This window comes from Mycobacterium sp., from assembly GCF_004298145.1.
GTDB lineage: Bacteria > Actinomycetota > Actinomycetes > Mycobacteriales > Mycobacteriaceae > Mycobacterium.
The window spans coordinates 57672-114461 of the sequence record NZ_SCRH01000070.1 but is presented as its reverse complement, the minus strand read 5'-3'; the positions used below and the strand labels follow the sequence as shown (position 1 = coordinate 114461).

The following is a 56790-nucleotide window of genomic DNA, read 5'->3' as shown; positions in this document are numbered from 1 at the left end:
ACGAGGCGTCCGGCTTCGTGGTGCGCCAGCTCATCGAGCTCAGCGCGGCGCCGGTGTCACGCATCGTGGCCACCGGCGGCGGCACCCGGGTCGGGCCGTGGCTGCAGGCCGTCGCCGACGCCACCGGGCGCCCTGTCGAGGTGTCCGGGGTGGCGGAAGGGGCCGCGCTGGGGGCGGCCTTCCTGGCGCGCATGGCGGCCGGTCTGGAAACGACGATCGCCGATGCCGCCCGGTGGGCCCGAACCGAACGCATCGTCGAGCCCGACCCCGCCTGGGCGGCCGCAGTTCAGGACCGCTACCAACGGTTCCTGGAGATGGCGGACCGCAGATGTAGCGCGATCCCACCACCGCCGTTCTAGGCTGGTGTAATGACCGACCACGACCGCACAGCCACCCGCCGAGAAATCGCCGACGCCCTGTCGAAAGCCGTGGAGCGGCGCCACGAAATCGCCGACGCCATCGTGGAATCAGAGAACAGGGCGGCCGCGGTCGAGACGATCGTCCGGTTGCTCGACACCTCCCACCTGGCCGCCGAAGCGGTGATGGGCATGTCGTTCGATCAGCTCACGATCGACTCGCGCCGCAAGATCCTGGCCGAACTCGAAGACCTGAACAACCAGCTGAGCTTCACCCTTCGCGAGCGCCCGGCGAGCTCGGGGGAGACGCTGGAGCTGCGGCCGTTTTCCGCGGCGACCGATCGCGACATCTTCGCCGTGCGCACCGAGGAGATCGGCGCGGCCGGTGACGGCTCCGGTGGGCCGGCCGGCAACGTGGACGACGAGATCAATGCCGCGCTGGGGCGCGTCGATGACGAAGAGGCCGCGTGGTTCGTGGCCGTCGATTCCGGCGAGAAGGTCGGCATGGTGTTCGGCGAGCTGGTCCGCGGCGAGGTCAGCGTGCGGATCTGGATTCACCCCGATCACCGCAAGCGGGGTTACGGCACCGCCGCGTTACGCAAGTCGCGTTCGGAGATGGCGTGGTGTTTCCCCGCGGTCCCGATGGTCGTGCGCGCACCCGCCGCCAAACCCCGCTGAGCGCGCAGCGCGGCGTTACGAGCCCAATGTCGCGGTAACGGCGACGATATTGGGGGACTGCGGCGTGTCAGTGGCCTCGGTGTCGTCGGGGTATTCCAGCCCGTAGTCGCCGAACAGATCCCGCCGCGGCCGGGTGGTCACCTGCCATCCCCGGCCCGTGAGGTAATCGACGACGTTGCTGCGCTCGCCGTCGAAGAACAGCCCCGAAAGGTCGATGTCGCAGCCGATTTTGGCCCACCGGTCGTTGAATTCCTGCGCGCGCTGCGACATCGTCGTGCCGTTGTCGGCGTGGTATTCGGTGGCCAGCTTGCTGCCGGGAGCGCTGAGTGCGGTGATGTTGTCGAAGAGCCGGTCCTGCCCGTCGGGCGGAAGATACATCAGGAGGCCCTCGGCGGTCCACGACGTCGGTTGCGTCACGTCAAATCCGCTGCCGCGCAGCGCGGCCGGCCAGTCCTCGCGCAGATCGATGCTGACGGTCCGCCGGTCCGCGGCCGGGGCGGCGGCCAGGCTGGCCAACGTGGCGCTCTTGAACTCGACGACCTTGGGCTGATCGACCTCGTACACCACGCTCCCCGGCGGCCAGCTCAGCCGGTAGGCACGGGCGTCGAGGCCGGCGGCCAGGATTACCGACTGGCGAATCCCGTCGCGGGCGGCGTTGAGGAAGAAGTCGTCGAAGAAGCGGGTGCGCACCGCGATCGAATCGGTCTCCAGCGTCAGGTCCCTCCCGCCGCCTCCGGCCGCCGCGTAGGCCTCGGACTCGGCGACCTCGCCGTCGACCAGGCGGCGGAAGAAATCCAGGCCGACGGCGCGCACCAAGGGGGCGGCAAACGGATCGTTGATGATCGGGTTGGTCCCCCCGCTGGCCAGCGCGCGGGCCGCGGCGACCATCGTGGCCGTGGCACCGACGCTCGAGGCCAAATCCCAGCTGTCTTGGTCGGTGCGTGTCATGCTGCTCCCCAAGTTACTTAGCAAATGCAACGAGCCAGACGCACTCTACGCCCTTCGGCTTACGGCTTCCTGTACTTTTTCCGGCGACTCGCGGCCGCGGCGCCGACACCCGGTTAACGGCCTCTGGAAAGGCCCTGACCGGACCTGACCGGATCAGCTGTTAGTCTCGTACACGGTTTAACGCGCGACGCCGTACGTCCTGGCCTGCGGGTGTTGGGCGCGTGATGCAGGAAACCCCCGGCTGCGCAGGAGGAAGAGTTGCTTTCCGCTTTCATCTCATCGTTGCGGACAGTCGACCTGAGACGGAAGATCCTCTTCACGCTTGGCATCGTCGTCTTGTACCGGGTCGGCGCCGCATTGCCGTCCCCGGGCGTCAACTATCCGAATGTCCAGCAGTGCATCAAAGAGGCCAGCGGTGGCGCGGCCGGGCAGATCTACTCGCTGATCAACCTGTTCTCGGGCGGCGCGCTGCTCAAGCTCACCGTGTTCGCGGTGGGGGTGATGCCGTACATCACGGCCAGCATCATCGTGCAGCTGCTCACGGTGGTCATCCCGCGGTTCGAGGAGCTGCGCAAGGAAGGCCAATCCGGCCAGGCCAAGATGACGCAGTACACCCGCTATCTATCCATCGCGCTGGCCGTCCTGCAGGCCACCAGCATCGTGGCGCTGGCCGCCAACGGTGGGCTGCTGCAGGGGTGCTCGCTCGAGATCATCGCCGACCAGAGCATCTTGACGCTGGTCGTCATCGTGTTGGTGATGACCGGCGGCGCGGCGCTGGTGATGTGGATGGGTGAGCTGATCACCGAACGCGGCATCGGTAACGGCATGTCGTTGCTGATCTTCATCGGCATCGCGGCCCGCATCCCGGCGGAGGGCAAAAGCATCCTGGACAGCCGCGGCGGGATGATCTTCACCGCCGTCTGCGTGGCCGCGCTGATCATCATCGTCGGCGTGGTGTTCGTCGAGCAGGGCCAGCGCCGCATCCCGGTGCAGTACGCCAAGCGCATGGTGGGCCGGCGGATGTACGGCGGCACCTCGACGTATCTGCCGCTCAAGGTCAACCAGGCCGGTGTCATCCCGGTCATCTTCGCGTCCTCGCTCATCTATATCCCGCACCTGGTCACCCAGCTGGTCCGCAGCGGCAGCGGCGGTGTCGGCAACAGCTGGTGGGACAAGTTCGTCGGCAGCTACCTGTCCGACCCCGGTGATCCGGTCTACATCGGCTTGTATTTCGGGCTGATCATCTTCTTCACGTATTTCTATGTGTCGATCACGTTCAACCCCGACGAGCGCGCCGACGAGATGAAGAAGTTCGGCGGGTTCATCCCCGGGATCCGGCCGGGCAAGCCGACCGCCGATTACCTGCGTTTCGTGCTGAGCCGAATCACCCTGCCCGGCTCGATCTACCTCGGTGCAATTTCGGTGCTGCCCAACTTGTTCCTGGAGATCGGCAATGGGGGAGCGGTGCAGAACCTGCCGTTCGGCGGTACCGCGGTGTTGATCATGATTGGCGTGGGCTTGGATACGGTCAAGCAGATCGAGAGCCAGCTCATGCAGCGCAACTATGAAGGGTTCCTCAAGTGAGAGTCGTTTTGCTGGGACCGCCGGGGGCGGGCAAGGGAACGCAGGCCCAGAAGCTCTCCGAAAAGCTCGGGATCCCGCAAATCTCCACCGGTGAGCTGTTCCGCAGCAACATCGAGAACGGCACCAAACTCGGCCTGGAGGCCAAGCGTTACCTGGACGCCGGCGACCTGGTGCCCTCGGAGCTGACCAACCAGCTCGTCGATGACCGCCTGAGAGATCCGGATGCGGCCAACGGCTTCATCCTGGACGGCTTTCCGCGGTCGCTGCAGCAGGCCAAGGCGCTGCACGAGATGCTCGAACGCCGCGGCACCGACATCGACGCGGTATTGGAGTTCCGTGTCTCCCAGGACGAGCTGCTGCAACGACTCAAATCGCGCGGCCGCGCCGACGACACCGACGACGTCATCCTGAACCGGATGAAGGTCTATCGGGACGAGACCGCGCCGCTGCTGGACTACTACAGCCACGAGCTCAAGACGGTCGACGCCATCGGCAGCATGGACGAAGTGTTCGCCCGCGCGCTGCAGGCGCTGGGCAAGTAGGCATGACCCCGCTGGCGCGGCTGCGGAGTCGCAAGGTGGTGCCGCAGCGCAGCGCCGGTGAGCTCGACGCCATGGCCGCGGCGGGCGCGGTGGTCGCGGCCGCGCTGCAGGCGGTCCGCGCGGCCGCGGTGTCCGGAGTATCGACGCTGAGCCTCGACGAAATCGCCGAATCGGTGATCCGGGATGCCGGCGCGGTGCCGTCGTTCCTGGGCTATCACGGCTACCCCGCGTCGATCTGTGCGTCGGTCAACGAACGGGTTGTCCACGGAATCCCTTCGGCCGCAGAGGTTTTGGCGTCCGGTGACCTGGTTTCGATCGACTGCGGCGCGGTGCTGGACGGCTGGCACGGCGACGCCGCGATCACCTTCGGGGTCGGATCGCTGGCGCCGGCCGACGAAGAGCTGTCGCAGGCCACCCGGGAATCGCTGGAAGCCGGGATCGCGGCGATGGTGCCCGGTAACCGGTTGACCGACGTATCGCACGCCATCGAGATGGGTACGCACGCGGCCGAGGCCCGCCACTCGCGGGCCTTCGGGATCGTCGAGGGCTACGGCGGCCACGGCATCGGCCGGGAGATGCACATGGACCCGTTCCTGCCCAACGAGGGCTCTCCCGGACGCGGCCCGCTGCTGGCCCCCGGGTCGGTGCTGGCCATCGAACCGATGCTGACGCTGGGAACCGGCAAGACCGTGGTGCTCGAGGACCAGTGGACGGTCACCACCGCCGACGGGTCGCGTGCGGCACACTGGGAGCACACCGTTGCGGTCACCGACGCCGGGCCGCGCATCCTGACCCTGGCCTAGGAGCGTGAACCCGCCGCGATCGCAAGGGCGGCGGAGCCGGGCGCAGCGGGTCGGGGCCCATTGAACCGAGCCCCTGCTCCGCTCGTTCCCTTGGCAGGAGGTGATCGAGTGGCTCGTGTGGCTGGCACGTGGAGAGCGTCCGGGGTTGCGGAAGCCGCTCTGATGAAGGCCCTCTACGACGAACATGCCGCGGTTCTGTGGCGCTATGCGCTGCGGCTGACGGGGGACGCGAGCCAGTCCGAGGACGTGGTTCAGGAGACGTTGTTACGGGCGTGGCAACATCCCGAGGTCGTCGGGGACACCGAGCGCTCGGCGCGGGCGTGGTTGTTCACCGTCGCCCGCAACATGATCATCGACGACCGGCGCAGCGCGCGGTTCCGCAATGTCGTCGGTTCGACAGACGTAGCGGGGGCGCCCGAACAGTCCACGCCGGATGAGGTCAATGCGGCGCTGGACCGGTTCCTGATCGCGGACGCGATGGCCCAGTTGTCCGCCGAGCATCGAGCCGTGATCGAACGGTCCTACTACCGCGGTTGGACCACCACACAGATTGCTACAGACCTCGGCATCGCGGAGGGAACGGTGAAGTCGCGACTACACTATGCGGTGCGGGCGTTGCGACTCACTCTGCAGGAACTTGGGGTTACCCGATGAGGGACTCCGAATACTTGAGGGGTGATGGAGATGGATGAAATGAGGACGCCGGTGCAGGATGTCGGCCCTCCCGAAGACCGCTACGCGATGTGGGATGCCGCATACGTGCTGGGATCGCTGTCGGCCGCGCAACGCCGCGAATTCGAGACGCACCTGGCGCACTGCCCGGCCTGCCGGGAGGCGGTCGCCGACCTCAGTGGCGTGCCGGCCCTGCTTTCTCAGCTGGACCGCGACGAAGTGGCCGCGATCGACGAGTCCGGCCCGGCGCCGGAGATGTCTGAAAAGTTGTTGCCGTCCTTGCTGGCGACGGTGCGATGGCGCCGGCGCCGCACCCGGGTGGTGACCTGGGTCGCGTCGGCCGCCGCGGCCGCGGTGTTGGCGATCGGGGTGTTCGTCGGCCTTGAGGGGTGGTCGTCGACTCCGGCCCAGCAGGTGACCGCGTCGGCCGAGCCCATGGCGCAGGTGAGTACCAGTCTGCTGACCTCCAGCGTCCAGGTCAGCAGCCAGCACTGGGGAACATCCATCAACCTGCGGTGCGTGTGTCTGGCCCCGCTCAATGCGCACCATGACACGCTGGCGATGGTCGTGGTCGGTCGTGACGGCAGCCAAACCCGACTGGCGACGTGGGTGGCCGTGCCCGGCCACACCGCGACACCCGCGGGCGCGATCTCGACCCCGGTCGACCAGATCGCCGCCGTGCAAGTGGTGGCCGCCGACAGCGGCAAGGTGCTGTTGCAGCGTTCGCTGTAGAGGATCGGAGCCAGCGTGTTCGGCTACGGGCGTTCGCTGCGGGTGCTGGTGGTGGGCGCCGGTGTGGCCGGCATCTCCGTCGCCCGGGGACTGCTGCGGGACGGCCATGACGTCACCGTTTTCGAGCGGCGGCCGGATGTGCGGGCCGCCGGCGGTGCGGTGACGATCTGGTCCAACGGCGAGACGGTCCTGAACCAGCTGGGTGTCGACATGGACGGCGCCGGTCAGCTGCTGGCTACCGTGCGGGCCGTGACGTCCAAGGGGCGCCGGCTCGCCACGCTCGACGTGACCGCGATGGTGCGCCGGCTGGGCGCACCCGTGCGGATGGTTCCGCGCCGGGTCCTGCTGGAACGGCTGCTGGAGGGGTTCGAAGCCGAGCGCATCCGGTGCGACTCGCGGGTGGTCGCGGTGGTCGGTGCGGGTGACCGGGTCCGCGTCGAGTTCGCCGATGGCGCCGTGGCCGACGGGGACGTGTTGATCGGGGCCGACGGCCTGCGCTCGATGGTGCGCGATTGGGTCGGCGCGCGGGACGCGAAGCCCACCGGCTGGTGTAGCTGGCAGGGGCTGATCACCCTTCCGGGGATTCCGGAGATCACAGAATCCGATGCCGCGCTGATGATCATCGGTGCGCGCGGAAACCTCGGCCTGTGGCCGGCGGGCGGTTCCGACGTGCAGTGGTGGTTCGACCTGCCGTGGTCGTCAGACTTCGTCCGACCGCAACGCCCCATCGAGATGATCCGCTCCCATTTCGCCGGATGGTCCGACCCGGTCGATCGGGTGCTCGCGACATTGACCGACGACGATTTGGCCCACTCGCCGTTTCCGCATTTCCGGCATCCGATTCCGCGCGGGGGCCGGGGCCCGGTCACGTTGCTCGGCGATGCCGCGCACACGATGCCGCCCACCCTCGCGCAGGGGACCAACCAGGCGTTGCTCGACACGATGGTCCTGTGCCGGGCGCTGGCGGGTGTCCGTCGCGGGACGGGCCGCCGCGGCACCGACGTTTCGAGCGCGCTGCGCTGGTATGAGAAGACCCGGCGACGCAAAGTCATGGCCGTGTCCTGGGCGGCGTCGTTGCCGGTGTCGCACGGTGAATTCGTGCTGGGGCCGGCCGCACTGATCTCCGACCGGCTGCAGGCCTGCGCGCTGACGGCATTTCTGCGCTTCACGAGTCACCGCCGGATGGCCGCCGATATCAGCCGAAACTTGGGGGTAGCGGCGACGGTCCCGTCAAGCCCGTGAGTAACCCGACCGATTCCGTAAGGGTGCGAGGCGATTTCGATGCGCCCTCCCGCTGGCTCTGGCTGGTGAAGTGGTGTGTGCTGGCCGTCCCGCACTACCCGATATTGATACTCCTCTACCTGGTGTATCCGTTCTCGACGGTCGCCGCCGGCGTGGCCATCTTGGGTACCGGGCGGTATCCGCGGCCGCTCTTCGAATTCAACGTCGGGGTGTTGCGCTGGTCATGGCGAGTGATGAACTACCGGTTCCCGATGAACAGCACCGACCAGTACCCGCCTTTCACGCTCGCGTCCCGGCCCGACTATCCCGCTGATCTTGCGGTCGACTATCCGGAACGGCTGAAAAACTCGGCGGTGCCGGTGAAGTTGCTGCTGGCGATCCCGCAGGTGCTGCTGTGCTGGTCGATGGAGCCGCTGCTGCAGGTGCTGTGTCTCATCGCCGCGCTGACGCTGTTGTTCACCGGAACCATCCCGCCAACCATATTCGATCTGCTCATGGGAATGGTGCGCTGGCGGTACCGGGTGGCGGTGTACGTGTCGTTGATGCGCGACGAATATCCGCCGTTCCGAATGGATTTGGGTGGCCGATGACTCACCACAATCTCCTGTTCCCCTATGTCTATCGATTCGGCCAGCCGGCTTTCGACCGGCTGTTCTACCACCGGTATCGACGGGCCGCCCTGAGTAACGCCACCGGCCGGCTGTTGATGCTCGGACTGGGGCCGGGAACCGACTTGGTGTTTCTGCCCGCGGCGGTGACGTCGGTCGCCGCCGTGGAGCCCGAGGCGCCGTTTCGGCGGATGGCTTCCCGGCTCGCTCAGCGCCGCGGCGTCGCGGTGGACATCGTCGAGGGAGTCGGTGAGTCAATTCCCTTCCCGGACAACTCTTTCGACTCCGTACATATCGGTCTTGTGTTGTGCTCGGTCGACGACGTGGCCGCTACGCTCGGCGAGATCCGGCGGGTGCTGGTCCCCGGGGGCAGGCTGGTGGTCCTCGAGCATGTGCGCGGGGACGGCGCGACGGGCCGGTTCCAAGACCTGATCGCCAAGCCGTGGTCGTGGCTGGCCGGCGGTTGCGAGCCGAACCGGCGAACCCTCGAGGCCATCGCCGCGGCCGGATTCGAGACCACCGCGCTGCGCAGCATTCCGCGAACGCCGGTGCCCTTTCCGTGCAAACCTCATCTGCGGGGATTCGCCACCTCTACTCGACGCTGACCGCCTCGATGATGTTGAGCTGCGCCGCACGCCGTGCCGGCGGCACCGAGCCGAGCAGGCTGATCGCCAGCGCCCCGAGGGTGAAGGCGAGCGCCAGCGGGCTCAACCGAAAGCCGACTTCGAAATTCATGATGTCCCCGCTGATGCGGCTGAACAGCCACTGGTCCGTCAGCCCCAGCGCGAGCCCCAAAACGCCGCCGACCAAACCGATTCCGGCCGCCTCCGCGAGCACCATCCGCAGTGTGAAGCGCCGGCTGGACCCCATCGCGCGCAGCACGCCGATTTCGCGCCGGCGTTCGGTCACCGAGAGCGTCAACGTGTTGAGCAGTGCGACCGCGGCCACCGCCACGACGATGATCCACACCGCGTTGGCGATGAACATGCTCTGGTGCAGCGGAGCCGCAAGCCCCGCCAGCGCGACGCGACCGTCGTACACGTGGTTCGGCGCCGGCACCGCCTCGCGGACGCTGGCCAACAGTCGCTGCCGATTCACTCCGGGGGCCGCGGCGATCTGCAGGGTCGTCGCCGCCGGGCGATCGAACCATGCCCGCAGGTGATCGAGATCGATGCCGATGGTGCCGATGACGGTCGAGAAGAACGGCACCACGGCCAGCACGGCCACCGACCGCGGGCCGTGCGGCGTCTGCAGCCGCAGTTGGTCGCCGGCCCGGACGTGCAGAATTCTGCCCAGGTTCTGCGTGAGCACCACGCCGCGACCGGCGAGCACCTCGGTGCGCACTCGTTCGTCGAGCGAGCGGTACAGCGCGTCGTGGCTGCCGGCGGAAAACCCGTCGAGCAGGACGCGGGTGTCGCCGACGACGGCGAACCCGACCGCGCCCTCGGTCACTCGCGCCACACCGGGGAGTGCGGCGACTTTCGCGGAAAGGCCCTGTGGCAGAACGTCGGTGGGGTAGCTGTCGGGCGGATCTGCGCTCACCCACACGTCGGCAGCGGCGACCGGTGAAAAGATGTCCCGCGCCGATCGAATCATGTCGGCGTTCGTGCCGGTGATCACGACGGTGGTGAGCACCCCGATGAGCACGGTCATCACGGTTGCCCACACTCGGCGCGGCGCACGCCGGATCGTCGCCGCCGCGAGCGCCCCGGACGATCCGAACATTCGCGCCGTCACCGCCGTCACGGTGACGATGGGCGCGGTGAGCCCGAAGCCCAGGGCGATCTCGGCGCCTAACACCACGGCCATCGCGATGAACGCGTAGCTGCCGCGCTGGCCGGTGACGACCAACGTCGAGAACGCGAATGCCGCAACGGCCCCAAGCCCACTCGCGATGCGCAGCCACCGCGGCACGACATCGGCCGCCGAGGCCCCGATCGGCGCCAGCGCCTCGATCGGCGAAACCTTGTACACCTGCCGTGCCGCCATCGCCGACGCCGCCACGCTGGTGAGCGCCGTCGCCGCCAGTGCCAGCGGTATCGCATAACCGGGCAGCCAATACTCGACGCGGGCCTCGAGTCCCTGCGTCAGCGCCGGAGGCAGTCGGCCGATCGCGATGTGGCCCGCCACAATTCCCAGTCCGGAACCGATGGCTCCGCCGATCAGCCCGAGAATCGCGGCCTCCGCGAGCATGTCGCCGACAATGGTGGCGCGCCGGCCGCCGATCGCGCGCAGCATCGAGATGACCGGCCGGCGCGCCGTGATCGCCATCGTCATCGTGGTGTAGATCAAAAACGCGCCGACCACCAACGCAACGGCGGCGCCCAGCAGGGCCATGTAGTTCATCAGCCTGACACCGTCACCGGCCCGGGCCGCCCGGAGGCTCGGGGCCGCGACGATCGCACGGCCGTTCACTGCTCCGGTGACCGCGGCGCGAACGGCGCCGGGGTCGGCGCCCGGCTTCATGCTGATCAGTATCGAGTCGAGTTGGCCGGTGCGGCCGGTGGCGTTCTGCGCCAAAGCGAGTGGCGCAAGAACGTAATGTCCGCCGTTCAGGTCCGCATATTGCTTGCCGGCGAGCACGTCGGTGACCGTCACCGAAGCCGAACCCAGTTGAAATGCCTGGCCTTTCGCATAGCCGACGCGGGGTCCGACCTGAACGCCGGACGGCGCCGAAGACAGCGCCTGCACGGGCCGGGTGACCGCGTCTTTGAGGGCGCCGCCCAGGGCGGCGGTGCTCGCATCCGCGCCCAGCAGCAGCACCGGCCCCGACGGTGTGGGCGTCGACGTCCGAATCATCGGTGCCGCGGTGGCGACGCCGGGAACGGCCGCCACTTCGGCCAGGATCGACTCGGGGAATCCGGCGTCGGTGATGCCGGACACCTCGAGCGCGGCGACCCCGGCGATCCCGTCGGCCAGCCGGCCAACCGATCCGGTGATCGACCCGAAGATCCCCAAAATCGCCACCAAATACGTTGCCGAGACCGCCATTACGGCGATCGACGCGAACGTACGGCGCCGGTGCACGGCAAGCTCCCGCAGACTGAATACGCGCAGCCTGCTCGCCGTGGCGGTGATCTTGAAGCCGCGCTGCGCCCCGGGTTTCACCCCGCGACCGCCATGACGTCCGACCCGATCCGGCCGTCCTGCAGCGTGACGACCCGGTCGGTGGCCGCGGCCGCATCGGAGTTGTGGGTGACCATCACCACCAGCCGGCCCCGACCGTCCTCGTGCGCCACCTCGGCCAGGAGCGCCAAAATGGCTGCGCCCGTAGTGGAGTCCAGGTTTCCGGTCGGCTCGTCGGCGAGAATCAGCGGCGGGTTCATCATCATTGCGCGCGCCACCGCCACCCGCTGCATCTGGCCGCCGGACAGCTCCGCCGGCCGGTGCTGGGTCCGGTGGCCGAGTCCGACCCGGTCCAGCAACCGGATCGCATCCGGCTTGGCCCTGCCCAGCCGGACACCGTCGAGCAGTCTGGGGATCGCCACGTTCTCCCAGGCCGACAGCGTCGGCAACAGATTGAAGAACTGAAAGATGAAACCCACCCGGTGATGGCGGAACCGCGACTGCTGTTCGTCGCCGAGGCGGCCGATCTCCTCGCCGTCGAAGGTGATGGACCCCGAATCGGGGGAATCCAAAGCGCCGAGTAGGTGCAGCAACGTGCTTTTACCCGCCCCGGAGGGCCCGACGACCGACACGAACTGCTCGTCGGCCAGCCGCAGGCTGATATCGTCGAGCGCCCGCACCGTCTGACCGCCGACCCGGTACTCGCGCACCACGTTGCGCAGTTCGATGGTCATTCAGGCACCACGATGGCGAGTGGCGAACGGTTCATTCGCCGGCCCCAGACGCCGATGAACCGACCGCGCGCCTACCTCGTTTCTTCAGGCATGCTCGGTAGGTACCGGGTGGTCGACCACATCGTCGGGCACCTCGCGGCAATCGGAGTCGATCACGTCTTCGGTGTGGATGGCGCCAACATCGAGGACGTGTACGACGCCGCGCACTTTTGCTCCGAAATCGACGCGGTGCTGGCCAAGCACGAGTTCTCCGCGGCCACCATGGCCGACGGGTACAGCCGGAGCGGGGCCGGCCTGGGCGTGGTGGCCGCGACCTCGGGTGGGGGAGCGCTGAACCTCGTTGCGGGTCTGGGCGAGTCGCTGGCGAGCCGGGTTCCGGTGTTGGCGTTGGTCGGCCAACCCGCCAGCACGATGGACGGCCGGGGCAGCTTCCAGGACACCAGTGGCGCAAACGGATCGTTGAACGCCGAGGCGCTGTTCTCGGCGGTATCGGTGTTCTGCGAGCGGCTGCGCACCCCGGCCGGCATCGTCTCGCTACTGCCCCGGGCCATCGCGGCGGCGCGTACCGGCGGTCCGGCGGTGTTGTTGCTGCCCAAGGACATTCAGCAGGCAGACATCGGCATCGGGCATCGCGACGCCACCGCGCGGGGTCGTGTGCGAGGGCGGATCGGCAACCCGCATCCGATCGTGGCCGAACTGCGCCGTGCGCGGGGACGGGTCACCATCATCGCCGGCGAGCAGGTCGCCCGCGACGACGCCCGGGCCGAGCTCGACGAGCTGTGCGCGCTCCTGCATGCGCGCGTGGCCACCGTCCCGGACGCCAAGGATGTCGCCGGCGCGCGAGGACTCGGCGCGGCGGGGGCGCTGGGGGTGACCGGCATCATGGGGCACCGCAACGTGGCCGAAGCGGTGGCCGCCAGCTCGGTGTGCCTCGTCGTCGGCACCCGGCTGGCGGTCACCGCCCGCGCCGGCCTGGACGACGCGCTGGCGGCGGTGCGGACGATCTCGATCGGGTCGGCGCCGCCGTATCTGCCCTGCACCCACGTGCACACCGATGACCTGCGCGGCTCGCTGCGCATGCTGACCCATGCGGTTCGCCACCGCGGGCGGCCGGCCGGTCCGCGCATCCCCGGTGCGGGCCGGCCCGCCGAGATGACGCCCCCGCCCTGCTCCGGCCCGGGTGTGCGGTACCGCGACGCCATGGCGGTGCTGGACCGAGTCGTGCCCGACGGGGCCGACATCGTGGTCGACGCCGGCAATACCGGCGCCGCGGCGATCCACTATCTCCCGGTGCGTTGCGGCGGCAGGTTCGTCGTCGCGCTCGGCATGGGCGGCATGGGCTACAGCTTCGGCGCCGGCATCGGAATGTCGTTGGGCCGCGCCAACAGTGGGCGGCCCGGGGGCCGCACCGTGGTCATCGCCGGCGACGGCGCGTTCTTCATGCACGGCATGGAGGTGCACACGGCCGTGCAATACCGGCTACCGATGACGTTCGTACTGTTCAACAACAACGCGCACGCCATGTGCGTGACCCGCGAGCAGCTGTTCTACGACGACCTGTACAGCTACAACCGTTTTCATCCCAGCCGGCTGGGCGCCGGCCTGGCGGCGATGTTCCCGAGCCTGACGTCGGTGGACGTCAGCGACGTCGAGGGATTTGCCGCGGCGATGGGCGCGGCGCTCGACGTCGACGGCCCGGCGGTGGTCAGTGTCGAGTGCGCCGCCGACGAGATCCCGCCGTTCGCACCCTTTCTCACCGGCGCACCGACCAAAGACGCCGCCGTAAACCAGGACTCGTTTGACAAGGAGAACCACACCAATGTCGCTGCCAGCGCTTGAGGATATTCCCGCCCCCCTCGATGGGGTCACCCGCATCGAAACCAGCCCCAGGGAGAAGGCCACGCCCATCATCATGGACATGATGCGGTCGGTGTACCCGCACGATCAGGTCTTCGGACAGTACTGCACCGTCAACGATTACGTCGACTGTCCACCCGACGAGTTGTACGAGTACATGGCCGACACCCGCAGCCTGGAGGAGTGGACATACAGCCTGCGCGGGTTCACCCCCACCGAGGAGCCCGGGTTATGGCTGGCGTACGACCGGCTCGGCTCGGAAACCGAGATCTACACCCGCACCGTCGCCAACGCGCAGGCGCGGACCGTGGACTACCACTGCGCCTGGGATCAAGGCAAGCATCTGTGGATGATCTACCTGATGCGTGTCATCGACGCCCAGACCGTCCTCGACAAGTCGGGATCGGTTGTGCTGTGGACCAATTGCCATCACCCGTTCTACGACCGCAATCCGTATCCGGAGACCGCGCCGCCTTCCCGGCCCGTATGGGTCGGCGACTTCTGGGACATGTTCGCCGCCGGCCATCTGCTGGAGATGCGCAACCTCAAGGCGATCGCCGAGTACCGCCACCGCAACGGACTGCCGGTGACACCGGTATGGATGAGATGAGCGCACCATGGGTAAGCCAAGCGTCAGCCTGATCGACGTCTCCACGTATCTGCCGGGCGAGCCGATCCCCGCCGACTACTACGCGCGATTCGCCGAATCCGACGACCTGCGCGACAACGTGATGTTCCGCGCCCCGAAGTTTCGCCATCACGTCGGTGCGGACGAGAGTTCAGTCGACATGATCGAACGCGCGGCCCATGGCCTGATCGAGCGGCACGGCCACGACGTCATCGAAGGCGCCGACGTGCTGATCACGCACACTCAGGTACCCGACATGGCGTTCTACGGCCAAGGTGGCAGCATCGCGCATCGGCTGGGTATGCGGCCGTCCTGGGTGCTCGACCTGAACAACGGCGGCTGCGCCGCATTTGTGTTGGCGCTCAACGTGGCCCGTAAATTGTTGTCGGCGGGCGACGGGCGCACCGCGCTCATCGCCATCGCGCAGAATGCGGCCGGACAATTCTTCGACCAACCGACGATTCGCCGCAAGGCGCAGTCGGCGGTGCCCGGCGACGGGGCGGCGGTGGGACTGGTCGCGGTGAGCGAGCAGTCGCCGATTCTCGATGTCGAGTGCCGCACCTACGGTGAGTATGCGGGCGAGATGGCGCTTTCCTACGATCCGCCGCGCAAGTGGTGGCAGGCGGGTCCCGGCGAGGGCAGCATCGGTTTCACCGAAAGCAAGATCACCAAGGTGCTGGCCCGCGGCAACCGGCAGGTTCCCGAAGTGGCACTGGCGGTGTGCGGTCGAATCGGGTTGTCCGCCAAAGACATCGGCTTGCTGGTCACCAACCAGCCGAACAGGGCGTTTCTGCGCAATTGGCGTGACGCGCTCGAGTTGCCCGAATCCAGGCACGTCGACACTTTTGACGAGTGCGGCAACCTGTTCGGTGCCGGGATCCCGATCAATCTGGACCGCGCGATAGCCGATGGCCGGCTCGGCGCCGGCGAGGTGGTCATGATGGCGGCATTCGCGCACGCCGGCGACTTCGCTGGCGCCGCCGCGGTGCGCTGGGGCGGGCGAGACTGATGCACCCCGGAGGCCTGGCGGCCGGCGAGATCTGCGATGCGCTGCCCAACGCGGTGGATCCGTTTGCCTTGTCGCTCAACGAGAATCCGTTCCCGCCGCTGCCGGCGGTACGTTCGGCCTTGATTCGTTCCCTGTGCGCGGCGAACCGGTATCCGGAGTTCCTGCCGGAGCGGTTGCGCGACGTGATCGCCGGCCACATCGGCGTGCCCGCCGACCGGGTGGTGCTGGGCGCGGGGGCGACGGGTGTCGTGTTGCAGGCGCTGCAGGCGCTGACCGCGCCGGGTGACACGATCGTGATGGCGTCGCCGACGTTCGACGGTTATCCGATCGTCGCGGACATGGCACGGCTGAACTCGTCGCTCGTCGCGCTGGACGCACACGGCCACAACGACCTCGACGCACTGGCCGACGCGGCCGCTACCGCCCGCGTCGTCGTCCTGTGCCGGCCGCACAACCCGACCGGCACGCTGGAGCCCACGGCCGCCGTCGTTCGGTTTCTGCGCCGGGTGCCGCGCGACACCGTCGTGCTGCTCGACGAGGCCTATATCGAGTTCACCGCTCCCGAGCACGGTTTCGACGTGGCGGCATTGGTCGCGCGTTTCCCCAACGTGGTGGTGGTGCGGACCTTCTCCAAAGCCTACGGTCTGGCGGGGCTGCGGATCGGTTATGCGGTGGCGTCTCCCGAGCTGGCACCGGCGCTGTGGCACCAGCAGGTGCCGTTCGGCATCGCGATCACCGGTTTGCTTGCGGTCGCGGCGTCGTATGCCGCGGAAAACGAACTGGCGCGACGGATCCGGTTGATCACCGCCGAACGCCGCTATCTCCGGATGCGGCTGAGCGCCATGGGGATATACACGACCGACGCGCACGCGAATTTCATGTATCTGCCGTCGCCGACGGGTGGGGGGGACAGGCAGTGTCGGCCGTGGCGTGAGGTTTTCGGCGACGGTGGGCCGCGGGTGCGGTATTACGCGGACGGTGGCGCGCGGATCACGGTGGGCGGCCGGGCATCGACGACGGCGGTGCTGTCGGCGTTGGGAAAGGCCACGCTTGGGCTCCAAGTGCGGTAAGAAGGGGCGTGGTGCAATCACGACCGGACAAACGTGATCCCATCGCCGCGGCGCGCGCCAACTGGGAGCGCGCCGGGTGGGGTGACGTGGCGTCGGGCATGGTCGCGGTGACGTCGGTGATGCGTGCGCACCAGATCCTGCTGGCCCGGGTGGAGACGGCGTTGCGTCCCTACGACCTGAGCTTCTCCCGATACGAATTGCTGCGGCTGCTGGCGTTCAGCCGGACCGGCGCGCTGCCCATCACCAAGGCCTCTGACCGGCTGCAGGTTCACGTCACCAGCGTGACCCACGCGATCCGCCGGCTGGAGGCCGACGGGCTGGTTCAGCGGGCGCCGCACCCCACCGACGGGCGCACCACGCTGGTGCGGATCACCGACCTGGGCCGCTCGACGGTCGAGGACGCCACCGTCACGCTCAACAAGCAGGTGTTCGCCGATCTCGGCATGACCGACACCGAATCGCAGGACTTGGCGTCATCGATCGAGACGTTGCGCCGCAACGCGGGTGACTTCTGAGCCGGTTCCCGGGCGCGCCCGACGTCGAGTTGTGGGGACGAATCGGCTGATTTCCCACAACAGGTCGACGTTCGGGGCTAACGAGGCGTTCGCAGCGTCTCGATGACCGCGCTGAAGTCCTTATCACCGTGATCGGCGGCGAATTTCGCGTAGATCTCGGCGGCGTGCCGGCCTAGCGGGGCGGCCGAACCGCTGGAGGACACCGCATCCATCGCCAGGTGAAGGTCCTTGTTCATCAGCGCGGCCGCGAAGCCCGGTTTGAAGTCGTTGTTGGCCGGCGAGGTCGGGACCGGGCCCGGCACCGGGCAATTGGTGTGCACGGCCCAGCAGTTTCCGGTCGCCCCGGTGATCACGTCGAACAGGGACTGCGCCGACAACCCGAGCTTCTCGGCCAAGACGAACGCCTCGCCGATCGCGATCTGCTGCACCGCCAGCACCATGTTGTTGCACACCTTGGCGGCCTGCCCGGCCCCGGCCGCGCCGCAGTGGATGATCTTGCCCGCCATGGGTTCCAGCACCGGCCGCGCCCGTTGCAGGCTTTCCGGGTCACCGCCGACCATGAACGCCAGCGTCCCGGCGACGGCGCCCTTCACCCCGCCCGAGACGGGCGCGTCCAGCTGCGCGACACCGCGCGATTCCGCCAGCGCGTGCACCTCGCGGGCGTCGTCGACCGAGATGGTGGAGCTGTCGATGAACAGCGCGCCGGGTCGCGCGGCGGGGAGAATGTCCGCGTAGCAGCGTTTGACCAGCTCGCCGTTGGGCAGCATGGTGATCACCACGTCCGCCCCGGTGACCGCGTCGGCGGCGCTGTCGAATCCGGTGACGCCGGCCGCGGTCGCCGCGGACAGCGCGGCGGGCACCGGATCGAATCCGCGCACCGCATGTTTGGCCGCAACAAGATTGGCCGCCATGGGCCCGCCCATGTGGCCCAGACCCAGGAAGGCCACCGTCAGGTGCTCGGTCATCTGAAGACCTTTCTACGCGGTTGCGCGGACCCGTGCTGCTTCGGCCCGACCGATGACCACTCGCATGATTTCGTTGGTGCCTTCCAGGATTCGGTGCACCCGCAGGTCGCGCACGATCTTTTCCAGACCATACTCGCGCAGGTAGCCGTAGCCGCCGTGCAGCTGCAGGGCTTTGTCGGCGACCTCGAAGCAGGTGTCGGTGACGTAGCGCTTGGCCATCGCGCACAACTCGACCTTGTCGGGATCGTCGGTGTCCAGCGCATTGGCGGCCCGCCACAACATCATTCGCGAGGTTTCCAGGCCGGTGGCCATGTCGGCCAGGGCGAACCGGATGGTCGGCTCGTCGAGCAGGGACGACCCGAACGCCTGCCGATCGCGGACGTAGGCCCCGGCCTTGTCGGAGGCGGCCTGGCCGCCGCCCAGTGAGCATGCGGCGATGTTGAGCCGGCCGCCGTTGAGGCCGTTCATCGCGATGCCGAATCCCGCGCCCTCACCGTCCAGGCCGCCCAGCATCGCGTCGGCGGGCACCCGCACCCCTTCCAGGATCACCTGCGCGGTGGGCTGGGCATGCCAGCCCATCTTCTCCTCGAGCGCGCCGAAACTCAGCCCGGGAGTGTCCTTTTCGATGACAAACGCCGAGATGCCGCGCGGACCCTCGCTGCCGGTCCTGGCCATCACCACATAGACGTCCGAGGCCCCCGCGCCGGAGATGAACTGCTTGACGCCGTCGAGCACGTAATCCGAGCCCTGCCTGACGGCGCGGGTGCTCAACGCGCTGGCGTCGGACCCCGCGCCGGGCTCGGTCAGGCAGTAACTGGCGATGACGTCCATCGACGCCAGCCGCGGAACCCACAGCTTGCGTTGTTCGCCGGTACCGAAGGTGTCGATCATCCACGCGCACATGTTGTGGATCGACAGGAACGCCGCGGTAACCGGGTCGGCGATGGCCAGCTGCTCGAAGATGCGGACCCCGTCGAGCCGGCGCAGCCCGCTGCCGCCGACGTCGTCGCGACAGTAGATCGCCGCCATGCCCAGTTCGGCCGATTCACGCAGCACGTCGGTCGGAAAGTGTTTGGCCGCATCCCATTCCAGGGTGTACGGGGCGATGCGTTTGGCGGCGAACGCGGCGGCCGTCTCGGTGATCACCCGCTCGTCGTCGTCGAGGGTAAAGGAAGCCATGAGGCATGCTGCCCTAATCCATTGTGGGAATGACGAATTCGGCGCCGTCCTTGATGCCGGACGGCCACCGCTGGGTCACGGTCTTGGTCTTGGTGTAGAAGAGGATCGACGAGGGCCCGTGCTGGTTGAGGTCGCCGAAGCCGGAGCGCTTCCAGCCGCCGAAGGTGTGGTAGGCCACCGGCACCGGGATCGGCACGTTGACACCGACCATGCCGACCTGGACGCGGGCGACGAAGTCGCGCGCGGTGTCGCCGTCGCGGGTGAAGACGGCCACGCCGTTGCCGTACTCGTGCTCCGAGGGAAGCCGCAGCGCCTCCTCGTAGTCATGGGCACGAACGATGCACAGGACGGGCCCGAAGATCTCGTCGGTGTAGATCGACATGTCCGGGGTGACGTGGTCGAACAGGGTCGGCCCGATGAAGAAGCCGCCTTCGAGGTTGGCGTCACCGAAAGTCAGGTCGTCGCTGGCGCGTTCGCGGCCGTCGATGACCAATTCGGCGCCCGCGTCGACACCCTGGCCGATGTAGTCGCGCACCTTCGCCACCGCGGCCTCGGTCACCAGCGGACCGTAGTCGGCCTTGGGGTCCAGGCTGTGGCCCACCCGCAGGTTGTTGATCCGCTCGATGAGCCGGGCCCGCAGCCGGTCCGCGGTCTGCTCACCGACCGGCACCGCGACGCTGATCGCCATGCAGCGTTCGCCGGCGCTGCCGTATCCGGCGCCGATCAGCGCGTCGACGGCCTGGTCCAGGTCGGCGTCGGGCATCACGATCATGTGGTTCTTGGCGCCGCCGAAGCACTGCGACCGCTTGCCGGTGGCGGCGGCCCCGGCGTAGATGTACTGGGCGATGTCGGAGCTGCCGACGAACCCGACCGCCGCGATGTCGGGGTGGTTCAGGATGGCGTCAACGGCCTCCTTGTCGCCGTGCACGACCTGGAACACGCCCGGCGGCAGGCCCGCTTCGACGAAGAGTTCGGCGAGACGCACCGGGACCGACGGGTCGCGCTCGCTGGGCTTGAGCACGAACGCGTTGCCGCAGGCCAGCGCCGGGCCGGCCTTCCACAGGGGGATCATCGCCGGGAAGTTGAACGGGGTGATGCCGGCGACCACGCCCAGCGGCTGGCGCAGCGAGTAGACGTCGATGCCCGGTCCGGCGCCCTCGCTGTATTCGCCCTTGAGCAGGTGCGGGATGCCGATGGAGAACTCGATGACCTCGATGCCGCGCTGAATGTCGCCCTTGGCGTCGGGCAGGGTCTTGCCGTGCTCGCGCGACAGCAGCTCGGCCAGCTCGTCCATGTTCTTGTTGACCAGCTCGATGAAACGCATCATCACCCGGGCGCGGCGCTGGGGATTCATTGCGGCCCAACCCTTTTGGGCCTCGATGGCCGACGCCACCGCGGCGTCGATATCGGCCTGGCCGGCCATCGGCACCTGCGCCTGGACGCCCCCGGTGCTGGGGTCGAAGACGTCAGCGGTGCGGCCGGACCGGCCGGCGGTGCGCTGCCCATCGATGAAGTGCGGAATCTGTGTGGTCATGAGGCCCTCGAATGTGGTTGACGGCGCTGAAGCGGAGGTGAGCGGATACTTGCATATCCTAGTAACTTGGATACGGCCTTGGCAAGGTGGGTAGCGGGCTAGCCTGACAGCTGTATGCACACCATCGAGGCCGACTACCTGGTGGTCGGCGCGGGCGCCATGGGCATGGCGTTCATCGACGCGCTGGTCACGGAGACCTCGGTGACCTCAGAGACCTCGGTGACCTCGGCGACGCAGGCCCGCATCGTGGTGGTGGACCGCAACCATGCGCCCGGTGGGCACTGGACCATGGCCTACCCGTTCGTGCGGCTGCACCAGCCGTCGGTGTTCTACGGCGTCAACTCGCTGCGACTGGGCGGTGACTCCATCGACCAAGTCGGTTGGAACCAGGGCCTTTACAAATTGGCGACCGCCGGGGAGATCTGCGCGTACTACGACCACATCATGCGCCGGCAGCTGTTGCCGACCGGGCGGGTCAGCTACTTCCCGATGAGCGAATACCTCGGCCAAGACCGTGGTGAAGGCCGGTTTCGCACGCTCGCCGGCGCTGACTACACCGTCCGCGTGGCGCGCCGCGTCGTCGACGCCACCTACATGCGTGTCATGGTCCCGGCGATGCGCCCGCCGCCGTATCGGGTCGCGACCGGCATCGATTGCGTCGCGCCCGGCGACCTGCCGGGGCGCGGTCCCTACGAGCGCTACGTCGTCGTCGGGGCCGGCAAGACCGGCATCGACACCTGCCTGTGGCTGCTGGGTCAAGGCATCGACCCCGACCGGCTCACCTGGATCATGCCCCGCGATTCCTGGCTGTTGGACCGCGAGACGATGCAGCCCGGCTCGTTGTTCGCCGAGAAGATCAAGGCGAGCTTCACCGCGCAACTGCGCGCCATCAACGACGCCGTGTCGGTGCCCGATCTGTTCGCCCGCCTCGAGGATGCCGGCCTGCTGCTGCGGATCGATCCGGCGACCCGGCCCGCGATGTATCGCTGCGCGACCGTCACCCGGCTCGAACTCGAGCAGCTGCGACGAATCACCGACGTGGTGCGCATGGGCCACCTGCTGGCCATCGAGGCGGACAAGATGGTCCTCGACCGGGGCGCGGTGGCGGTCAACGGCCGCGGGCTCTACATCGACTGCACCGCCGACGGTGCCGAAAAGCGGCCCGCCACGCCGATTTTCGATTCCGGTCGCATCACGCTGCAGAGCGTGCGCGGCTGCCAGCAGATCTTCAGCGCGGCGCTGATCGCTCACGTGGAGGCCGCGTACCGCGACGACTCGCGGAAAAACGGGCTCTGTGTGCCCTTGCCGCATCCGGACACCGACGCCGACTGGTTACGGCTGGCGCTGTCCGACTACAGCAACCAGCTGCGCTGGTTCGACGACCCGGAGTTGATGTCGTGGTTGTTCACGGCGCGCCTGGACCTTTTCGGTCACCTGATCGGCCACCTGCTGCCGTCGGCGTCGGCCAAGCCCCGGGTCCGGGATCGGATACTGAGCATCGCCAAGTCCGTCTTTTCCGCCACCGCCACCAAGCTCGACCGGCTGATGGCCGACGACGCCGCACTCGCAGCGCCCTGAGGGTGTAACCCGAGCCGATATTGATCGGGTGAAGGAGGCATGTGGCGGCAAGAAACGAACCCGTCGGGCCGCGACCCCTGCGTGCGGTACCCGGCAGTGGCCATGAGGCCGACTACCCGGACTGGGAAGCCGTGTACTCCGACAACGTGAGCTGGGTGTACCGCACGCTGTTCGCGCGGGTCGGCAACCGGACCGACGCGGAAGACCTCACCGCCGAGGTGTTCCTCGCCGCGCTGCGCCCGCTGCGCCTGACCGTGAGCGTGGGGGAGGTCCGTGCCTACCTGCGGGCCACGGCCAGGACGGTGCTGGCCGCACACTGGCGCGAGACCTTGGGACGGGAGATAACCTCGATCGAGGACATCGAACAACCAGCCGACAGCCAGGATGCGATCAGCACCGCGCCGCAGCGCGTGGCCCGGGTTCTGGACAACCTGCCGGATCGCTATCGCCAGATTCTGGAATCGCGCTTTCTGCGGGGTAATTCGATCAAGGAGTCCGCCGCGGAACTCGGGATCAGCGTGGCCAATGCCAAAGTGCTCCAGCACCGCGCCCTGCGGCTGGCGGCGCAGGTCAACGATGGGGGCCAGCCATGAATGCGCGGGGGTTGCGACGCTATGTCGACGATCTGTTGCGGGGGCGCCGGCCCAGGTCGTTCGCGCCCGACGACTTCGAGGCGGCGCAGCTGCGCACGGCCATCGAGTTGCGGGCGGCTCGCGGCGGGGATGACGAACCGCGGCCGGAATTCGTCTCCGATCTGCACCGCCGGCTCGGCGAGCAGATCTCAGGCGTGCCAACGGAAACGGCTTCCGGACGCGGTAGCACGCGCCGCCAGGTCATCGTCGGGACGTCGGCCGCCGCGACGGCCGCGGTCGCCGCGGTTTCCCTCGATCGGGCCGTGATCGCCGGTCAATACGGTCAACGGCGCGCCCCGGACAGCGCCACCGGGCAACTCACCCCCAACGATGGAAGCTGGCAGCGCGTCGCGGCCGGTTCGGACGTGCCCGACGGCGTCATGCATCCCTTCGATCTGGGTTCGGTGACCGGATTCGTCCGGCGCGTCGACGGCAAAGTGCAAGCGATATCCGGGGTGTGCACCCATCAGGGGTGCAAGCTGTGGTTCGACGCGCCGGATGACACGCTGCGCTGCCCCTGCCACACCACGTCGTTCTCGCCCAGCGGAGAGGTGCTCACCCACCAGCTGCCGATCGCACCGAAACCGTTGCCCGCATTGATGGTCCGGGAGGCCAACGGGGTCATCGAGGTGTTCGCCCCGGCGCGCCCCGCCTGACGGTGTAACCCACCGCCCTATCCCTGGGCATGGATATCCCCATGCGACGAAGACTTTTGGCGGCCGTGCTGGCCGTGGGCGTGCTGACATCGGCCGGTTGTGGCCAGTCCCGGCCCGTGGCGACCACCGGCGCACCCACCACCGAGATGTCGATCACCGCACCGCCCCGGCCCGCCGGTGCCGACCAGGTCGCCATCGACGGCTTCGCCTTCGCGCCGGTCACCCTGACGGTGCCCGCCGGGACCACCGTCACCTGGACCAACCGCGACGAAGAACCCCATACGGTCGCGGCCAGTGACGGCTCCTTCCACTCACCCGGTATGGGAACGGGAGCCATCTTCGCCCACATCTTTTCCACCGCCGGGACTTTCGACTACGTCTGCTCGATCCACCCGATGATGCGCGGCACCGTGGTGGTGACGGGATGAGGGACCCGAAGGGCATGACCCGGCGCCAGCTCATCCGGCATTCGGCGTGGTTCGGGGCGGCGGTCGGGTTCGCCGTGGCCGGCGGCGAGGTCATCTCGCATGTCGCCGGGGAGGCGGCGGCACAGCGCGCACACGTCCAGCCCACCCTGCGGTTCGCCCAAGTCAGCGACAGTCACCTCGGTTTCACCGGTGCGCCCAACACGGACGTCGCCGCAACGTTTCGCCACGCGATCGAAAAGGTCAACAACCTCGGCTACACACCGGATTTCGTCATCCACACCGGCGACCTCACGCACCTGTCCAGCCCCGAACAGTTCGACCAGGTGAAGCAGATGATGAGTGAGGTGAAGACGCCGCAGGTGTTCACTGTGCCCGGCGAGCACGATTCGATCGATGACGCGGGGCGCAAGTACCGAAACACCTTCGGGGCGGGCGCTGTTGGTGACGGCTGGTACAGCCTTGACGTCGCCGGTGTGCACCTCATCGCGCTGGTCAACACGTTGAACCTGCGCAAGCTGGGTCATCTGGGTGTGGATCAGCTGGGGTTCGTCGAGAAGGACGTGGCCCGTCTGTCGAGTGATACTCCGATCATCGTGTTCAGTCACATCCCGTTGTTCGCGATGTACCCGCAATGGGGCTGGGGCACCGACGATGCCACCCGGGCGCTGAGCTACCTGCGCCGGTTCTCGTCCGTCACATGCCTCAACGGCCATGTCCACCAACTGTTTTCCAAAATGGAAGGCAACGTGGCTTTCTACAGCGGGACCACCACCGCCTACCCGCTGCCGCATCCCGGTGACGGGCCGGCGCCGAAACCGGTGACACTGCCGGCCGGCAGGCTGCGCGACGCACTGGGCATCCGCGAGGTCAGTTACACCAGGGGACAGACCGCTCTGGCGCTGAAAGAGCGGACGTTGCAGTGATGGGTATCCTGGTCCGGGTCGGACTCGCCACGTCGCTGGCCATCAGCGCCGCCAGCCACGCCTACCTCTATGTCCATGGCTACCAACATATCCCAACCATCGGCATCGGATTTCTGGTTCAGGCCAGTGGCTCGTTGGCGATCGCCCTGCTGATTCTGGTCGGTGGTCCCGGATGGCTGCGCTGGGCCGGTGCGACGCTGGCGGCCGGTTCGCTGGTCGCGTTCGCGCTGTCGCGGACCGTGGGGCTTTCCGGCTTTTCCGAACGGGGTTGGGACCCAGCACCGTACGCGGTCATCAGCGTGGGCGCTGAAGTGCTCACCGTGGCGCTGTGGTGGCAGGGTGCTCGACGTCGGCCTTGGCGCGGTCCGACCACTTCCGTTTGAGTCGGCGCTTGAGTGACATCGAGGGCTTCTCGATGAGGAACCAGCTTGTCGCAGCGAGCGGTAGGGTGGCGACCGCGGCGACCATAAAAAACACGACCGGAGGTAGCTGCGTCGCAACCCCGCACACAGCCAGCAACTGCTGGACCGGGAACGCGTAGATGTACACGCCGTAGGACAGATCCGTACGCAGTCTCAAGCGGCTGCTCTTCAGCAAGGCTCCGGACACGATGATCGCGTAGGCCAGCGGCAGGGCGGCGACCACCCGGTAATCGGGCAGCCGGCTGGCCGCCAGCACGATGACGACGCTCACCCCGACCAGCGACCACCGGGCGGGGATCACCTCTTTCCACTGGTAGATCACGGCTCCGGCGGCGAACATGATCGCCGAGCGCACGGCGATCTGCGGGATGGTCCACACCCCCGGAAACGTCATCGGCGGTACCGCCGTTGCCAGACCCGTGGCCAGGACCAGGATCGCCGGAGAAACCCACCGGTGATTGGCCAGACCCGCCAAACCGATACCGGCGACGGCGAGGTAGCAGATCACTTCCCAGCCCAGGGACCACAGCGAACCGTTCCAGAGCCCGGAATGTGTTACCCCGCTTGGTGTTCCGCCGACGTCTAGATGGACGTAAGCCACCGCGCTGTTTTTCAGGAGGTATTCGAGCGGCGCGCCGGAAGACAATAGCTTGCCGACCGATCCGCCCCGGATCGCCACACTCAGCGGGGCGAAGACAAACGCCGTCACGATGAGGCAGACGTAGTAGCCGGGAAGGATCCGCAGGGCGCGGGCGGTGAGAAAGTCGCGGACTCGCGGGTCGTCGAGCCAACTCCTGGAGATGAGGAATCCCGAGATCGCGAAGAACCCGTCCACCCCTATCGAGAACAGAAGTTGCAGCGTCACCGCCGGGGGCAGGCGGTTCGTGATGGGCCAGCAGTGCCACAGCATGACTTCGGCCGCCAGCACCAGCCGCCACGCATTCAGCGCGTTGTTCCGCCCATCGAATACCTGTCCGAGGGTCATCGGCCACCGCCCCGTCGTGCCCCCGCCCGGCGGCATACTACCGCCGCTGGGCCAGGGGCCGAGAGCTTTCGCGGGCTTTGTCGGCGCGGACCGATTCGTGGCTAGGCGGTGTCCTGGGCCTTCGGCGCGGGCTGGTCGGCCATGGCCTCGGCTTTGTCGGCGGGGCGGGCTTCGTCGCCGCTGGAGACGACGGGCGCGGCCCACTTGCGCCGGAGCCGGCGTTTGAGAGACATCGAGGGCTTTTCGATGAGGAACCAGCTCGCCGCGGCCAGCGGCAGCGTGGCCACCACCGCAACGAGAAAGAACACGGGCGGATAGAGAACCGCCGCGAGCCCACAGACGCCCAGCAACTGCTGGACTGGGAACGCGTAGATGTAGACGCCGTAGGACAGATCGGTGCGCAGTCGCAACCGATCGCTCTGCAGCAGGGCACCGGACACGATGACGGCGTAGGCCAGCGGCAGGGCGCCGACGACCCGGTAATCGGGCAACCGGCTGGCCGCCAGCACGATGACGATGCAGACCGCGACGAGCGACCATCGGGCGGGGATCACGTCGCGCCATTGGTACATGGCGGCGCCGGCCGAAAACATGATGGCCGAGCGCACCGCGAGCTGCGGGATGGTCCATACCCCCGGGAATGTCAAGGGCGGCAGTACCAATGCCAGACCCGTCGCCAGAACCAGGATGGCGGGTGAAATCCACCGGCGATTGGCGAGGCCCGCCACGCCGATGCCGGCAACGACGAGATAGCACAACAGTTCCCAGATCAGTGACCACAGGGAGCCATTCCAGGCGTCTCCGCCCGGTACGTCGCGCGGGGTGCCGCCGACGTCGTGCTGCAAATAGGCCACCGCGCTGTTCTTCAGGACGTACTCGAGCGGTGCGGTGGACCCCAGCAGCTTGGCGGCCGAGCCGCCCTGGATCGCCACGCTGAGCGGGGCGAAGACGAACGCGGTCACGATCAGGCAGACGTAGAAGCCGGGCAGGATGCGAAGGGCGCGGGCGGTGAGGTAGTCCCGCAGTCGCGGGTCGGTGATCCAACTCCGGGTGATGAGGAAGCCGGAGATCGCGAAGAACCCGTCAACGCCCACCGAGAAGAAAAGCTGCAGAGTCGCATGCGGTGGCATGTGGCCCGTGATCGGCCAGGAGTGGAACAGCATCACCTCGGCCGCCAGCGCCAACCGAAGTGCGTTGAGCGCGTTTCTTCGCGGATCGAATACCTGCCCTAGCTTCATTAGCCTCCGCCACCCGTTACTCCACGCGCCGTCTGCGCCATCGTATCGGCCGGGTGCCGGTGGGCGATTGCGATCGGTGGAGCCGTCATTTGAGTCCTTGCGATGTAGCGACCGAAGTTATGCCGTGCCCGGGACCTCCGGGGGCGCCGCCATCGCCGCCTCGCGGGTACCGGCGGATCTGCGTTGGAGACGCGATTTCAGCGACCTCGCCGGCTTTTCGATCAGGAACCAGCTCGCCGCGGCCAGCGGCAGGGTAGCTACGGCCACGGCGAGACAGAACACGAACGGGTTGAGGCTGAGCAGCCCGAGGACGGCCAAAAGCTGCTGGGTCGGATAGGCGTAGATGTACATGCCGTAGGACAGGTCCGTGCGCAATCTGAGGCGCTTGTTGTGCAGGAGAGAGCCGGAGACGACGACGGCGTACGCGAGCGGGACGGCGGCGACCACCCGGTAGTCCGGCAGCTGGCCGGCCACCAGCACGATGACCACACTGACCGCGACTAGCGACCAGCGAGCGGGAATGACATCGCGCCACTGATACAGCAGCGCTCCCGCCGCAAACATGATCGCTGCGCGGCACGCCAGGAAGATGATGACGGTGCCCACGTTGCCCGTCGGCCGATTGAACACCTCGGGGAAGGTGACGGGTGGCATCATCGACGCCCCGATCGCTGCCGCCACCAGGATCGCCGGGGAAATCCACCGGCGGTTGGCGAGTCCGGCCACGCCGATAACGGCAACGACGAGGTAGCACATCACTTCCCAGAAGAGTGACCACAGGGACGCGTTCCAGATGCCGGCGTTGGGAATGCCGAGCGGGGTGCCTCCGACGTCGGGCTTGAGCCACATCACCGCAATGTTTTTCAGGACGTACTCGAATGGAGCGAAGGAGAACAGCAGCCTGGCGGCCGAACCACCTTGGATCGCCACGCTGAGCGGGGCGAACACGAAGGCTGTCACGATCATGCAGACGTAGAAGCCGGGCAGGATGCGAAGAGCGCGAGCGGCGAGGTAAGCACGCAGCCGTGGGTTACTGATCCAACTCGCGGTGATGAGGAACCCCGAGATCGCGAAAAACCCGTCCACGCCGACGCAGAGCAGCAGCTGCAGAACGGCCCGCAACGAAGGGAGATGACCCCGGATCGGAAAGGTGTGCCAAAAGATGACCTCGGCCGCGAGCGCTAACCGCCATGCGTTCAGCGCATTACTTCGCGGATCGAAAACCTCCCCGATTTTCATTTGCGCTTCCCGCCATCCGAACAGGGCGTCATCGGCATCATCGGCGACATCCTATCGTCACCCACGGCCGAACAGGGCCGGTTTACGGTACTGGCCCACTCGGTGGCCGCGAGGAGAGGGCTAATCGATACATGTCCAATAAATCGCTCGGGCAATCGATGCGATTTTGCGCTCGTGAGCGCCAAGAATGTTGCGGGATAAAGCACGTCGCGGTGAATGGCGCGCCGTTCACCGCGTCAATTCGCCGGCTTTGCCCGCAGGCCGTCGACGAACGCCTTCGTCTCCTCCCAGGTGGGAAGCAGGCCGGAGGCACGCACTTCTTCGAAGCTGGGGGCCGCGGCGTCGCGGTCGGACAGGCTGGGTGGCGCGCCGTCCACCAGTGGCCAGTCGATTCCCAGCGCCGGATCGGTCGCGCAAATCGTGTGTTCGCGCTGCGGGTTGTATTCCGCCGAGCACAAATACATCACCGTCGAATTGTCTTGTAACGCCAGGAATCCATGCCCCAGGCCCTCGGAGAGGTAAATTGTCCGGTGCTCGGAATCGTCGAGCAACACCGAGTCCCACTGGCCGAATGTCGGTGAACCCAAACGGATGTCGACGACGACGTCGAACACCGCACCGCGCACGCAGGTCACGTACTTGGCCTGGCTCGGCGGTACCTGGGCGAAGTGCAGTCCGCGCAGCACGCCCGCCGACGACACCGAGCAATTGGCTTGCCGGACGTCCAACCGGTGACCGGCGAAGGAGTTGAATCCCGTGTCGGTGAGCCATTCGAAGAAATGGCCGCGCGAATCGCCATGGACGGTGGGGCTGATCTCCCAGGCGCCGGGAACTTTCAGTTCGCGGGCTTTCATGTCACTGCCCACGTTCTTCGTAACGGGCTTCCGAGGCGTCTTTCAAGGGACGCCACCACGATTCGTTCGCGCGATACCAGTCAATGGTCTCACGCAGCCCCTCCTCAAAATCGGTATGCTTTGGCGCCCAACATAATTCGTCGTACAGTGTCGACGGGTCGATGGCGTAGCGCAGGTCGTGACCGGCGCGATCGGTGACGTGGTCGAAATCGTCGGGCTCGCGGCCCATCATCTGCAGCAGCGTCCGCAGCACGGTCAGGTTGTCGCGCTCACCTTCGGAGCTGATCAAATACGTGCGCCCGATCTCGCCCTTGTCCAGGATGCGCCGGACCGCGCTGTTGTGGTCGTCGACGTGGATCCAGTCGCGCACGTTGGCGCCGGTGCCGTACAGCTTGGGTCGCCGCCCGGTGAGTACGTTGGTGATCTGCCGCGGGATGAACTTCTCGACGTGCTGATATGGCCCGTAGTTGTTGGAGCAGTTCGAGATCGTCGCGCGCACCCCATACGAGCGCACCCAGGCCCGTACCAGCATGTCGGCGGCGGCCTTGGTCGCCGAATACGGGCTGGACGGGTTGTACGGCGTCGCCTCGGTGAACCGCTGGGGGTCGTCGAGCTCCAGGTCGCCGTAGACCTCGTCGGTCGAGATGTGGTGCAGCCGCACACCGTAACGTCGCGCCGCTTCGAGGATGGTGAAGGTGCCGACAACGTTGGTGTGCAGGAACGGCTCGGGGCCTGCCAGCGCATTGTCGACGTGGCTCTCCGCGGCGAAATGCACCACGGCGTCGGATTCGGCGACCAGCCGCGACACCAGCTCGGCGTCGGTGATGTCGCCGACCACCAGCGTGATCGCGTCCTCGACGCCGGCCAGCGACTCGCGCCGACCCGCATAGGTCAGGGAATCGAGCACCGTCACGGAGTCCTCGGGGTGTTCGCGAACGGTGCTGTGCACGAAATTGGCGCCGATGAAACCAGCGCCGCCGGTGACCAGTAACCGCATGCCCCAAACCCTAACCGAGCCGATCGGTCAGTTTGTGGCAGTTAGCCCCAGGGGCCCGGCCAATTCGGTTAGCGCAGGTAGCAGCGTTTCCTCGTGATAGCCGCCCAGCACCTGGATCGCCACATGGTCGGCCCCGGCGTCCAGATGTTCACGCAACCGCCCGGCGATGGCTTCCGGGGTGCCGTAGGCGACCACCGCGTCGATCAGCTTGTCGCTGCCGGGCGTGCGCACGTCGGCTTCGGTGAACCCCAGCCGCAGCCAATTGTTCACGTAGTTGCTCAGGCCCAGGTATCGCTCGACGGCCCGGCGGCCGATCTCGCGGGCCTGCCCGGTGTCAGTGCTGAGCACCACCTTGTGCTCGGGCGCCAAATACACCGCCCCGCCGAGCAACTCGCGCGCCTTGGCCGTGTGTTCCGGGGTGGTCAGATAGGGGTGTGCCCCCGCGCTGCGCCGCGCGGCGAGCCGCAACACCCGCGGCCCGAGCGCCGCGATGACCCGGCGGCTCGTCGGTACCAGGGCCGCGTCGAGCTGGTCGAGGTAGGAGACCAGGGCGTCGTACGGCTTGACGTACTCCTGGGTGTGCTCGGGGTGACCGACCCCGATGCCCAGCAAAAACCTTCCCGGGTGGCCGGTTTCGATGCGCTTGAACGATTCGGCGACGGCCGGGGCCGGCGCCGACCAGATGTTGACGATCCCGGTGGCCAGTTGCAGCGACGTCGTCCGCGCCAGGGCCGGGTCGACCCAGGACAGGTCGGCATCCGGCGAGCCGCCGATCCACGCGGCGCCGTAGCCCAGCGATTCGATCCGTGCGGCCAACTCCGGGCTGACGGATCGGGTCGGCAGCCACACGCCGAACCGACCCAGGTCGGGCTTGAGCGAAACTCCCTCGGTCATCTAGCTCCCCCTGCGAGTCGTCAGGACTGATTCAGCCCGAGTGGCCCCGCCAGTTCGGCCAGCGCCGAGACCAGGTTTTCATCCTTCGCCAGAACCTGCACGGCGACATGATCGGCGCCGGCGTCGAGGTGTTCGCGCAGCCGGGCCGCGATCTGGTCCACGGTGCCATAGGCCACCACCGCGTCCACCAGACGGTCGCTGCCGGGCCGGGTGATTTCGTCCTCGCCGAAACCCAGCCGCTTCCAGTTGTTTCGGTAGTTGGCGAGATTGAAATAGACGTCCAGCGCCTTGCGGCCGACCGCCCTGGCCTTCTCGGGGTCGGTGGTCAGAATCGCCTTGTGCTCGGGTGCCAGGAAAGCCGACGGGCCGATGATCTCGCGGGCCTGCGCGGTGTGTTCCGGCGTGGTCAGGTAGGGGTGCGCCCCGGCGGAACGCTCCGCGGACAGCCGCAGGACGCGCGGGCCGAGCGCCGCGATCACCCGGCGGTTGGCGGGCACCCCGTAGTCATCGAGCTGCTTCAGGTAGTCCACCAGGGCGTCGTAGGGCTTGCGGTACTCGCTGTGGGCCTCGGGGTGGCCGACTCCGATGCCGAGCAGGAAGCGGCCCGGGTAGGCCGCCTCGATGCGGTGGAAGGATTCGGCCACCGGCTTGGCGGCCGCGGTCCAGATGTTGACGATGCCGGTGCCCACCTGCAGCGTCGTCGTCGCTTCCAGGAGGGGCTCGACCCAGCCCAGCTCGGCGGGCGGCGAACCGCCGACCCAGACGGCCCCATAGCCCAGCGCCTCGATGTCCTTGGCCTGCTGGGGTGTGACGCCGCGTCCGAACGATCCGAACCGGCCGAGATCGGGCTTGCTGGGTGCATCGGTCATGGTGTTCCCAACCGGGCGCGGGATGGCCCTATTCCGGGGTCGCGGCGCTTTCCTCCGCCTCGCCGGGTAGCGGATTCCACCCGCAGCTCCCCGCCGCGGTGGCGGCGCCGGTCGCGCGCGCCGGCCCGAGATCCCGAGGGATCGTCGCCGACGGTGAGCATGCCGGGTTTGCGGGGGCTGCGCTGCCGCGTCCGCGGGGCCTGTCCTCGGCGTCAAGAATGGGCTCGTCAGCGGGCGTGTGGGAGGGTCGAGGAGGCGGGCCGCATCCCGCCGGCAGCGATTTTGGTGGAGCGGAATAACCAGGTATCGTGGAACGACGGTGCGGCATCCGCGCCGACTTTTTGTGTGTCCAGTCCTAGGAATTTCCTGTCACCGGCTCACGTTCCAAGTCGGTGGGCAATGTTGCGCCGCTCTGGGCGCAGACGAGAACGAAACTAAACGATGAGGATTGTTAACTAGCCATGGCCAAGAAGGAAGGCGCCATCGAGGTCGAAGGCCGGGTGGTCGAGCCGCTGCCCAATGCGATGTTCCGCATTGAGCTGGAGAACGGTCACAAGGTGCTTGCCCACATCAGCGGCAAGATGCGGCAGCACTACATCCGCATCCTGCCCGAGGACCGGGTGGTGGTGGAGTTGTCTCCCTACGACTTGTCCCGCGGCCGCATCGTGTACCGGTACAAGTAAAAACGCCCGCTCAGAACAACCTACGAACAGACAGAACAGGATCGAACAGCCGTGAAGGTGAACCCGAGCGTCAAGCCAATCTGTGACAAGTGCAGGGTGATCCGTCGGCATGGGCGGGTCATGGTGATCTGCTCCGATCCGCGCCACAAGCAGCGTCAGGGCTGACTTCCAAGCCTGATTCAGGCGCAAGCCACAACAACTGAATGCAGACCTCCCAGTACCACTGAGCGAATACGTCGCTCATCCACGCCCGGACGGAGGCCGGGCCCCGATGTCGAGTCATTTCGGCCGAGGGAACGGACTGGGATCAGACCTCCGCCTAGAAAAAGAGGAAACGCCACCTATGGCTCGACTAGTAGGCGTCGATCTGCCGCGTGACAAGCGGATGGAGATCGCGCTGACCTACATCTTCGGCGTCGGCCGGACCCGTTCGAACGAGATTCTGGAAGCGACGGGGATCGACAAGAACCTGCGTACCAGGGACCTGACCGACGACCAGCTGACCCACCTGCGCGACTACATCGAGGCCACCCTCAAGGTGGAGGGTGACCTGCGCCGCGAGGTGCAGGCCGACATCCGCCGCAAGATCGAGATCGGCTGCTACCAGGGCCTGCGGCACCGCCGCGGTCTGCCGGTGCGTGGCCAGCGGACCAAGACCAACGCGCGGACCCGCAAGGGACCCAAGCGCACCATCGCCGGCAAGAAGAAGGCCAGGTAACCCATGCCACCCGCCAAGAAGGCAGCCTCCGCCCCCAAGAAGGGGCAGAAGACCCGTCGCCGGGAAAAGAAGAACATTCCGCACGGTGCCGCGCACATCAAGAGCACGTTCAACAACACGATCGTGACCATCACCGACCCGCAGGGCAATGTCATCGCCTGGGCGTCGTCCGGCCACGTCGGCTTCAAGGGATCGCGGAAATCGACTCCGTTCGCTGCCCAGCTGGCCGCGGAGAACGCCGCGCGTAAGGCCCAGGAGCACGGCGTCAAGAAGGTCGACGTCTTCGTGAAGGGCCCGGGCTCGGGCCGCGAGACCGCGATCCGGTCGCTGCAGGCCGCCGGCCTGGAGGTCGGCGCGATTTCCGATGTCACCCCCCAGCCGCACAACGGCTGCCGTCCGCCCAAGCGGCGCCGAGTCTAGGAGATCAGAACCCAATGGCTCGTTACACCGGACCCATTACCCGCAAATCACGCCGGCTGCGCACCGACCTCGTCGGCGGTGACCAGGCGTTCGAAAAGCGTCCCTACCCGCCCGGCCAGCACGGCCGCGCGCGGATCAAGGAAAGCGAATACCTGCTGCAGCTGCAGGAGAAGCAGAAGGCTCGCTTCACCTACGGCGTGATGGAGAAGCAGTTCCGCCGCTACTACGAAGAGGCGGTGCGGCAGCCCGGCAAGACGGGTGAAGAGCTGCTGCGGATCCTCGAAAGCCGGCTCGACAACGTCGTCTACCGCTCCGGGCTGGCGCGTACCCGCCGGATGGCCCGCCAGCTGGTCAGCCACGGACACTTCAGCGTCAACGGCGTGCACGTCAACGTCCCCAGCTACCGGGTGTCGCAGTACGACATCATCGACGTGCGGGACGGTTCGCTGAACACCGTGCCGTTCCAGATCGCGCGGGAGACGGCGGGCGACCGGCCGGTCCCGAGCTGGCTGCAGGTCGTGGGGGAGCGTCAGCGCATCCTCATCCACCAGCTGCCCGAGCGGGCGCAGATCGACGTGCCGCTCACCGAGCAGCTCATCGTCGAGTTCTACTCGAAGTAACGGACTTTCGAGCCGGCCGGCTCGAAAACCCTAACGGCATCAAATAGCGGGTGCCGAGAAGGAGAAGAGAAACACCATGCTGATCTCTCAGCGACCCACACTGTCGGAGGAAATCCTCAGCGACGACCGCTCCCAGTTCGTCATCGAGCCGCTGGAGCCGGGATTCGGTTACACCCTGGGCAATTCGTTGCGCCGGACCCTGCTGTCCTCGATTCCGGGCGCGGCCGTCACCAGCATCCGCATCGACGGCGTGCTGCACGAGTTCACCACCGTGCCCGGGGTCAAAGAAGACGTCACCGCGATCATCTTGAACCTCAAGAGCCTGGTTGTGTCCTCGGAGGAGGACGAGCCCGTCACCATGTACCTGCGCAAGCAGGGCCCGGGTGCGGTCACCGCGGGTGACATCGTGCCCCCCGCCGGTGTCACGGTGCACAACCCCGACCTGCACATCGCGACGCTGAACGACAAGGGCAAGCTCGAAGTCGAGCTGGTCGTCGAGCGGGGCCGTGGCTATGTGCCGGCCGTGCAGAACCGGGCCTCGGGTGCCGAAATCGGCCGTATCCCAGTCGATTCCATCTACTCGCCGGTGCTCAAGGTCACCTACAAGGTGGACGCCACCCGTGTCGAGCAGCGCACCGACTTCGACAAGCTGATCCTGGACGTCGAGACCAAGAGTTCCATCAACCCCCGCGACGCGCTGGCGTCGGCGGGTAAGACCCTGGTCGAATTGTTCGGCCTGGCACGCGAACTCAACGTCGAGGCCGAGGGCATCGAGATCGGGCCGTCGCCGGCCGAGGCCGACCACATCGCGTCGTTCGCGCTGCCGATCGACGACCTGGACCTGACGGTGCGGTCCTACAACTGCCTCAAGCGTGAGGGTGTGCACACCGTCGGCGAGCTGGTGAGCCGCACCGAATCCGACCTGCTGGACATCCGCAACTTCGGTCAGAAGTCCATCGACGAGGTGAAGGTCAAGCTGCACCAGCTGGGCCTGTCGCTCAAGGACAGCCCGGCGAGCTTCGACCCCTCGCAGGTCGCGGGCTACGACGTCGCCACCGGCACCTGGTCCACCGAGGCCGCCTACGACGACCAGGACTACGCGGAAACCGAACAGCTGTAAAAAAGTCCGTCCCGGTCCTACCTAATACGGGGACCGGCCCCAATTAGGAGATAGTCGCAATGCCCAAGCCCACCAAGGGCCCTCGCCTCGGCGGGTCGTCATCGCACCAGAAGGCCCTGCTGGCCAACCTGGCCACGTCGCTGTTCGAGCACGGCCGGATCAAGACGACCGAGCCCAAGGCGCGTGCGCTGCGGCCGTATGCGGAAAAGCTGATCACGCACGCGAAAAAGGGTGCGCTGCACAACCGTCGAGAGGTGCTGAAGAAGATCCGCGACAAGGACGTGGTGCACGTCCTATTCGAGGAGATCGGACCGTTTTTCGCCGACCGCAACGGCGGCTACACCCGCATCATCAAGGTCGAGCCGCGCAAGGGCGACAACGCCCCCATGGCCGTGATCGAGCTGGTGCGGGAGAAGACGGTGACCTCCGAGGCCGAACGGGCTCGTCGGGTGAAGGCATCCAAGGCTGCGGAAGCTCCGGTCGCGGCAGCGGCGGCGCCTCAGGCGGCGGTCGAGCCCGAGGAAGCCGTCGGCCCGACGGCCGAGGAAGCCACGGCCGAGGCCGAGGAGACCGGCGCCGAAGAGACCAAGGCCTCCGACGAGGCCGACGAGTCCGCCGGCGAGGCCGAAGGGTCCAGCGAGGATTAGCGAGGACGTCCGTCTGCGGCTTGACATTGCCTATGACGGAACAGGTTTCGCAGGCTGGGCAGCTCAGACCGGCCAGCGTACCGTGGCCGGAATCCTCGACGAGGCGCTGACGACCGTTTTTCGCGCGCCGGTGCGGCTGCGCGCCGCGGGCCGCACCGATGCGGGAGTCCACGCCACCGGGCAGGTGGCCCATGTCGACGTACCGTCGGCCGCGCTGCCGAACGCGTACCCGCGCGCACCGCGCGCCGGTGAGGCCGAGTTTGTGCCGCTGCTGCGCCGGCTGGGCCGGTTCCTGCCCACCGACGTCCGGGTGGTTGGCATCGCCCGCGCCCCTGCGGGTTTCGACGCCCGGTTCTCGGCGCTGCGGCGTCATTATGTGTACCGGCTGTCGACGGCGTCGTGGGGTGTGCAGCCGCAGCAGGCCCGCTACGTCACCGCCTGGCCGCGCCCCCTGGACGTCGAGGCGATGGTCACCGCCTCGCGGGACCTGGTGGGGTTGCACGACTTTGCCGCGTTCTGCCGTCACCGCGAGAACGCCACCACCATCCGCGACCTGCAGCGGCTGGAGTGGACCCGCGACGGTGACTTGATCATCGCGCAGGTCAGCGCCGACGCGTTCTGCTGGTCGATGGTGCGCTCACTGGTCGGAGCGTTGCTGGCCGTCGGCGAACACCGGCGCCCTGTCTCCTGGTGCCGCGAACTGCTCTCCGCCACAGCCCGATCCAGCGACTACGCCACCGCCCCGGCGCACGGGCTGACGCTGGTCGGCGTCGACTACCCGCCCGATGACCAGCTGGCGGCGCGCAACCTGATCACCCGGGACGTGCGCTCGCGTTAGACCCTCGCCGCGACGAAACTCGCGGCCTTGCTGGTCAATCCGGGCACGTAGCTCAGGTGCGACGCCCACCGAAGGCCGCCCGAACAGATCGGATCGCCCGGGTTGCACAGGTCGATGGTCTTGCCGTCGAAATTCGGGCTCAGCGCACTCATCAGGCCGCCCGCACGGCCGGACGGATTCCCGAAGAGGGCGACGGCGGCGACGTGATCGGCGGCCGCGGGCGGCAGCGGCTTGCGAAACCCGAAGCCGGACATCGGTGCGGCCGTGACGATGTCGATGACGGCGGCGCCCTGGGAGTATCCGCCCAGCACCAGTCTGGTGTTCGGGCAGTTCACGGCCATCCGCTGGATGTGGCTGCTGGCATCGTTGGCGCCGTCAGCGGCGGCCAGGAAGTCCTTGTCGGCGGGGTAGTCAACACCGTATACGCCAACGCTTTTGCGGGTCTGCTCGCGTAACGAGTTGACGAAGGCCCCGCCCACCGTCCCGACACCGGGCGCCTCATCCGTTCCCCGGGCAAAGACCACTTCAACGCCGGGACAGGACGCCGATGCACGGGGAACCAATTGCGGGGCAACCAATAACGCTGCCCCCGCGAGCAATCCGACGCCCAGCCCCAAAGGGATAAGCCTCACACAGAGATGTTAAGGGCGCGTTGATAACCGGCGGGTAACGATTTAGACGAGAGGTGCTTGCGGTGCCGGCGTCGTCGGCCCCGGCGCTATCGGCGCGGGCGCCGGAGCGGTGCCGGTGCCGCCGTGGATCGAGGGGCTGCTCGACCCGGGCGGGGTCTGCCCGTAGACCGGTGCCTGCTGGCCCAACCCGGGCTGCAGCGGGCCGGGGGCCTGCGGGCCGGCACCGGGGGTCGACGGGCCGTACCCGGGCACCGACTGGCCGACGCCGACGAGCTTGGACGCGACGAACGCCGCCGCCTGGGTGGTGTACACGGGGACGTAGCCCTCGGTGTGCCCGCTCCACTCGTTGCCGGGACCGGCGTGGCAGATCGGGTCGTTGGGGTTGCACAGGTCGATGGCCTTGGAGCCCAGCATCGCGCTCTTGCTGGGCAGCGTCCCGCCGGCGCGATCGGCCACGTCGCCGAAGGTGGCGACGGCCGCGATGTTGTTGGCGTACTGCGGCGGCAGCGAGCTGCCCCAGTTGATGCCCCCGATGGGCACGCCGGCCACGATGTCCATCACCGACGCGCCCTGCGAGTAGCCGCCCAGCACGATCTTGGTGTTCGGACACGTCTCCACGCTCTTCTTGACGCGGTCGATCGTGTCGTTGGCGCCGTCACCGCCGTGCAGCTGCAGCTTGCTGGCGGCGTAATTCACCCCGTAGGGCAGGATGTTCAGGCCATTGGTCTGCTGGCGCAGCGAGTCCACGAACGCGTCGCCCACCCGGCCCAGGCCGGGCGGCTCGTTGGTGCCTCGCGCGAAGATGACCTCGACGTCCGGGCAGTCGAAGGCGTTCGCGACCGGCGCCGCGGCCGGGGTAGCGAACAGGCCGGCGGCGGTAACCAGGGCGGAAGCACCCAAGCCGATCAAACGGCCCGCTGACCGCGCGGCCCAGGCCCGACGGGCCCGAGGGGCAAGTGTGCGGTGAGTTTTCACCCGGGCCATTCTACCCAAATTCAGGGGAGTCGAAACTCCCGCGACCTGTGGATAAGCGCTCCGACGCCGCCGATCGGCGGCCTACCGTGAGCCCAGACCGATTCACCGGGTGGGGGGAACAGTGCCGCGTCAGCCGACCACGTGGCTGCACATCAGCGCTCACCGATATCTGCTTCGCCGCCTCGAAGGCGCGTTGCTGGGCGAGGCGATGCGCCCGGGCGGTCCGCGAGCGCGGATGCCGTCGGCAGCGCTGGCAGCCGGCTGCGTGTTCACGATCGTCGCGCTGGCCGGATGTGCGCTTGTGGGTTTGCTGCGACCGCACGTCGCGCTGGATCGCGCGCAGGTCGTGATGACCCGCGAATCGGGCGCCCTGTTCGTTCGGGTGGGCGATGTCTGGCATCCGGTGCTGAACCTGGCCTCCGCGCGGCTCATCGCGGCGACGGCCGCCGATCCGCAGCCGGTTCGCGAGGCCGACCTAGCGGGCAGCAAACGCGGCCCGCTGCTGGGCATTCCGGGCGCACCGCAATTCGTCGGCAGACCGCTGTCCGCGGCGGACCTGGCATTCGCGATTTGCGACAGCGGTGGCGCTGGCACCACGACGGTGATCGTCGGCCGCCCCGCCGAGGACGAGGTCGCCCGCCTGACTTCCGGACGGGCCATCCTGGCGGCTCCCACCTTGGGTTCGCCGGCCTACCTCCTCTACAACGGGCACCGGGCGACGGTGGACCTGGCCGACGCCGGGGTGGTGCGTGCGCTGCGGATCGAAGGCCGCGCTCCGCGGCTCGTCTCGCAATCGTTGCTGAACGCCGTCCCCGAGGCACCGGCGATCTCGGCGCCCAGGATCGTTGGCCTGGGCGGCGCCGCGCCCGGGCTGCCGGGATTTCGCGTCGGCGATGTGCTGCGCATCACGCGCACCGACGGTGACGAGTATTACGCGGTGCTAGCCGCCGGAGTGCAGCGGATCGGCCAGGTGGCCGCCGACCTGGTGCGCTTCAGCAACCCCCAGCGCACCGTCAAGCCCGTCACCGTCGCACCCGATGCGATTCGGGCCGCGCGCGTCGTCGCCGAGTTGCCCGTAGCCGGCTTTCCCGACCGGGCGCCCACGGTGTCGTCGGAGCCTGCCGGCGCGGTCTGTGTCAGCTGGGGGGATCCGCGGTCGGGCCCGGCAGACGTGGCATTCCTGACCGGGAGCCGGCCACCGGTGCCGTCCGGTCACGCGCCGGTGACCCTGGCGCAGGCCGACGGCCATGGTCCCGCGGTGGACGACGTGTACCTGCCGCCCGGCCGCAGCGCCTACGTGCGCGCCGGCGACAGCGCCGGCACCCGCTACCTGATCACCGACACTGGAGTCCGATACGCCATCCACGACGAGGACGCCGCGCATGATCTCGGGCTCACGGAGGCGACCCCGGCGCCGTGGCCGCTTCTCACGCTTCTGCCGGCCGGACCGGAGCTGAGCAGACACCACGCCTCAATCGCCCGCGACGCCGTCGCGGGGTCCCCGTAGCCGGCTCCTGGCCGCGCCGGCGGCCAGGGCGAGCGCCAGCGCGATGAGGCAGATCGCGGCTCCGCGCACCGCGGTGTCCCGCGCCCGGGTATCGCGCGGTGGCGTCGCCGGCGGCGGGGCGGCGGCGGGCACCGCGGCCGGCGGCGCGCCGGGGGTGTGGGCGGGCGGACCCGTTCCGGTGCTGACCGCGGCGAGCGGATCGATGGTGCCGTTGCCGACGAGCGAGTCCCGTCCGGCGGGGGGATGATGCGCCGTCGTCTCGATGCGCCGCATGACCTGATGCGCGGTCAACGCCGGGAAGCGGGCCCGGATCAGCGCGGCCAGCCCGCTCACCACCGGGGCGGCGTAACTCGTGCCGGACACCGGTTCGGGCGCGAGCGAAGTCACCGCCTCGCCGGGTGCGGCGACATCCACCCACGGACCGGCGAGGCTGAAGGCCGACGGTGCTCCGTTGGCATCCACCGAACCGACGGTCAGCACGTAGTCGTCGTACCAAGCGGGACTGACGGCGACGCTGATGGTCTGCCAGGTGGCGTCCGGAGGCTGCGGCGGGCACTGCGCGGCGCCACCGGTATTGCCCGCCGCGGCAACGACGACGGCATTTTTGACGTCGACGGCGTAGGCCAGCGCCGCGCCGAGCGCACGGTCGTCGAGCGCGGAGGCCGCCGGCACGCACGCAACCGAGGAGATGTTGATCACCGACGCGCCGAGATCGGCGGCGGTCCGGACGGCTTTCGCCATGGAGTCGACGTCACCGACCCCGATGCGGGACCGCTCGCCGGCGGGGGCGAACTTCGCGCTGGATTGCCGAATGCTGATCAAGGTGGCTTCCGGTGCGATCCCGCTGAAGCCGTCGGACTTGGAATCGGCTGTGGCCGCGATGATTCCAGCCACCAGTGTGCCGTGCGCGTCGCAATCCTGCGTACCATCGCCGGTGGACACGTAGTCGCCGCCGGGCACCACGTCGGGCAGGCGGCGGTGCCGCGAGATTCCGGTGTCGATGACCGCGACCCGTTGCCCGGCGCCGCGGGTGAGCTGCCACACCTCCGACAGGTCGAACGCCCGCGGCGGCCGGTTTGGGCCCGGACCCGAGTCGACGGCCAGCGCCGCGCACACCTCGCGTTGCACGGTCGGCCGTGGCGGCGCGGGCAAGGCGGGCTTGGGTAACCACCTGTCATCGACGCCGGGGGGCGAAACCGCTTGCGCCGAGGGTGCTCCGAACGCGGGAAGCATCGTCAGCGCGGACACCGCCAACAGGCGCCCAATGTGCGACGTCCTCACGTGAGATTCAATCCCCGGGCCACGCCGTAGAGGCCACATATCCAGCAGGTCAGCGGGACCAGTGCCGCCAACGCCAGCCACTCCAGCCATTCGATGCCTCGGCGCACGACGGGCGAGGATGCTTTTGCGGCGAAGCCGAGGTACATCGCGACGGCGGCCAGCGTTGCCGTTGCCGCCGCGAGCGAGGGGCCGTGCATCGGCGCGCGTAGGGCCGTGACACCGAAGATCGTTGCTGCGACGGCGATTCCGTTGACGGAGAAGACCAGCATGCTGGTGCCTTCGCCGGACCTGGAGCGCAGCAGCAACAGCGCGCAGGTGACGGTCCCGAACGCAATGCAGGACAGGTGTGGTGCGCCGGCGAGCACGGTGACGACCGCGGCGGCGCCGGCCGACGACGACAGCCCGGCAAGCAGACTTGTCAACCACCGGTGGGCGCGGATCGCTTTCGTCGACACCCCCGAAGCGCTCGGCCCCGCGCCGGCGGCAACCGGCGCGGCCAGTCGTGGCGATAGCCCCGCCAACGAGATCGACACGCGCGCAGCCATTCCGAGGAGCCCCAGCGATACCACCCCACATACCGAAGCGATGACGCGCAATGGCGCGGCGGTGATCGCACCCACCAGCGCCGCCGCGGCGATGACCGCCGCGAAGCACGCGACCGCCGTCAACGCGACGACATCGCAGCCCGATAGCCGCATCGCCGACACAGAGGTGACGGCCGCCGCCGCGGCGGCCAGTAATACGTTGGCAACGCTCGGCGCACCGGGCACCGCCACAAAACCGGCGACGGCCGCCAACGCGGTGGCGATCACGCTCAGCGTCAACCCGGCGATCGGGTCTCGGTAGGCCCGGTGCGCCATCGCCGCCAGCCCCAGGGCGACGAGGCCGGCCGATCCCAAAACGGCTGCCGTCGTGCCGGCCTCTCGGGTATTGTTGGTGCTGAACGTGTTTCGTACCAACACCAGCCCACCCACCGCGGTCAGGACGACGGCGGCCGCCGCGCCGGTAAGGCGGGCGGCGCGCCGGTTCCCGTCGTTGCCGCACCACCGGGTGGCCCCCTCCAGCGTGGCCGACACGGCCTGCGCGACGTCGAAGTAACCGGGTGGGGCGGGCAATGGCGCGGTGGGCCGCGCCAGCACCAGGACCGCGCCATTGCCGATGCGGTTCTGCGCCAACGTCGTCGACGGGTCCAGCGCGGACGCACCGGGAACCGACAACTCGTAGCGCACGGCCTCCCCGTCGGGGTGGCGAACCTCGAGGGCGTCGACCACCGGCGGAATCAACGCCGCGACAGGAACTCCGGCGGGCAGCACCAGATCGGCGGCGGCGGTGCCCCAATGAACGCAGACGCGGCACAGCCCGGTATCGGATGCAGCCAACAGCGAACCCTTCGGTCGGATCAGGAGAGAACATAGCCAGGTTCCGACGATCCGGTACCCGGCTGTCCACAAGTGACTTGTCGCCGATGCCGGCGCTACTTAGCGTCGTCGAACGGAAGGGGATGTGATGACCCAGCTTTTGGTCCCCGCGGCCCAACAGCCGCCGATCGTTGTCGAGGCTCCGCCGGACCTGCCGTCACCGGCATCGCCGGGCCTGCTGCCCCGCCTGTTACCGGTTGCGCTCTCCGTGGCGAGCATGGGCGCCATGACAGCGGCCGTCGCGTCCGGGACCGCCATGGCCCGCCACCCCATGTTCCTGGCCTTCCCGATGATGATGCTGGTTTCGACCGTGGCGGCCGGATTCACCGGCCGGCTCCGCCGGCCTGGCTGTGGCATCGATGCCGACCGCGGACGGTACCTCGGATACCTGAATCGGCTCAGCCAATCCGTGTCCGAGATCGCTATGACGCAGCGCGCGATGGGTATTCGTAGCCACCCCGATCCCGACATGCTGTGGACGCTGATCGGCGGGACACGAATGTGGCAGCGCCGATCAGGAGACGCCGAGTTCTGCCGCGTCCGGGTGGGCATCGGAACCCAGCCGCTCGCCCGCCGTTTGGTGGCCCCGCAGCTTCCCGCCGAGGAGCTTCGCGACCCGGTCACCGAGACGGCGTTGCACCGTTTCCTCCGCACGCATTCGGCGATCGACGGGCCGGTCACGATCGACCTGCGTGAGGGATCGCTCGTGACGATCGACGGCGGGCTGAGCGCCGCGCGTGGACTGCTACGCGCGATGATCTGCCAACTCGCCGTGCTGCATGCGCCCGATCAGGTGCGGATCGTCGCCGCGGTCAGCGACCATTGTCGCGGCCACTGGGAATGGCTGAAATGGTTGCCGCACAACCAACATCCCGACGAAGCCGACGCGGCTGGCCCGGTGCGGATGGTCTATTCGAGTGCGGCACAGGCGCAGCGGGCGATCGCCGGAGTGCAGGCGGCACGGGTGGTGGTGGTCGCCGAGCTGACCGAGGGCGCCAATCCGATCATCGGCGCCACCACGATCGCGGTCGGCGCCGGTCGCGATGGTGCGCCGCCGGCGATCCGGAACTCCACCGAGACCGCACCCGTATCGTGCCCCGACCGGATGGATCCCGTCGAGGCGTTGGTATGCGCGCGCCGGTTGGCCGGGCATCGGCCGAGCGCGGCCGGTGCCCGCCGCGGCGACCCCGGATGGGCGGGGCTGGTCGGGCTGAACGATGTGGAACGTTTCGACCCGGCGACCCTATGGTGCGGCCAAGGACGTCGCGACCGGCTGCGCGTCCCCATCGGAACCACCATGGAGGGCGCACCGCTCGAGCTGGATATCAAAGAGCCGGCCGAAAACGGGATGGGCCCGCACGGACTCTGCATCGGTGCGACCGGATCGGGCAAGTCGGAGCTGCTGCGCACCATCGCGCTGGGCATGATGGCCCGCAACTCACCGGACGTGCTCAACCTGTTGCTCGTCGACTTCAAAGGCGGCGCAACCTTCCTCGACTATGCGCAAGCGCCCCATGTGGCCGCGGTGATCACCAACCTCGCCGACGATGCACCGCTGGTGGCCCGGATGCGCGATTCGCTCGCCGGTGAGCTGAACCGTCGTCAGCAGCTGCTGCGGACAGCGGGTTGCGTCGGCGTCGAGTCCTACGAACGCGCGCGCCGGACGGGTGCCCCGCTTGCGACCCTGCCGGTGCTGCCCACGCTGTTCGTCATCGTCGACGAGTTCTCCGAATTGCTCAGCCAGCATCCCGATTTCGCTGACATGTTCGTGGCGATCGGTCGACTCGGCCGATCGCTGGGTGTGCACCTGCTGCTGGCCAGCCAGCGCCTCGATGAGGGCCGGCTACGCGGGCTGGACGCTCACCTGTCGTACCGGCTGTGCCTGAAAACCCTGTCCGCCACAGAATCCCGCACGGTTCTGGGCAATCTCGACGCATACGAACTGCCGGCCGCGCCCGGTGCCGGCTTCTTGCGGACCAGCGCCGGCGAACCGATTCGCTTCCAGGCCACCCTGGTTTCGGGACCGCTGCGGACGCAAGCGCCGCCCAGCGCGCCCCCCGCGGCGGTGCGCTCGGTCCAGGTGTTCACCACCCGGGTCACCGGGGCGGTCCACCGCGCCCCACAGGTGGACGCGACACCCCCACCGACCATCTCGCGTGCGGTCCTGGACCGGCTGCGCGGCCAGGGTCCACCCGCGCACCGGGTTTGGCTGCCCCCGCTGGGGCCGGCACCCGAGCTGCACACCCTGCTGGGCGGCGCCGCGCGCACCCCCGCCGACCTGAGGGTCCCCATCGGCCTTGTCGACCGCCCCTTCGAGCAATGCAGGACGCCGCTGATGGTCGATCTGTCCGGCGCCGCGGGCAATGTGGCGATCGTCGGTGGGCCGCAATCGGGCAAGTCGACGGCGTTGCGCACACTCATCACCGCGCTGGCGGCCACGCATGATCCGAGCCGGGTGCAGTTCTACTGTCTGGATTTCGGTGGCGGGACGCTGTCGTCGGCGCGGACGCTGCCACACGTGGGCGCGGTCGCCGGCAGGGCCGAGCCGCGGCTCGTCGGGCGGATCGTGGCCGAATGCGAGTCGGTGGTACGACGCCGCGAAGCCACCTTCAGGAAGCACGCGGTCGCCTCGATGGCCGACTTTCGCCGGCGGCGCACCACGCCGGGCGCTGCGGCCGCCGATCCGTTCGGCGACGTCTTTCTCGTCATCGACGGCTGGGCGACCGTGCGCCAGGAGTTCGACCCACTGGAGACATCGATCACAGCCATGGTGGCCCAAGGGCTTTCGTTCGGTGTGCACGTGGTGTTGTCGGCATCGCGCTGGGCCGACATCAGGCCGTCGCTGCGAGATCAGCTCGGCACTCGCATCGAGCTACGGCTGGGCGATCCCGCCGACTCCGAGCTGGACCGCAAGGCCGCCCAGCACGTCCCGCACGACAGTCCGGGCCGTGGGCTGTCCCGCGACGGGCTGCACATGGTGATCGCATCACCCGTCGCCGAGGTGCCCACCGGTGGGCCGGTCGCGCCGCCGATACGGCTACTGCCCGCGCACATAGATCGCGAGACCTTGATCCGTTTGGCGGGTACCGAGCCTGGTGGCCGGGTGTTACTCGGTGTTCGGGAGCGCGAACTAAGTTCGGTGGCAATCGATTTCGACCGGCATCCGCATCTTTTGATTTTCGGCGGCAATGAGTGCGGGAAGACCGCGACGCTGCGGACCCTGTGCCGGGAACTTGTCCGGACGAAGACACCCGCGCAAGCTCAGCTGTTGATCGTCGACTTTCGGCGCGCGCTGCTCGGCGTCGTGGAGTCGGAACACCTTCGCGGTTATGCCATATCGCCGGCCGCGTTGGGCGCGGTGCTGCCCGGCTTGCTCGACCTGCTGCGCGGGCGGATGCCGCCGACCGACGCGAGCCAGGCCCAGTTGCGAACCGGCTCGTGGTGGTCTGGACCCGACCTCTACGTCGTGGTCGACGGCTACGACCTGGTCGCCACCCCGACGGGCAACGCGCTGGCTCCGATCGTCGAATTCCTGCCATATGCACAAGACCTGGGATTGCATCTCGTCGTCGCCCGGCGCAGCGCCGGAGCCGAACGCGCGATGTTCGATCCGCTGCTGGAGGGCCTGCGTGACCTCGGTTGCGCGTCGCTGATGATGAGCGGAGTTCCCGCGGACGGCGCACCGTTTCGACCCACCCGGCCGGTGCAACTGCCGCCGGGCCGCGGCGTACTGACCACTCGTGCCGGCGGCGAAGACCTCGTCCAGGTGGCCTGGAGCCCACCGTGAACCAACACCGTGCAGTCGTTTCGGCCGGACCCGGCACAATCCGTCGGTTATGTTGTGGCACAGACACAATCGACGATTGGGAGGTGGCCGACGTCGTTCGGGCGGCCCTGGACTCGATCGACGATCGCGTCGCGCTCGTGGGGGAGCGGCCGGTGGCCGTCGATGCCCTATGGGAGACCGCGCTGCGGTCGGCGACCTGTGCGTCCCCCGACGGCATGGTCGTCGTTCACCCGTCCTGGTGGTCGTCATCGCGCGTGGGTGTGGTGACGGCGGCGGCTGCGAGGGTGGCCGGTGAGGTGCGGACGCGCCCGCGAACGTCGCTGCTGGCGCGGGCATCCCGCGCGGAACGAACGGTGGTGGTCGAAATCGCCGAGCGGCTGGTGGCGATCACCGCACGCGAGGTCACCGCCATACCCCGCAGCGCCGAGCCGCAATCCGTTGCCGACGACGTCGCGGGTGTCATCGCCGGCATGGTCCCCGCGGCCGTCGTGATCGACACGCCGAACACCGTCGCCGGGGCGTCGGCCCTGGCGGCGTTGATTGCCGCCGGGCTACGCGCCAGCGCGCAGGAGACTCCAGACATCCTGGAAATCAACGACCTTCGGCTCAACGGCCTCGCGCGGTCGGCCCTCCCGCCACGCTGGGCGGCGTCCGTTCAAGACGCCACCGCACCTGCGGCCGCCAGTCGATCGCGCGTGCGGGCGCTGAGCGGACTGGGGGCCGGCGCCATCGTCGTCGCCGTGGCGGCTCCGGCGGCCATGATGCCGGCCGCAGTGCCGCCGAGCCGACCCGGCGTGGTGACCCCGAAGCAAGTGGAAGCCGCGCCGACGACGTTTTTGGTGGAAGGCCGGGTGGCGCTGTCGGTGCCGGCGGCGTGGCCGGCGCAACGGGTGGTCACCGGGCCGGGCTCGGCGCGGGTACAGGTCACGTCGCCGGCAGACCCCGAGGTGGCGTTGCACATCACCCAGTCGCCGGTGGCCGGCGAGACGCGCAGCGGCACCGCCGAGCGGTTGAAACGCGCGATCGACGCCGAACCCGCCGGGCTGTTTGTCGACTTCAACCCGTCCGGCTCCAGCGCCGGACGGCCGTCCGTGACGTACCGCGAGGTGCGCCCGGGCCATCACGTGCGCTGGACGGTGCTGCTGGACGGCCCCGTGCGGATCAGCATCGGATGTCAGAGCCGACCGGGCGGCGACGACGCCGTCCGCGATGCCTGCGAGCAGGCGGTGAGATCCGCCCACGCGATCGGATGACGAATTCGTGGAACCGAACGACGGCTTGAGCGGTCGTAATTGGTATGGCTGCACCGAACGCACTGAGCACCGACTTCGACCTGATGCGGTCGGTGGCGGGCACCACCGACGCCCGCAACGAGGAAATCAGGGCGATGTTGCAGGCATTCATCGGCCGGATGAGCGGCGTGCCGCCGTCGGCGTGGGGTGGGCTCGCGGCCACTCGCTTCAAAGACGTGATGGACCGCTGGAACGCGGAGTCGGTGCAGCTCTACCACGCCCTGCACGCGATCGCCGACACCATTCGGCACAACGCGGCCACCCTGCAGGAGGCCGGCCAAAGCCACGCCGACCACATCGCCGCCGCCGGCGGAAACCTGTGACGAGAGGGGATCCCCGTGGACTCGGTACTGTCCTACAACTTCGGTGAAATCGAATACACGGTGCGTCAGGAAATTCACACAACATCGGCCCGCTTCAACGCCGCGCTGGACGAGCTGAGGGCGCACATCGCGCCGTTGCAGCAGCTCTGGACCAGTGAAGCGGCCGCCGCCTACCGGGCTGAGCAGCTGAAATGGCACCGGTCGGCGACCGCGCTCAACGAGATGCTGGCCGAGCTCGGAAATGCGGTCCGCGACGGTGCGGACGAGGTGGCCAACGCCGACCGCCGGGCGGCCGGCGTGTGGGCGCGGTAGCGGGCGGGAGGGACTCCGCGCGGAGGTAGCCGCGCCGTGAGACTGTGTGGTCCTGACGGGGGAGAGCCGTCGGGACCACACAGTCATTTTGACCTGCGGGGATGGCGGTCGGTAAGCTGCTCCGTTGGCGTGCGGTACGCCAGGGCCTCGGGTCAACGTCGGTCGCCGAGACCAAGCCCCGCCGCGAACGCCTGACCGGCACCCGGTCACACCGGGATCCACAGCCTCGGAACAGAGGCTCGCAGAGAAAGAGTGGTAAGCGCTGTGCCTACGTACACGCCAAAGGCGGGTGACACCACGAGGTCGTGGCACGTCATCGACGCCACGGACGTGGTGCTTGGCCGCCTTGCCGTCGCGGCAGCCAACCTGCTGCGCGGCAAGCACAAGCCGACGTTCGCCCCCAATGTCGACGGCGGTGACTTCGTCATCGTCATCAACGCCGACAAGATCGCCTTCAGCGGCCAGAAGCTGGACAAGAAGCTGGCGTACCGCCACTCGGGGTATCCCGGCGGTCTGAGCAGCCGCACCATGCGCGAGCTGATGGAAAAGCACCCCGACCGTGTCGTGGAGGACGCGATCGTCGGCATGCTGCCGAAGAACAAGCTCGCCCGTCAGATCGCGCGCAAGCTGCACGTCTACGCCGGCCCGTCGCATCCCCACGCCGCGCAACAGCCCGTTCCGTACGAGATCAAGCAGGTGGCCCAGTGACCGAAACGACCGAGTCTGTGGAAAACCCCGAAAACCCTGAAACCCCAGAGAACCCGGAAACCCCGGAAGTCGCAGAGACCGCAGCGGCCGTCGCCGAGGTGACCGAGGCCCCGGTTGAGGCCTCCGAGACCGCCGCGGCCGCCGCGCCCGCCGAGTCCTTCGTGTTCGACCGGCCCATCCAGACCGTCGGCCGCCGCAAGGAGGCCGTGGTGCGGGTGCGCCTGGTGCCCGGCACCGGCAAGTTCACCCTGAACGGCCGCAGCCTGGAGGGCTACTTCCCGAACAAGGTGCACCAGCAGCTCATCAAGGCCCCGCTGGTCACCGTCGACCGGGTGGAAAGCTTCGACATCTACGCCCACCTGCACGGCGGCGGCCCCTCGGGGCAGGCCGGCGCGCTGCGCCTGGGCATCGCGCGGGCGCTGATCGTGGCCTCGCCGGACGACCGGCCCGCGCTGAAGAAGGCCGGCTTCCTCACCCGTGACCCGCGCGCCACCGAGCGCAAGAAGTACGGCCTGAAGAAGGCCCGTAAGGCACCTCAGTACAGCAAGCGCTGATCGGCGGTCGCTTTCTGGCCACAACTTCGCACTCGCTTGGAGAAGTTGTGGCCGGTTGCGGCGTGTCTGCGCCCACCCGCGCCCCGTTTCGGCCACAAAGGAACGGGCACGTTAGGTGCTAACACGTCAACTGTGAGAGGTTTGTTCGCATGGGTCGACTATTCGGCACCGACGGTGTCCGTGGGGTCGCCAATCGTGAGTTGACCGCCGAGCTGGCGGTGGCGCTGGGTTCCGCGGCGGCGCGGCACCTGGCGAGCGCGCCGGCGCCGGGCCGGCGGATCGCGGTGATCGGCCGCGACCCGCGGGCCAGCGGCGAAATGCTCGAGGCCGCGGTGATCGCCGGGCTGACCAGCCAAGGGGTCGACGCGCTGCGGGTGGGGGTGCTGCCCACCCCCGCGGTGGCCTACCTGACGGGCGCCTATGACGCCGACTTCGGGGTGATGATCTCCGCCTCGCACAACCCGATGCCCGACAACGGCATCAAGATCTTCGGCCCCGGCGGGCGAAAGCTCGACGACGGCACCGAGCATCAGATCGAAGCCTTGGTCGGCGACCCCGGGCTGCGCCCGGTCGGGGCCGGGATCGGTCGGGTCGTCGACGCCGGGGACGCGGCCGACCGCTACCTGCGCCACCTGAGCAAGGCCAGCACGCTGCGGCTCGACGGGTTGACCGTGGTGGTGGACTGCGCCCACGGCGCTGCCTCCTCGGTGGCCCCGCGCGCCTACCGCGCGGCCGGTGCGCGGGTGATCGCGATCAACGCCGCCCCCAACGGGCTCAACATCAACGACAACTGCGGCTCCACGCACCTGGATTCGCTGCGCTCAGCGGTGGTCGCGCACCACGCGGATCTGGGACTGGCGCACGACGGGGACGCCGACCGGTGCCTGGCCATCGACGCCGACGGCAACCTCGTCGACGGCGACCACATCATGGTGGTGCTCGCGCTGGCGATGCACGAGGCCGACGAACTGGCCTCCAGGACGCTGGTGACCACCGTGATGAGCAACCTGGGACTGCATCTGGCCATGCGCTCGGCCGGAATCACGGTGCGCACCACCGGCGTTGGCGATCGCTACGTCGTGGAGGAACTGCGCGCCGGTGACTACAGTCTGGGCGGCGAGCAATCCGGGCACATCGTGATGCCCGCGCTGGGCTCGACCGGGGACGGCATCGTCACCGGGCTGCGGCTGATGACCCGTATGGCGCAGACCGGCTCGCCGCTGGCCGACCTGGCCTCGGCGATGCAGACGCTGCCGCAGGTGCTGATCAATGTCACGGTCGCCGACAAGGTCACGGCCGCCAGCGCGCCGTCGGTGCGGACGGCCGTTGGGCAGGCCGAGGCCGAATTGGGCGACACCGGCCGAATCCTGTTGCGCCCGTCGGGAACTGAACCGATGATCCGCGTGATGGTGGAGGCCCCCGAAGAGGACACCGCTGCGCGGATCGCCACCCGGGTCGCCGAAGCGGTCAGCGCCGCGCACTGATCCTTCCGCGGCCGGAACCCCGATGCGCCTGCGGGCGTCGGATTAGGCATGAAATTCGTTGGGGGAACACTGCCTGTTGCCGCCGCCCGCACACAGATCGACGTGGCGGCCACGCACCGCGTCGCTAACCACTTCGCCATGGCGGCGGAATTCATCGACCGCGCGCTAAGCGATCACCTGGCCAGGCTGGCTTTCAGCGGAGCCGGCGCCGGGCGGGCGCACACCGCGCGCGGCGACGCGCTGCGCGCCGAGTTGGAGCGGTTGGTGACGCAGGTGTCGCAGTGGTCGCACGCGTCCACCGAGATCGCCGCCGCCCTGCGGTCCAGCGCCGAGCGCTACGCCGACGCCGAACTGTATGCCGCGGCGCGGATCGCGTAGCTCGTGGTCGACCGGTTGGATGTGGACGCGCGCCTCGGCGAGGGCCGGGTCGCCGTCGAACATACCCAGACCTACGTTCAGGCCTGCCACACGCTCGGCTACCAACATCCCGACCTGACAGCGCATCCCGCACAGATCCGCGAATGGTATGCGAGCGAGGACGGTCTCGACCTGCGCGTGCTCGACCGCGATTGCGCGGAGTTGCGGGCGGCCGGCGTGGTGGCGGCCGAAGCGCTGCGGATGCAGCGCGCCCAGGTGGCCGAGCTGGCCGCGGCGTGGACGGGCCCGGGCGGTGACGCCGCGGTGCAGCTGTTGCAGCGGCATTGCGACACCGCGGACGCGGTCGCCGCCGAACTGCGCGCGGCGGCCCAGCGGTGCGAGTCGCTGCGCGACAACCTGTGGCATTTGGTCGATTCGAAAGTGGCGACCGCCGTCGCCGTCGACGACCGCACGCAGGCGCAGCGGCCGGCATGGTTGGCCGCCGCCGCCGTGGTCGCGGCGGGCGACCTGCGGAGCGCCGAGGAGGTGGTGCGCCACCACTTAATTCCCTACGTGGACAACGATATTCGTAACGACTGGCTGAATGCGATGCGGTCCACCTCGGACGGGGTGCAGACGTCCTACGCCATGGTGATCGACAGGGCGGCCGCCGCACCGGCGGCGCGGTTCGAATTCCCCGGTGATCTCGGGACGAGTCTTGTCCCGATGCAACTTGCCCCGCCGGTGGCCGCCGCTCCCGTACTGCCGGTGGATGCTCCCGCGCCGACGGTGACGGCCGGGGTGCCGGCGCCGGCCGCCTCCGTGCCCGCGCCGGTCGCCCCGTTGGCGCCCGCGCCGGCCGCGGACTGGGGAACCGCGCTCGGCGATGCGTCGGTGATGCCCGCCGGCGGTGTGGGCGATCTGGGTGGCGGCCTCGGCGGTGGTGGGCTCGGTGGCGGTGGGCTCGGTGGCGGCGGCGGCCTGCTCGGCCTGGCCGGCAGGATCGTCGATGCGATGGGCGGCCTGCTCGGGTCGACGGGTGACGGATCGGACGGTTCGGACCCGTTCGGCGACGGAAACGCCTTCGACGAGAAGCCTTTTCACGCCGGGGATCCCGTTGAAGCCATGGACACCGGTGACGTCACCGACGACGTGGGTGGCCCCGAAACCGCCGAATCCGGGGAGGCCGACCCGGCCCGGCCCGTCGACGAGGCCGGGCCGCTCGACCCCGCTATGCCCGATCAGCCGGCCCAACCGGTTGAGACCCCACCACCGGCCGAGCCGGCGCCCCCGGCCGCACCCGCGGCCGAACCGCTGCCCCCGCCGCCGCCTGAGGGGTCGACGCCGTGCGAGATTGCCGCAGACCAGCTTCCGCAGGCGGGGCAGTGACCGCTCAGGGTTGCAGCTGCAGTGCTTCCTCGACGAAGCGCATGGATTCGTCGCGGTCGGCGGCCAGCGGGCTCAACAACAGCGTGGTCACGCCGGCCTCGGCGAACGCGGCCAGGCGTTCGGCCACGCATCCGCGCGGCCCGACCAGCGACATGCCGCGCACCAACTCGTCGGGCACGGCGTCGATGGCCTCCTGCTTGCGGCCGGACAGGTACAGCTCCTGGATGCGGTCCGCGACCTCGCCATACCCGTAGCGCGTCGCCAGATTGTGGTAGAAATTGCGGCCTTTGGCGCCCATCCCGCCGATGTACAGGCCGAGCTGCGGCTTGACCCAGGCCAGCCGCTCGTCGACGTTATCCCCGATGGCCAGCGACGCGTGCACCATGACGTCGAGCGGACCCAGCGCCGGATCGCGCTTGGCGGCACCGGCGGCCAACGCCTCGCCCCAGATCGACGCGGCCTTGTCCGGGAGGTAGAAGACGGGCTGCCAGCCCTCGGCGATCTCGGCGGTGAGCTCGACATTCTTGGGACCCAGCGCGGCGATACTGATCGGAATACGTTCGCGCACAGGGTGATTGATGAGCTGCAGCGGCTTTCCCAAGCCCGTTCCGCGGTCCGCGGGCAGCGGCAGCTGGTAGTGCTTGCCGGCGTATTGCACGCGTTCGCGGCGCCACACCTTGCGGCAGATCTCCACGATCTCGCGGGTACGCCCCAGCGGGGCGTCGAACGGGACCCCGTGGAACCCCTCGATCACCTGCGGCCCGGAGGTGCCGATGCCCAGGCGGAATCGCCCGCCGGACACGAAATCCAGCCCCGCAGCCGTCATCGCCAGCAGCGACGGTGTGCGGATGTAGAGGGGAAGGACCCCCGAAGCCAGTTCGACGGTTTTCGTCTTGGCGGCCAGGTATCCCAGCTGGCTGATGGCGTCGAACGAATACGCCTCGGCCACCACCGCGACCTCGATGCCGGACTTCTCCAGTTCGACGACGCGGTCCACGGCTTCGTGAAAGCCGCCCGAATAGTTCAGGGCGATCCCGATTCGCATCAATGACACTTACCACGCGGCCGTGCGGGCCCGGACCCTCAGCCCGCCTCAGCCCGCCTCAGCCCGCCTCAGCCCGCCTCAGCCCGCCGAAGCGTCCGCCCGGCAGTCCGTGAAATCGTCGGTGGCCCTCTCACTTCAGCAGGGCGACGATCTTTTCCTCCAGAGGAATCGCCTCGGCCTCGGGATCGATGGCGTCCGTCCCCGGCAGGCGCACGTCCGGGTCGGCGAACTCGCGATACTTCTTGTCGCCGCCCAGGGTGTAGAGCAGGTATCCGGTCAGCAGCGCGCGGACCGACCGCTGGGTGCGCCGGTGTGGGCCGGCCAGCCCCAGCACCGTGCCCAGCCGCCGGCCCTCGACCAGCCCACCGGGTTGGGCCTTGCTGACGAGGCGCAGCGTCGCCGGCTCCCACACCTCGGCAAGCGCCAGCGCGTTGGAAGTCAACGTCGTCCGATCGCCCGGCGCGGTGAAGATCACTCCCGGAACCTTCAGCGTCGCGGCCGGCTGCTGCGCGGGCGGGCTGGTGACGCTGGGGAAAATCGCCGCCACCGCCGCGGGCTTGGCGGGCATTCCGGCCGCGGCGAACACCGCGGCCGAGCCGCCGAAACCATGACCGACGACGCCGAGCTTGGCGGGATGCACGCTGATCTTGCCCGGCCCGAGGCGCACACCCGACACGATGTCCAGGGCGGTGCCGAGATCGAAGGCGAAGTTCAGCACCGACGGGGCCAGGCCCCGCTGGGTGTCCGGAGCGCCGGCCACGATGCCCCACGACGCCAGATGCTCGAGCAGGTTCGAATACCGGGCGGCGCCGGCGAGCCAATCGTGGCCGAACGCCACGCCGGGCAGATTCAGCCCCTCCTCCGGGGTGTACACCACTCCCGGCAGTCCGGCAAAGGCCAGCTCACCCCGCAAAACCCGGTGCGGACCACGGCGGTGCAGAGCGGCGACGAGGTTGCGGATGCGGGCCACGCGTCGACGTTAGCGCATCGCAATCGCGCGCCAAGGCGGACGACTACGCCCTGACCTCGATGACCCCCGCCCGCCACAGGGCCGCGTAGAGCTGGTGCAGCCCGGCGCTGAGCAGCTGGGTGGTCATGTCCATCAAGGCGTTTCCGGAGCTGGTCGACGGCTGCCGGCGCGGCTTGACGGATCGGCTGGACGCCGGTGCCGCCGGGGCGGTCACCGCATCGTCGTACCGAACTGCGGTCACGATTGCCTCCTCATGGCGCATGGTGGGCGGTCGGGGCACGCTATGTATTTCGCTGCGACCCGCTGCCCAATTCCCGGGTAGCAACTGAATTCGTGCGTCGGCAAAAAGGGAATTCGAGGTAGCCAGAGCATCGGGTTGGACCTTGAACAGCTGGTCCTTCGGTCGGGGACGATATTTGCTGACGATTCGAATGCTAGGGCCAGTCATCCCGCGGACGATGACGCCAATGAAAACGTCGGACACACATCAGGTGAAAACAATTTCCGCCCGTTATGACGGCGACGTGAATGGCGGCGGACGGCCTGACCATAGCGTCGGACTGCGAGTTCGGTGGGCCTCCTGCACTACCCTGGTCAGAATGTGCGGAATTGTCGGCTATGTCGGGCAGCAGCCCGCCTGTGACGTCGTCATGGCCGCGCTGCGCAGGATGGAGTACCGCGGTTACGACTCGTCGGGCATCGCACTGGCCAACGGCAGTGGCCCCTCGGCAGGCACCCTGACGGTGAGCCGGCGCGCCGGCCGGCTGGCCAACCTGGAAGAGGCGGTCGCCCAGATGCCGCCGTCGTCGCTGACCGGCACCACCGGCCTGGGCCACACCCGCTGGGCCACCCACGGGCGTCCCACCGACCGCAACGCACACCCGCACCGCGACGCCGCCGGCAAGATCGCCGTCGTCCACAACGGCATCATCGAGAACTACGCGAACCTGCGCCACGAGCTGGAGGCCCACGGCGTGGAGTTCGTCAGCGACACCGACACCGAGGTCGCGGTGCATCTGGTGGCGCAGGCCTACCGTCACGGCGACACCGCCGGCGATTTCGCCGCGTCGGTGCTCGCGGTGCTGCGCCGCCTGGACGGCCACTTCACGCTGGTGTTCGCCAACGCCGACGAGCCCGGCACCATCGTCGCCGCCCGTCGCTCCACCCCGCTGGTGCTCGGCATCGGTGACGGCGAGATGTTCGTCGGCTCCGATGTGGCGGCCTTCATCCCGCACACCCGCAACGCCATCGAACTCGGCCAGGACCAGGCCGT

General features: G+C 68.4%; 60 protein-coding genes (2 of these 60 running past the window's edge). 40 read left to right on the top strand and 20 right to left on the bottom strand.

From position 1 onward, the window contains the following. On the top strand, window positions 1-359 hold the 3' portion of the coding sequence (locus tag EPN51_RS28010) for an FGGY-family carbohydrate kinase (RefSeq protein WP_293049127.1). 1003 nt of this gene lie to the left of the window's left edge; the window shows 359 of its 1362 coding nt (coding positions 1004-1362); its start codon lies off the left edge, out of view; the stop codon is at window positions 357-359. Between the two features lie 9 nt (window positions 360-368). Continuing rightward, window positions 369-1034 carry a GNAT family N-acetyltransferase gene (locus EPN51_RS28005; RefSeq protein WP_293049126.1) on the top strand — a complete coding sequence of 222 codons (666 nt, stop codon included), beginning with the start codon at window positions 369-371 and terminating at the stop codon, window positions 1032-1034. A 15-nt stretch (window positions 1035-1049) separates the two neighbouring features. Here EPN51_RS28005 and EPN51_RS28000 read toward each other — a convergent pair whose 3' ends face one another. Then, entirely contained in the window at window positions 1050-1982 is a 933-nt protein-coding gene (locus EPN51_RS28000; protein WP_293049125.1) for a class I SAM-dependent methyltransferase, read from the bottom strand. A gap of 258 nt (window positions 1983-2240) precedes the next feature. On the opposite strand from EPN51_RS28000, the gene secY reads away from it, so the two are divergent. The 8 genes from secY (at window position 2241) to EPN51_RS27960 (ending at window position 8770) form a co-directional block, all read left to right on the top strand. After that, a complete protein-coding gene (secY, locus tag EPN51_RS27995; protein ID WP_293049124.1) occupies window positions 2241-3566 on the top strand; it encodes a preprotein translocase subunit SecY in 1326 nt (441 codons plus the stop codon). Next, a complete protein-coding gene (locus EPN51_RS27990; RefSeq protein WP_293049123.1) occupies window positions 3563-4108 on the top strand; it encodes an adenylate kinase in 546 nt (181 codons plus the stop codon). The genes secY and EPN51_RS27990 overlap by 4 nt, the downstream gene beginning before the upstream one ends. Before the next feature lie 2 nt (window positions 4109-4110). Next, complete coding sequence (map, locus tag EPN51_RS27985) at window positions 4111-4911, top strand: type I methionyl aminopeptidase (RefSeq protein ID WP_293049122.1); 801 nt, start codon at window positions 4111-4113, stop codon at window positions 4909-4911. A gap of 108 nt (window positions 4912-5019) precedes the next feature. Beyond that, window positions 5020-5565 carry a sigma-70 family RNA polymerase sigma factor gene (locus EPN51_RS27980; RefSeq protein WP_293049121.1) on the top strand — a complete coding sequence of 182 codons (546 nt, stop codon included), beginning with the start codon at window positions 5020-5022 and terminating at the stop codon, window positions 5563-5565. 30 nt (window positions 5566-5595) lie between these two features. Continuing rightward, the gene (locus EPN51_RS27975) at window positions 5596-6315 is read left to right on the top strand and encodes a zf-HC2 domain-containing protein (protein ID WP_293049120.1); all 720 of its coding nucleotides are present in this window, start codon (window positions 5596-5598) and stop codon (window positions 6313-6315) included. A gap of 15 nt (window positions 6316-6330) precedes the next feature. Continuing rightward, window positions 6331-7557, top strand: a complete 1227-nt coding sequence (locus EPN51_RS27970) for an NAD(P)/FAD-dependent oxidoreductase (protein ID WP_293049119.1) — start codon at window positions 6331-6333, stop codon at window positions 7555-7557. A 23-nt stretch (window positions 7558-7580) separates the two neighbouring features. Further along, complete coding sequence (locus EPN51_RS27965; RefSeq protein ID WP_293049154.1) at window positions 7581-8147, top strand: DUF4389 domain-containing protein; 567 nt, start codon at window positions 7581-7583, stop codon at window positions 8145-8147. After that, window positions 8144-8770, top strand: coding sequence for a class I SAM-dependent methyltransferase (locus EPN51_RS27960; protein WP_293049118.1), 627 nt, complete (start codon window positions 8144-8146; stop codon window positions 8768-8770). Before EPN51_RS27965 ends, EPN51_RS27960 begins: the two co-directional genes overlap by 4 nt. Here EPN51_RS27960 and EPN51_RS27955 read toward each other — a convergent pair. Both EPN51_RS27955 and EPN51_RS27950 read right to left on the bottom strand, forming a co-directional pair. After that, entirely contained in the window at window positions 8757-11273 is a 2517-nt protein-coding gene (locus EPN51_RS27955) for an FtsX-like permease family protein (RefSeq protein ID WP_293049117.1), read from the bottom strand. The genes EPN51_RS27960 and EPN51_RS27955 overlap by 14 nt on opposite strands. Then, entirely contained in the window at window positions 11270-11965 is a 696-nt protein-coding gene (locus EPN51_RS27950; protein ID WP_293049116.1) for an ABC transporter ATP-binding protein, read from the bottom strand. The genes EPN51_RS27955 and EPN51_RS27950 overlap by 4 nt, the downstream gene beginning before the upstream one ends. A gap of 54 nt (window positions 11966-12019) precedes the next feature. Between EPN51_RS27950 and EPN51_RS27945 the strand changes: the two genes are divergently transcribed. The 5 genes from EPN51_RS27945 to EPN51_RS27925 are packed head-to-tail and all read left to right on the top strand — an operon-like array spanning window position 12020 to window position 17044. Further along, complete coding sequence (locus tag EPN51_RS27945; RefSeq protein ID WP_293049153.1) at window positions 12020-13804, top strand: thiamine pyrophosphate-dependent enzyme; 1785 nt, start codon at window positions 12020-12022, stop codon at window positions 13802-13804. Further along, window positions 13785-14432 (top strand): SRPBCC family protein, encoded by a 648-nt coding sequence (locus tag EPN51_RS27940; protein ID WP_293049115.1) that lies wholly within the window; start codon window positions 13785-13787, stop codon window positions 14430-14432. The genes EPN51_RS27945 and EPN51_RS27940 overlap by 20 nt, the downstream gene beginning before the upstream one ends. Before the next feature lie 7 nt (window positions 14433-14439). After that, window positions 14440-15459: a 3-oxoacyl-[acyl-carrier-protein] synthase III C-terminal domain-containing protein gene (locus tag EPN51_RS27935; protein WP_293049114.1), complete on the top strand. Its 1020-nt coding sequence runs from the start codon at window positions 14440-14442 to the stop codon at window positions 15457-15459. After that, on the top strand, window positions 15459-16529 hold the full coding sequence (locus EPN51_RS27930) for an aminotransferase class I/II-fold pyridoxal phosphate-dependent enzyme (RefSeq protein WP_293049113.1): 1071 nt from the start codon (window positions 15459-15461) through the stop codon (window positions 16527-16529). Before EPN51_RS27935 ends, EPN51_RS27930 begins: the two co-directional genes overlap by 1 nt. A gap of 8 nt (window positions 16530-16537) precedes the next feature. Beyond that, window positions 16538-17044: a MarR family transcriptional regulator gene (locus EPN51_RS27925; protein ID WP_293049112.1), complete on the top strand. Its 507-nt coding sequence runs from the start codon at window positions 16538-16540 to the stop codon at window positions 17042-17044. A gap of 77 nt (window positions 17045-17121) precedes the next feature. Here EPN51_RS27925 and mmsB read toward each other — a convergent pair whose 3' ends face one another. Genes mmsB through EPN51_RS27910 form a run of 3 tightly spaced genes read right to left on the bottom strand, consistent with a single transcriptional unit; the run spans window position 17122 to window position 20722 of the window. After that, entirely contained in the window at window positions 17122-18009 is an 888-nt protein-coding gene (gene mmsB, locus EPN51_RS27920; protein ID WP_293049111.1) for a 3-hydroxyisobutyrate dehydrogenase, read from the bottom strand. Window positions 18010-18021: 12 nt separating this feature from the next. Then, window positions 18022-19188, bottom strand: coding sequence for an acyl-CoA dehydrogenase family protein (locus tag EPN51_RS27915; protein ID WP_293049110.1), 1167 nt, complete (start codon window positions 19186-19188; stop codon window positions 18022-18024). 13 nt (window positions 19189-19201) lie between these two features. Beyond that, on the bottom strand, window positions 19202-20722 hold the full coding sequence (locus tag EPN51_RS27910; RefSeq protein WP_293049109.1) for a CoA-acylating methylmalonate-semialdehyde dehydrogenase: 1521 nt from the start codon (window positions 20720-20722) through the stop codon (window positions 19202-19204). A 114-nt stretch (window positions 20723-20836) separates the two neighbouring features. Here EPN51_RS27910 and EPN51_RS27905 point away from each other — a divergent pair, with 114 nt between their 5' ends. From EPN51_RS27905 to EPN51_RS27880, 6 genes are all read left to right on the top strand, one after another. Then, window positions 20837-22300 (top strand): NAD(P)/FAD-dependent oxidoreductase, encoded by a 1464-nt coding sequence (locus tag EPN51_RS27905; RefSeq protein WP_293049108.1) that lies wholly within the window; start codon window positions 20837-20839, stop codon window positions 22298-22300. A 77-nt stretch (window positions 22301-22377) separates the two neighbouring features. Beyond that, window positions 22378-22893 carry an RNA polymerase sigma factor gene (locus EPN51_RS27900; protein WP_293049152.1) on the top strand — a complete coding sequence of 172 codons (516 nt, stop codon included), beginning with the start codon at window positions 22378-22380 and terminating at the stop codon, window positions 22891-22893. Continuing rightward, a complete protein-coding gene (locus tag EPN51_RS27895; RefSeq protein ID WP_293049107.1) occupies window positions 22890-23588 on the top strand; it encodes a Rieske (2Fe-2S) protein in 699 nt (232 codons plus the stop codon). Before EPN51_RS27900 ends, EPN51_RS27895 begins: the two co-directional genes overlap by 4 nt. A 41-nt stretch (window positions 23589-23629) precedes the next feature. Then, the gene (locus tag EPN51_RS27890) at window positions 23630-24016 is read left to right on the top strand and encodes a cupredoxin family copper-binding protein (RefSeq protein WP_293049106.1); all 387 of its coding nucleotides are present in this window, start codon (window positions 23630-23632) and stop codon (window positions 24014-24016) included. Beyond that, complete coding sequence (locus tag EPN51_RS27885) at window positions 24013-24939, top strand: metallophosphoesterase (RefSeq protein ID WP_293049105.1); 927 nt, start codon at window positions 24013-24015, stop codon at window positions 24937-24939. Before EPN51_RS27890 ends, EPN51_RS27885 begins: the two co-directional genes overlap by 4 nt. Further along, window positions 24939-25322 carry a hypothetical protein gene (locus EPN51_RS27880; protein ID WP_293049104.1) on the top strand — a complete coding sequence of 128 codons (384 nt, stop codon included), beginning with the start codon at window positions 24939-24941 and terminating at the stop codon, window positions 25320-25322. The genes EPN51_RS27885 and EPN51_RS27880 overlap by 1 nt, the downstream gene beginning before the upstream one ends. On the opposite strand, the gene EPN51_RS27875 is transcribed toward EPN51_RS27880, so the two are convergent. From EPN51_RS27875 to EPN51_RS27845, 7 genes are all read right to left on the bottom strand, one after another. Continuing rightward, a complete protein-coding gene (locus EPN51_RS27875) occupies window positions 25255-26346 on the bottom strand; it encodes an acyltransferase (RefSeq protein ID WP_293049103.1) in 1092 nt (363 codons plus the stop codon). The genes EPN51_RS27880 and EPN51_RS27875 overlap by 68 nt on opposite strands. Window positions 26347-26447: 101 nt before the next feature. Beyond that, complete coding sequence (locus EPN51_RS27870; RefSeq protein ID WP_293049102.1) at window positions 26448-27584, bottom strand: acyltransferase; 1137 nt, start codon at window positions 27582-27584, stop codon at window positions 26448-26450. Between the two features lie 117 nt (window positions 27585-27701). Then, the gene (locus EPN51_RS27865) at window positions 27702-28823 is read right to left on the bottom strand and encodes an acyltransferase (RefSeq protein WP_293049101.1); all 1122 of its coding nucleotides are present in this window, start codon (window positions 28821-28823) and stop codon (window positions 27702-27704) included. 236 nt (window positions 28824-29059) lie between these two features. Then, window positions 29060-29677, bottom strand: coding sequence for a dTDP-4-dehydrorhamnose 3,5-epimerase (gene rfbC / locus EPN51_RS27860; protein WP_293049100.1), 618 nt, complete (start codon window positions 29675-29677; stop codon window positions 29060-29062). Between the two features lies 1 nt (window position 29678). Next, window positions 29679-30674 carry a dTDP-glucose 4,6-dehydratase gene (gene rfbB / locus EPN51_RS27855; protein WP_293049099.1) on the bottom strand — a complete coding sequence of 332 codons (996 nt, stop codon included), beginning with the start codon at window positions 30672-30674 and terminating at the stop codon, window positions 29679-29681. Between the two features lie 27 nt (window positions 30675-30701). Next, entirely contained in the window at window positions 30702-31568 is an 867-nt protein-coding gene (locus EPN51_RS27850) for an LLM class F420-dependent oxidoreductase (RefSeq protein ID WP_293049098.1), read from the bottom strand. Between the two features lie 20 nt (window positions 31569-31588). Beyond that, complete coding sequence (locus EPN51_RS27845) at window positions 31589-32437, bottom strand: LLM class F420-dependent oxidoreductase (RefSeq protein WP_293049097.1); 849 nt, start codon at window positions 32435-32437, stop codon at window positions 31589-31591. Between the two features lie 461 nt (window positions 32438-32898). On the opposite strand from EPN51_RS27845, the gene infA reads away from it, so the two are divergent. The 8 genes from infA to truA all read left to right on the top strand — a co-directional run bounded on the left by infA (window position 32899) and on the right by truA (window position 37483). Further along, window positions 32899-33120: a translation initiation factor IF-1 gene (infA, locus tag EPN51_RS27840; RefSeq protein ID WP_046182346.1), complete on the top strand. Its 222-nt coding sequence runs from the start codon at window positions 32899-32901 to the stop codon at window positions 33118-33120. Window positions 33121-33171: 51 nt separating this feature from the next. Next, a complete protein-coding gene (gene rpmJ / locus EPN51_RS27835) occupies window positions 33172-33285 on the top strand; it encodes a 50S ribosomal protein L36 (RefSeq protein ID WP_003879483.1) in 114 nt (37 codons plus the stop codon). A 178-nt stretch (window positions 33286-33463) separates the two neighbouring features. Further along, entirely contained in the window at window positions 33464-33838 is a 375-nt protein-coding gene (gene rpsM, locus EPN51_RS27830; protein WP_293049096.1) for a 30S ribosomal protein S13, read from the top strand. A gap of 3 nt (window positions 33839-33841) precedes the next feature. Then, complete coding sequence (gene rpsK / locus EPN51_RS27825; protein ID WP_293049095.1) at window positions 33842-34258, top strand: 30S ribosomal protein S11; 417 nt, start codon at window positions 33842-33844, stop codon at window positions 34256-34258. Window positions 34259-34272: 14 nt separating this feature from the next. Continuing rightward, window positions 34273-34878 (top strand): 30S ribosomal protein S4, encoded by a 606-nt coding sequence (gene rpsD, locus EPN51_RS27820; RefSeq protein ID WP_293049094.1) that lies wholly within the window; start codon window positions 34273-34275, stop codon window positions 34876-34878. Window positions 34879-34954: 76 nt separating this feature from the next. Continuing rightward, window positions 34955-35998: a DNA-directed RNA polymerase subunit alpha gene (locus EPN51_RS27815; protein WP_293049093.1), complete on the top strand. Its 1044-nt coding sequence runs from the start codon at window positions 34955-34957 to the stop codon at window positions 35996-35998. A gap of 59 nt (window positions 35999-36057) precedes the next feature. Continuing rightward, on the top strand, window positions 36058-36645 hold the full coding sequence (gene rplQ, locus EPN51_RS27810; RefSeq protein ID WP_293049092.1) for a 50S ribosomal protein L17: 588 nt from the start codon (window positions 36058-36060) through the stop codon (window positions 36643-36645). Next, window positions 36641-37483, top strand: coding sequence for a tRNA pseudouridine(38-40) synthase TruA (truA, locus tag EPN51_RS27805; protein ID WP_293049151.1), 843 nt, complete (start codon window positions 36641-36643; stop codon window positions 37481-37483). Before rplQ ends, truA begins: the two co-directional genes overlap by 5 nt. Here the strand turns inward: truA and EPN51_RS27800 are convergent. Both EPN51_RS27800 and EPN51_RS27795 read right to left on the bottom strand, forming a co-directional pair. Further along, window positions 37480-38100: a cutinase family protein gene (locus EPN51_RS27800; RefSeq protein ID WP_293049150.1), complete on the bottom strand. Its 621-nt coding sequence runs from the start codon at window positions 38098-38100 to the stop codon at window positions 37480-37482. The two genes, truA and EPN51_RS27800, sit on opposite strands and share 4 nt — an antisense overlap. Before the next feature lie 57 nt (window positions 38101-38157). Further along, on the bottom strand, window positions 38158-39021 hold the full coding sequence (locus EPN51_RS27795; protein ID WP_293049149.1) for a cutinase family protein: 864 nt from the start codon (window positions 39019-39021) through the stop codon (window positions 38158-38160). A 190-nt stretch (window positions 39022-39211) separates the two neighbouring features. Between EPN51_RS27795 and eccB the strand changes: the two genes are divergently transcribed. Continuing rightward, entirely contained in the window at window positions 39212-40597 is a 1386-nt protein-coding gene (gene eccB, locus EPN51_RS27790; RefSeq protein WP_293049091.1) for a type VII secretion protein EccB, read from the top strand. On the opposite strand, the gene mycP is transcribed toward eccB, so the two are convergent. Continuing rightward, complete coding sequence (gene mycP / locus EPN51_RS27785) at window positions 40562-41830, bottom strand: type VII secretion-associated serine protease mycosin (RefSeq protein WP_293049148.1); 1269 nt, start codon at window positions 41828-41830, stop codon at window positions 40562-40564. The two genes, eccB and mycP, sit on opposite strands and share 36 nt — an antisense overlap. Window positions 41831-41874: 44 nt before the next feature. Beyond that, window positions 41875-43257 (bottom strand): type VII secretion integral membrane protein EccD, encoded by a 1383-nt coding sequence (eccD, locus tag EPN51_RS27780; RefSeq protein ID WP_293049090.1) that lies wholly within the window; start codon window positions 43255-43257, stop codon window positions 41875-41877. Between the two features lie 127 nt (window positions 43258-43384). On the opposite strand from eccD, the gene eccCb reads away from it, so the two are divergent. The 9 genes from eccCb (at window position 43385) to EPN51_RS27735 (ending at window position 53502) form a co-directional block, all read left to right on the top strand. After that, window positions 43385-47083: a type VII secretion protein EccCb gene (gene eccCb / locus EPN51_RS27775; protein WP_293049089.1), complete on the top strand. Its 3699-nt coding sequence runs from the start codon at window positions 43385-43387 to the stop codon at window positions 47081-47083. Continuing rightward, window positions 47080-48336, top strand: a complete 1257-nt coding sequence (locus tag EPN51_RS27770; protein WP_293049088.1) for a type VII secretion-associated protein — start codon at window positions 47080-47082, stop codon at window positions 48334-48336. The genes eccCb and EPN51_RS27770 overlap by 4 nt, the downstream gene beginning before the upstream one ends. A 44-nt stretch (window positions 48337-48380) precedes the next feature. Then, window positions 48381-48698 carry a WXG100 family type VII secretion target gene (locus tag EPN51_RS27765; RefSeq protein ID WP_293049087.1) on the top strand — a complete coding sequence of 106 codons (318 nt, stop codon included), beginning with the start codon at window positions 48381-48383 and terminating at the stop codon, window positions 48696-48698. Between the two features lie 9 nt (window positions 48699-48707). After that, entirely contained in the window at window positions 48708-49010 is a 303-nt protein-coding gene (locus EPN51_RS27760) for a WXG100 family type VII secretion target (RefSeq protein WP_293049147.1), read from the top strand. A gap of 264 nt (window positions 49011-49274) precedes the next feature. Further along, window positions 49275-49718, top strand: a complete 444-nt coding sequence (gene rplM / locus EPN51_RS27755) for a 50S ribosomal protein L13 (protein WP_293049086.1) — start codon at window positions 49275-49277, stop codon at window positions 49716-49718. Between the two features lie 98 nt (window positions 49719-49816). Further along, window positions 49817-50272 carry a 30S ribosomal protein S9 gene (gene rpsI, locus EPN51_RS27750; RefSeq protein WP_293049146.1) on the top strand — a complete coding sequence of 152 codons (456 nt, stop codon included), beginning with the start codon at window positions 49817-49819 and terminating at the stop codon, window positions 50270-50272. A gap of 149 nt (window positions 50273-50421) precedes the next feature. After that, the gene (gene glmM, locus EPN51_RS27745; RefSeq protein WP_293049085.1) at window positions 50422-51756 is read left to right on the top strand and encodes a phosphoglucosamine mutase; all 1335 of its coding nucleotides are present in this window, start codon (window positions 50422-50424) and stop codon (window positions 51754-51756) included. Window positions 51757-51804: 48 nt separating this feature from the next. Then, window positions 51805-52134 (top strand): type VII secretion target, encoded by a 330-nt coding sequence (locus EPN51_RS27740; RefSeq protein ID WP_293049084.1) that lies wholly within the window; start codon window positions 51805-51807, stop codon window positions 52132-52134. Window positions 52135-52137: 3 nt separating this feature from the next. Beyond that, on the top strand, window positions 52138-53502 hold the full coding sequence (locus EPN51_RS27735) for a hypothetical protein (protein WP_293049083.1): 1365 nt from the start codon (window positions 52138-52140) through the stop codon (window positions 53500-53502). Between the two features lie 4 nt (window positions 53503-53506). Here the strand turns inward: EPN51_RS27735 and EPN51_RS27730 are convergent, their stop codons facing one another. The 3 genes from EPN51_RS27730 to EPN51_RS27720 all read right to left on the bottom strand — a co-directional run bounded on the left by EPN51_RS27730 (window position 53507) and on the right by EPN51_RS27720 (window position 55758). Continuing rightward, window positions 53507-54547, bottom strand: coding sequence for an LLM class F420-dependent oxidoreductase (locus EPN51_RS27730; protein WP_293049082.1), 1041 nt, complete (start codon window positions 54545-54547; stop codon window positions 53507-53509). Window positions 54548-54677: 130 nt separating this feature from the next. Further along, a complete protein-coding gene (locus EPN51_RS27725) occupies window positions 54678-55517 on the bottom strand; it encodes a hypothetical protein (protein ID WP_293049081.1) in 840 nt (279 codons plus the stop codon). Window positions 55518-55560: 43 nt separating this feature from the next. Then, window positions 55561-55758 carry an Rv1535 family protein gene (locus EPN51_RS27720; RefSeq protein WP_293049080.1) on the bottom strand — a complete coding sequence of 66 codons (198 nt, stop codon included), beginning with the start codon at window positions 55756-55758 and terminating at the stop codon, window positions 55561-55563. 358 nt (window positions 55759-56116) lie between these two features. On the opposite strand from EPN51_RS27720, the gene glmS reads away from it, so the two are divergent. Continuing rightward, window positions 56117-56790, top strand: partial view of a glutamine--fructose-6-phosphate transaminase (isomerizing) gene (glmS, locus tag EPN51_RS27715; protein ID WP_293049079.1) — the 5' end (the start) only. Its footprint extends 1204 nt past the window's final position; 674 of the gene's 1878 nt are visible here — the first part of the coding sequence; it begins with the start codon at window positions 56117-56119; the stop codon falls past the right edge of the window.

Coding starts and splice junctions, on each gene's coding strand:
- EPN51_RS28005 (WP_293049126.1), top strand. CDS start 369: ATGACCGACCACGACCGCACAGCCACCCGCCGAGAAATCGCCGACGCC.
- EPN51_RS28000 (WP_293049125.1), bottom strand. CDS start 1,982: ATGACACGCACCGACCAAGACAGCTGGGATTTGGCCTCGAGCGTCGGT.
- map (WP_293049122.1), top strand. CDS start 4,111: ATGACCCCGCTGGCGCGGCTGCGGAGTCGCAAGGTGGTGCCGCAGCGC.
- EPN51_RS27975 (WP_293049120.1), top strand. CDS start 5,596: ATGGATGAAATGAGGACGCCGGTGCAGGATGTCGGCCCTCCCGAAGAC.
- EPN51_RS27960 (WP_293049118.1), top strand. CDS start 8,144: ATGACTCACCACAATCTCCTGTTCCCCTATGTCTATCGATTCGGCCAG.
- EPN51_RS27950 (WP_293049116.1), bottom strand. CDS start 11,965: ATGACCATCGAACTGCGCAACGTGGTGCGCGAGTACCGGGTCGGCGGT.
- EPN51_RS27945 (WP_293049153.1), top strand. CDS start 12,020: ATGAACCGACCGCGCGCCTACCTCGTTTCTTCAGGCATGCTCGGTAGG.
- EPN51_RS27940 (WP_293049115.1), top strand. CDS start 13,785: ATGTCGCTGCCAGCGCTTGAGGATATTCCCGCCCCCCTCGATGGGGTC.
- EPN51_RS27935 (WP_293049114.1), top strand. CDS start 14,440: ATGGGTAAGCCAAGCGTCAGCCTGATCGACGTCTCCACGTATCTGCCG.
- EPN51_RS27930 (WP_293049113.1), top strand. CDS start 15,459: ATGCACCCCGGAGGCCTGGCGGCCGGCGAGATCTGCGATGCGCTGCCC.
- mmsB (WP_293049111.1), bottom strand. CDS start 18,009: ATGACCGAGCACCTGACGGTGGCCTTCCTGGGTCTGGGCCACATGGGC.
- EPN51_RS27915 (WP_293049110.1), bottom strand. CDS start 19,188: ATGGCTTCCTTTACCCTCGACGACGACGAGCGGGTGATCACCGAGACG.
- EPN51_RS27910 (WP_293049109.1), bottom strand. CDS start 20,722: ATGACCACACAGATTCCGCACTTCATCGATGGGCAGCGCACCGCCGGC.
- EPN51_RS27905 (WP_293049108.1), top strand. CDS start 20,837: ATGCACACCATCGAGGCCGACTACCTGGTGGTCGGCGCGGGCGCCATG.
- EPN51_RS27895 (WP_293049107.1), top strand. CDS start 22,890: ATGAATGCGCGGGGGTTGCGACGCTATGTCGACGATCTGTTGCGGGGG.
- EPN51_RS27890 (WP_293049106.1), top strand. CDS start 23,630: ATGCGACGAAGACTTTTGGCGGCCGTGCTGGCCGTGGGCGTGCTGACA.
- EPN51_RS27885 (WP_293049105.1), top strand. CDS start 24,013: ATGAGGGACCCGAAGGGCATGACCCGGCGCCAGCTCATCCGGCATTCG.
- EPN51_RS27880 (WP_293049104.1), top strand. CDS start 24,939: ATGGGTATCCTGGTCCGGGTCGGACTCGCCACGTCGCTGGCCATCAGC.
- EPN51_RS27875 (WP_293049103.1), bottom strand. CDS start 26,346: ATGACCCTCGGACAGGTATTCGATGGGCGGAACAACGCGCTGAATGCG.
- EPN51_RS27870 (WP_293049102.1), bottom strand. CDS start 27,584: ATGAAGCTAGGGCAGGTATTCGATCCGCGAAGAAACGCGCTCAACGCA.
- EPN51_RS27865 (WP_293049101.1), bottom strand. CDS start 28,823: ATGAAAATCGGGGAGGTTTTCGATCCGCGAAGTAATGCGCTGAACGCA.
- rfbC (WP_293049100.1), bottom strand. CDS start 29,677: ATGAAAGCCCGCGAACTGAAAGTTCCCGGCGCCTGGGAGATCAGCCCC.
- rfbB (WP_293049099.1), bottom strand. CDS start 30,674: ATGCGGTTACTGGTCACCGGCGGCGCTGGTTTCATCGGCGCCAATTTC.
- EPN51_RS27850 (WP_293049098.1), bottom strand. CDS start 31,568: ATGACCGAGGGAGTTTCGCTCAAGCCCGACCTGGGTCGGTTCGGCGTG.
- EPN51_RS27845 (WP_293049097.1), bottom strand. CDS start 32,437: ATGACCGATGCACCCAGCAAGCCCGATCTCGGCCGGTTCGGATCGTTC.
- infA (WP_046182346.1), top strand. CDS start 32,899: ATGGCCAAGAAGGAAGGCGCCATCGAGGTCGAAGGCCGGGTGGTCGAG.
- rpsM (WP_293049096.1), top strand. CDS start 33,464: ATGGCTCGACTAGTAGGCGTCGATCTGCCGCGTGACAAGCGGATGGAG.
- rpsK (WP_293049095.1), top strand. CDS start 33,842: ATGCCACCCGCCAAGAAGGCAGCCTCCGCCCCCAAGAAGGGGCAGAAG.
- rpsD (WP_293049094.1), top strand. CDS start 34,273: ATGGCTCGTTACACCGGACCCATTACCCGCAAATCACGCCGGCTGCGC.
- EPN51_RS27815 (WP_293049093.1), top strand. CDS start 34,955: ATGCTGATCTCTCAGCGACCCACACTGTCGGAGGAAATCCTCAGCGAC.
- rplQ (WP_293049092.1), top strand. CDS start 36,058: ATGCCCAAGCCCACCAAGGGCCCTCGCCTCGGCGGGTCGTCATCGCAC.
- mycP (WP_293049148.1), bottom strand. CDS start 41,830: ATGCTTCCCGCGTTCGGAGCACCCTCGGCGCAAGCGGTTTCGCCCCCC.
- eccCb (WP_293049089.1), top strand. CDS start 43,385: ATGACCCAGCTTTTGGTCCCCGCGGCCCAACAGCCGCCGATCGTTGTC.
- EPN51_RS27765 (WP_293049087.1), top strand. CDS start 48,381: ATGGCTGCACCGAACGCACTGAGCACCGACTTCGACCTGATGCGGTCG.
- glmM (WP_293049085.1), top strand. CDS start 50,422: ATGGGTCGACTATTCGGCACCGACGGTGTCCGTGGGGTCGCCAATCGT.
- EPN51_RS27740 (WP_293049084.1), top strand. CDS start 51,805: ATGAAATTCGTTGGGGGAACACTGCCTGTTGCCGCCGCCCGCACACAG.
- EPN51_RS27730 (WP_293049082.1), bottom strand. CDS start 54,547: ATGCGAATCGGGATCGCCCTGAACTATTCGGGCGGCTTTCACGAAGCC.